We start from the raw sequence: 57,671 nt of genomic DNA, 5'->3' as shown, positions 1-57,671 counted from the left end.
CTAAAACGAGTATTTTCACATGTGTTCATACTACGTTTTTCTAATAGCTTGGCATCAACACCGCGCTCTTTTAACCAAGCTTGCATATAAGGCGCTTCTACACCGCTCAGTACAATAGGTAGATGATTTTGTTTTTCAACTTCTAAAGTTTTTTCTAATCGCAAACGCGTATAGCCATTCACTACAATATCTTTACCATTTTTATCTAAAGTTAATCCTCCGCCCAACACAACAATTGCATAAGGCTCTGATAACTTTTTAGGTTGTACAGGTATTGGATTTTTACGTACATATTCGATTTTCTGTTCAGGTTCACTGACAGCTTCTTGATGCTCCGATACCACAGGTTTTCTTGCTAAAAACTCTGTATATTGCTCGGTAAGTGCCTTATTTTCAGAACTATTAATAAAAAGTGTTTCATCAACAGGGCTACTCGCCTCGTCTGCAGCATCAATTTCTGAATTTTTAGCAACTAGAGGAACGGTTACCGTGGTTTCCTGTTCTTCTGTATCCTGTTCCTTTTCTTCTAAAAGAATAATTTGCTGTAAGGCTTTATAATTTTCTTGAATATAGGTCAGATCAGATGTCTTTTTTTCACGTAAAGCTTGCTCTGTCAATTTTAAATAAGCCTGACGAGCAATCCATAAATTTGAACCAGGTTCTAAATTATCATGTTCACTTAACGAAGCCTGTCTTTGGCTCTCAGCGGCAACCTGATTAACGTCAACAGGAACAAAATAATTAAGCCCAGCTACAATAAGTTTTGAATAAAACGGTGAATATAAAAAAACCACGAAACAGCCTAATAGCACAAATAGTACGGTGACTACTTGGACTAAACGTACCATTAAGTGTACTTTTGGCATAAAACTATTCCGTATGATTTTCAATTAAACCTAAACTGTTATAAAGCACAGGCTCTGGTTCTAACATAATATGGAAACGCTGATCAACATCATGTTGTACAGCCTGATAAGTTTTCTTTACATCAGTAAGAGATGCATTGGCATAATTCACCAAAACTAATGCCTGTTTATGGAACATCCCCACCATATCGAGTTGCTTCCCTTTCCAACCTGCCTGATCAATTAACCATCCTGCTGCAATTTTAACGTTTCCATTCACTTGAGGATAATGAGGAATTGTTGAGAATTGTGTGACTAAGCGCTCAAACTCTTGAGGACTAACAATCGGATTTTTAAAGAAACTACCTACATTTGGATATTCTTTTGGATCAGGAAGCTTACTTTGGCGAATATGGATGACCTGATTCTGTAAATTTTCAGCAGTCTGATTATCTCCAACTGCTTGTTTCAAATCGCCATAGTTAAGTTTTAAGCGTGGCTGTTTAAGTAATTTAAAAGTGACATGCGTAATAATGTAACGGTTCGGATCATCTTTAAAAATACTATGGCGGTAGGCAAAATGGCAGTCAGTCGCTAAAATTGTTTGAGTTTGCTTTAAATTGCGGTCATACACTTGTACTGACTCAATAAACTCACCCACCTCTACCCCATAAGCCCCAATGTTTTGTACGGGAGAAGCGCCGACTAAGCCTGGAATAAGTGCAAGATTTTGCAAACCAAACCAGTTTTGCTCAGTGCTGTATAAAACAAAATCATGCCAGACTTGGCCTGCACCAACCTTAACCCGAACAAAATCATGATCGTTCGATAAAACTTCAATTCCCTGAATATCAAGATGAATAACTAAAGCATTGATCTGCTGCGGCAACAACATATTACTACCGCCCGATAATACAAGTACATTTAACTGATGCTGCTCTGCAAAATCTAAAGCTTCTTCAATATCGTGAATATTGGCAACTTTAGTATAGTGAGAAACGGTTGCATCTAAACTTAAGGTATTGAATGGCTTAAGCTGTACTTGATTCTGAATTTGCATTGTGTTGAAAAACCTATTCTTAAACATTCAATTGTTTTTTTAAAATATTAACCCACGCCAAACTACTAGACTCACATTGATTGAGTACACGTTCAAAGCCATCCGCACCACCATAATAAGGATCTGGCAACGCTTGTTGTGGATATTCAGGATCATGCTCACTCATTAAAGCTACTTTTGCACGAATTTGATGAGCGCCAAATTGCGAGACTGCTCTTTGCAGTACTTCATGAATATCTTCAAAATTTTGATGATCCATTGCCAAAATCAAATCAAACTCTAAAAAGTCTTGAGTTGAAAGTTGTCTTGCCCGTAAAGAAGATAAGTCATAGCCTCTTTTTTTAGCATGCAACTGACTGCGCTGATCAGGCGCTTTATTTGGATGATAGTTACTGGTTCCGGCTGAATCGACAATGACACTGAGTTGATGAGCGTCACAATAATGTCTAAAAACCACCTCAGCCGTGGGAGAACGGCAAATATTTCCTAAACAGACACATAACACCTTATATTGTGTTTCCATTAGAAATTACATCCAAACCTTTGAATTAAATAAAAATAAATTGGGTGCACGCAAAATCTTAACAAACTATAAATTTGTGACAACCGCATTGACCATGTGACTTGTTGCATTTTGTCAAAACTCACATGGGTTGAAAAGGAAAATAATGTTTATCAATAGATTAAAAGTTGATAAATCGGTCGATAAACTATCTGATCTTTTATCCTTTCTTATGACTCAGCCATTTCAAAGAACTCGAGACACGATTATAAAAAAAGCCTACTTTTTCAAGTAGGCTTTCCCCTTATGACTTTTGCGCTGATCATTAAGGTTTATTGTTGTTTAAAGCAACGGAAGGATCTTACAGAAATACTTAAGAATAAAAAAGCTTATTTACTTAACTGAATGTAAGTACTCATAGGCTCCTTTTTCGTTACTCTCCAACTTAATGACTGCATCGGTTTCATCATTTAGTGTCAGGTTAAATACTTTTTCACCATCATATGAAATTTGATGGCCCATACGAAACTCTGAATCAAGTGACTCAAGAATAATAAAATTTCCTTCGTTGTTCGAAGCAATATAGTAAGTGTTGTTCCGATGAACATATCTAATTGTGTACATCACTATTTAAATTCCACCTCAAAAATTATGTTTTTTCTTAATGATAAAAAGTTCCTTTTTACCTTCTCAATCAGAAAAGGTTCTAGTGAAAGAAGGCATCTAACTCTAAAACTGGAAATATATATGCAGTCATATTTCCAACTTTATGATTGGATAACGCCTATACCTCTCAATATAAATAAAATTAAAAAACACATTAATTCAATAATTTAAAAGCTAAGAATCCCTTTAAAATATGTGCATTCTAAAAAACTAAACTCTCCCTTATTAATTGTTTACCCCGATAATTCAGCATTTTTATGCTTATACTATTAAATTGATATTACAGAAATACTTAACAATAAAAAACCCCGCCATTAGTCGATAGTTAGCGGAGTCTTTTGTATTCTAAATTTGCTTTTGCTGGTTTAAATGCTGAGCTATAAAATCACCTTACGAGAATGCTTTATTTTAAAGTGTCTTATGCTAACTTATTTGAAGATTGAGTCTTATAGAACCATTCAACAATAATGTTCAAAAATAAGGAAATAATGTATATGAGCCATTTTCAATTTCAAACTGTTCCAAATATCATCTCTGGCTTAGGCTCTATACAAGAATTACAAAATGTTTTGTCGTCAAAAGCTTATCGTAAGTTATTGCTGGTCACTGATGCGGGTATGGTTAAAAATCAATTACACCGTCCCATCCTTCAAATTTTAGATACCCTCAATATTGAATATGTCATTTATGCGGATGTGCAAGCTGACCCACCAGAACAAGTGGTTTTAGATGCAGCCAATTATGCAAAACAGCAAAATGTCGATGTCATTATTGGTTTTGGTGGTGGTAGCTCTTTGGACGTTGCAAAAGTAATTGCTTTACTCGCACACCCCAACCAAACTCAACATTTGCAAGAGATGTATGGTGTAAATCAGGTCACCACAACTCGCCTTCCGCTTATTTTAATTCCGACAACGGCGGGTACTGGCTCAGAAGTAACGCCAATCTCAATTGTGACTACCGGCGAGACTACAAAAATGGGGATTGTCTCTCCAGTACTGTATGCCGACACAGCAATTCTTGATGCAACCTTTACACAAAACCTTCCAGCCCATATTACTGCTGCAACAGGTATTGATGCGATGGTGCATGCCATTGAGGCATATACCTCTAAGCACAAAAAAAATATATATACCGATATTTTAGCCAAACATGCACTCAAGCTACTAAACCATAACTTACCGAAAGTTCTTAAGAACGGCAATGATTTGGAAGCAAGACAAAATATGCTGTTCGGCTCAATGCTTGCAGGTCAGGCATTTGCAAATTCGCCCGTTGCTGCGGTACATGCTTTAGCTTATCCACTGGGTGGACATTTTCATCTTTCGCATGGTCACACCAATGCCTTAGTATTGGTTGAAGTATTAAAATTTAATGCACCACATGCTAAACAATATTATGCAGAGCTTATGCAATGGTTAGATCCATATAGTAATGGCAGCACCGATGGTTTGTGTGATCTGTTTATTGATCATATACAAAACCATTTAGACCGTAGTGGTTTGACTTTAAAACTTAGAGATCTGGGTATTGATGAGTCTAGCTTACCTATACTTGCTCAAGATGCCATGTTGCAAACCCGCCTACTACAAAATAATCCACGTGACATGACAGAAGCCGCTGCTTTGGCAATTTATCAGGCGATTCATTGATGACTAAACCCATTTTAAAAACCCGTGATCAATTTAAGTTCTTTTTAGACATCCAAACTCGCTGGGCAGATAACGATATTTACGGTCATGTGAATAATGTGACTTACTATAGCTACTTCGATACAGCAGCCAATGCTTTACTCATTCAAAAAACAGGTTTTGATATTCATGAAGCAAAATCAATTGGCTTAGTGGTTGATTCAGCATGTAGTTTTTTTCAAGAGTTATCATTTCCAGAAGTTATTCAGGTAGGTGTTGCGATTGGTAAAATTGGTACAACATCTTTACGCTATGAATTGGCAATCTTTAAACAAGGTCAAGACCAAGCATCAGCTCAAGGACATTTTGTGCATGTGTTTGTTGACCGTGAAACACGCAAGACTGTTCCAATATCCGAGTCAGTCCGTGAAGTTTTAAAGAGTTATTTATTATAAAAAATGGGCAAAAAGAAAATAAACCACTCTTTTTGCCCCCTCTACTTATATCATTGCAGGATCACTAAAGGAGTCTTCACCCGTCTCAACTCGACCAGCAAAACGTCGGTAATAATACGGATCACTTTGACTGGTGATTTCAAAATCATACCAATGTCCTACATCAGCTAAAGACCAATGTTGTTTAACGACTTGACCTGCTTTTATGGTCAGTTGTAACGGTGCATCTTGGCGGTATGCACAAGGTTTTACCGTCAATATTGTATCCTTAGTTCCTTCATTCATGAGTTCGACATACACATCACCGTTGGCAATGTCATAACACACTCGAATTTCTGGTTTAACGCCACTATCGACAATACGTTGAGTATCTCCTTTAAAATGACGATGGTAGCCATTTGGACCGAGTACCCATAAGTCGTAACGACCTAAATTATCTTTTAAAGCGTCCCATTCATCATCTAGCGTTTTATTCGGCTCTACAATATAACGCTTTGGAATACGGTCTAAGTTGAGCTTGTCATATACGTGGAAAACCGCTGCTTGCGTACCCGTATTAGAGAATATCAATTGTACCGTCCCATCTGCTTTACAGCGCGCGCTGGTATGCAGCTCGTAAGGTAGCGCCCGTGATAGACGTATGCCACTTTGCTGAATCGGTAACTTAATATCTATCGGTACGGGAATAGCTGGCAGAGCTTCTTGGTTTTCTCTTAACTCATCTGCCTGTACACGTGTTTGTTTACCGTTCAGCTGCGGTAAAACATCTGCATTTGGTGTTTTAAAGTTAAATGCACTGGTTAAATCACCACACACTGCACGGCGATATGGACTGATATTCGGCTCTTTTACTCCAAAACGTTTTTCTAAAAACATGAGCACGGAAGTATGATCAAAAACTTGCGAGTTGACCCAACCACCACGGCTCCATGGAGAAATCACATATAACGGGACACGCGGACCCGGACCATAAACTCGTCCATCAGGTGTAGGCTGAGAATGGCTTCCCTCAGGTGCAGCATGATCAAAATATTCGTCCTGCATATCAGCACTGCTTAATGTTGATTTTCCAGCGTACTGACCATTTTTAAGACGAGATGGCGCTGATGGTGATGGCACATGGTCAAAGTAACCATCATTTTCATCGAAATTGATAATGAGTGCAGTTTTACTCCAGACTTCAGGCACCGCAGTTAACGCGTCAATAATTTCTTGAATAAACCATGCCCCTTGAACTGGGCTTGAAGGATCCGGATGTTCACAATAAATTGATGGCGCATTAATCCACGAGACTTGCGGTAACTTACCTTCACGAATGTCACGTTTAAAAGCGTCAAGATATTCTTCTGGTTTATTACCCGGCAACGTATTTGCAATGCCTTTGTACAATGGATTTTTGGTATTATCGGTCGCAGCATCATAGGCTTTATACGGTAGCTTTTGACCCGTATCGGCATACGGTTTATTCGGCTCACCACCACTTGAAACTGGATAACCAGATGCAATGTTCGCCTTTCTAAACGTACGAAATGCACCAAGCATATTATCGCCCCATTCATCTGGCATATTTTGATAACAAATCCAGCTTATGCCTGCTTCTTCTAAACGCTCGGCATAGGTCTTCCATGTATAACCACGATCTGCCGTCGCTGGGTTACCATCAATCCAGTCCCACTCATTATTTACAAATGAACGCTTGGTCGGTGTTGCACCATTGGTACCCGTCAAATGATAAGACCGATTTGCATCTGTTCCTGTATGCATAGAACAATGGTAGGCATCACAAATCGTAAAAGCATTCGCAAGTGCAAACTGATATGGAATTTCTTTTTCTTTAAAATAGCCCATGGAGATATCAGTTTTGTGGGTTGGCCAGTTCGCCATACGTCCATTGTCCCAAGCCAACTGACTGTCATTCCACGTATGTGGCGTACCATCTGCACGCTGTGCATTATTAGCTGTCCCATCCAAATGAAAAGGTGTTAAAACTTGTCCATTACTTCTAAGCTGTTCCCAGACACAACGGCCACTAGGCAAAGGAATCGTAAAACGATCGGCAAAACCTCGAACACCTTTTAGTGTTCCAAAGTAATGGTCAAAAGATCGGTTTTCCTGCATTAAGATAATAACGTGTTCGACATCCTGAATGGTGCCAGTTTTATTGTTTGCAGGAATTGCTAAAGCTTTTTGAATACTAGATGGGAAAGCTGCCAATGCAGCAGCACCAAAACCCATATTTAAAGAATAATTTAAAAATTTACGGCGTGTAATCATGATCAGGTTCTTTTTATTATTTAAGTTTATGGAGCACAGCGCATTACAGGCTTTTTACCTGTTTCTGGTGTATTTGAATTATCATTTGATGAGTCGTTACAACCACTCAGCAGAATCGCGCCGATTAATAAAAAATATGAATATTTAAAACAATTTATTCCAGTGCATTGCCTTTTCATTGCTATGTACAATCCATTTAAAATCTAAAATGGCTAACATAGAAAAGTACAATGACAGCGACATGACCTGAATATTTCAATCCAATGAAGAATATGAAAATTCTATGATTTTCATATTCTTCACCAGATCAAAACTTAGATGAATTTAAGGCTTTAATTGAATATTTTGCAGTTCGCCATCAAAAGTTTCTATGAGACTCTTAATGACTGGCTGTTGCTGTAATAGCTCAGCTGCTCTGTGAAAGGCCTTTTCTTTACGTGCACTTTGAATGGTATAGGGTGTAGATGTATTTAAAGCACCATATTCAACTGTAAATTGAGTATTCGGCCATTGCCCATTTAATGCATCAATAAGCCCTTGTTGTAATTGAGTCAGCATATTTTCATATTCTTGAGGAATATGGAAAACAGTATTGCCGCCAATTTCACCAGTCATCACACCATGCTGAGCAAGTTCTTGAACCGCTGGAGACAGTTGACTATTTCTAAACCAGTATTCCCATTTTTCAAGTGTCCACTCACCTTCCAAAACTTGAGGAGAAAGCTTCAAGATATCTTGAGGCATAAGCTGCTCATTATCAGTTACGCTAGAGTCTTTTACAACGGCAACTGTTTCAATAACTTCAGACTGCACCAATGACTGTTGTTCAACAACAGGTTCAGAAGGCAAATCATGAGTTATATGCGCATCTTGACCAAGAGAAAATTCAGCGCTAGATGATTCAAACAAACCTTGAGGTTCAGTAAAGAAAGCTGGTTCAGATTCAATTTGTTTGGCTTGGGTTTCTGCCTGAACTTGTACTAACTTTTGCTCTGGTACTGGAATGAAATCTTCCTCAAGAACACTAACTGTTTCTTGAACAGCTGCTGACTCAAGCCCAATCAACTCATGATGATTTGGGTCGAATACCATTAAATCCTGATTAGACTGTGGTTCAGGTTCAGGTTCAGGTTCAGGTTCAGGTTCAGGTTCAGGTTCAGGTTCAGGTTCAGGTTCAGGTTCAACCATAGCGGGTTGGCTAATAACTTCAACAGGCTGAACAGTATTTACTGGAGTAATCTCCTGAGCTGTGGGCTGAGTCTGTTGACTCAAAGCTACCACTGCTTGCCCATTTTGCTGAACTGGCTCTGACGCTACAATTTCATTAGGCGCTAAAGGACGGAATGCCAATAAGCGTAAAACGCACATTTCAAAACCTTGCTCTTGCGTTACGGCAAGCTGCAAGTCTGAACGTCCTTTACATGCGATCTGATAGTAAAGCTGCAAATCTTGAGCAGAAATCAGCTTAGACAGCTGCATGATTTTGCGATTGATTTCATCGCTATATTTCAAACTCAAATCAGGTAGATATTGTAAAATTGCCAATTCATGCAATGTCGAAATCAACTGATCCAGCACCAGTGAAACATCTAGCGCTTGATGTCTAAATTGCAATAAAAGCTGACTAACTTTCTCACGTTGATTCTGATGAATCGCTAAAATCAAATCATAAATAATAGTACGGTCAATCAAGCCAAGCATTTCTTTAACATCTTGGTGATGTACCGCACCCTGTCCATAAGCAATGGCTTGGTCAGTTAAAGATAATGCATCACGTAATGAACCTTGAGCAGATTCGGCAATTTGCCAAATTGCATCTTGGTCAGCAGTAATCTGTTCTTTTTCAAGAATAGCGCCAAGGTGCTTAGTAATTTCATCTACAGCTAAAGGTCGTAAGGTAAATTGCAAACAACGTGAAATAACTGTAATTGGCAGCTTTTGTGGGTCTGTCGTTGCAAACAGAAATTTAACGTGTTCTGGTGGCTCTTCGAGTGTTTTTAGTAACGCATTAAAAGAATGCGTCGATAGCATATGTACTTCATCAATCAGGTAAACTTTAAAACGACCTTGCGTTGGCGCATAAGGAACGTTGTCTAAAAGTTCACGCGTATCTTCTACTTTAGTTCTTGAAGCAGCATCGATTTCGATCAGATCAATAAAACGGCCTTCATTTACCGCTTTACACGTTGCGCAAACTTCACATGGTGTAGAAGTCACACCTGTTTCACAGTTCAAACACTTGGCTAAAATACGTGCAATTGTAGTTTTACCTACACCACGCGTTCCTGTAAATAAATAAGCATGGTGAAGACGACCGCGTTCCAATGCACTGCTTAATGCACGAGAAACGTGGTTTTGCCCCACTAACTCATTGAAATTACGTGGACGGTATTTTCTAGCAAGTACTTGATACATGTATGCTCCTTGTTACAGGCATAAGCATACTTTGTTTTTAAAAGAGAGTGAACGCATAAAGCTCATATCCGTACAGATAAACTGCGAACTACACCATTTGTCTGAACTATCAATGAATTTTAAAGTTTCGGAAAAACTGTCGACCGAAACTTTAAATACTATGAAATATTCTAATTTACTTTCTTTGGAAAACTAAACCAGACAAATACAGTTAAAAGGAAGAAACAAATGGCTGAGATGGTAAGCACCCAACTATGTGCATAGCTAAAAGCTTGCTGTGCAACTGCAATTAATTGTCCACCCAAAGGATTTTCAAGATTAGATGCTAATTGCATAGTTTCACCAATCGAAATACTCGCTTTTTCAATTAAGCTTGTCGGAAGTTGTTCTGGCAAAATAATTGAACGACTGTAAAACCAAGACAACATTAATCCAAAAATAGCAACGCCCAAACCAGCGCCAAGCTCATAGGCCATCCCTTCAATAGCACCTGCTGCACTCGCTTTTTGAGGTGGTACAGATGACATAATGGCAGCGGTGGAAGCCAATAAGGCAATTTCAATGCTAAAGCCTAAAAAGACCATACACGTCCATGCTAAAAAGTGATCGGTCGAGAAATTAAGCTGAGCAAGCCCCCATAAACTAAATCCACTTATTAAAATACCAACAGTAGATACAAGTCTAAGTCCCCATTTATTTAAACAAATTCCTGCGAGTGGACCACCTAAACTAATTGCAATCATGAATGGGATAATAAACATCGCTGCCTGTAACGGCGAAAACCCATGTACAAACTGCAACTCTTGAGACAAAAGTAATTCGAACCCAACCAAAGCAATCATCGATACAACAGCCATGACAATGCTGGTAGAAATCACCGGATGTTTAAATAACTCCAAATCAATCATTGGCGTCGTACTTCTTTTTTGGCTTCGAATAAAGTGAATTAAAGTAATTATACCAACCACAAACATCACAACCGTAAGTACCGAGAAGTTATACATCGCCGATTTGATTGAATAGATAAGACTTAAAATTGCTACAACCAAGATTAAAGCTTGCCCTAAGTTAATAGGCTGATCGGTTTTCTCTTGTTGTTTAGGAATGATCATCACGATCATGACCAAAACCACTAAAATAATTGGAATATTAATGAGGAACACGGCTCCCCAATGAAAATGTTCTAGTACAAAACCACCCACCAATGGACCGAAAGCTGCCCCTCCACCACCTACTGTAGACCAAAGCCCAAGTGCAAAATTTCTCTGCTTTTCTTCGGTAAAAGCATTACGAATGCCAGATAAAGTGGCAGGAATAAGCATAGCTGCCCCTAACCCCAAAACAGCACGGGAAGCAATTAGGGCGTAGGCAGTTGGAGAAAAAGCAGCAGCTAGCGAACCAACACCAAAAACTGCGGTTCCAATAAATAATAATTTTTTAAATCCAATACGATCACCGAGTGCACCCATTGGCAAAATCAACCCTGCCATAATCAGTGAATAAATATCAATGATCCATAAAAGCTGATTGGCAGTTAAATTCAATGCTGCACTTAAAGATGGTGTTGCAACATGCATCACTGTTGCGTCAATCGTAACTGGTAAATATATAAGGACGATAATTGTCAGGATTAACCATTTCTTTTGCATAACGCTCTTCGATATCCAAAACTTGGACATGTGTTCAAATAATGGTTATTATATACACAATTGGACACTTGTCCAACTTTTAATTTTAATGTAGTTTGTGTCGAATTCAGTCAGGTGAAATAAACATGGCCTATCTTAATCGCGATCAACGCAGAGAAATGATTCTGCAAGCCGCCATGCAAGTTGCTTTGGCTGAAGGTTTTGCAGCCATGACGGTACGTCGAATCGCAACAGAAGCACAAACATCCACAGGACAAGTTCATCATCATTTTTCTTCGGCATCTCATTTAAAAGCTGAAGCTTTTTTAAAGCTGATGGAACAGCTTGATGAAATTGAACAAACCTTAAAAACAACTAGCCAATTTCAAAGGGTCTTCATTGTATTGGGTGCAGAAAACATCGATAGACTTCAGCCCTACCTACGCCTATGGAATGAAGCTGAACTCTTAATTGAACAAGATATTGAAATACGAAAGGCTTATAACCTTGCTATGCAGAGTTGGCACGAAACGATTGTGCAGGCCATCGAATGTGGTAAACAAGAAGGTGAATTTAAAAACACATCCAACTCAACAGACATTGCGTGGCGACTCATTGCCTTTGTCTGCGGATTAGAAGGTATTTATCAACTTGGATTACAAGGTTTAGCTGAAGAAGACTTCAAGCGCCATACCGAAGCGATTATTCGCCTAGAATTATTATAAGTGTTGAGCTGGCATTGCTTACAAATACCAGCTTTAAAATATTAAAATTAGAACCAGCCTTTACGGCCTTTTAAAATTTGGTCGGTACACCGTAAGGCTTCTTGAGTCAGTCCCCATAAACGATAATCGCCCGTTATTGAACCAATCTGGAAGTTATGCGTATAGGCAAAGCTAAGATCACGATCAGGATCGCACCATGCCCCTGAACCGTTGTAGCCAATATGTCCAAAGCCATTTTTAGCGCGTTTACCCATGGTAATAATACGGTGATAGCCTAAACGCCAATTCATCGGAATTGGCATGACACGATCACGTGCATAACTTTGAATGGTACTAAGCTCTCTAAATACTTCTGGGCGAATCAATTGCTGCCCATCCCATTCACCTTGATTTGCCAGCATCGCATAAATTTTAGCGAGACTATTTGCAGTAAACGTGCCGTTCGCTGCCGGAATAACAGCTTGTAATCCTTCATCACTAAAGAAACTAAAATGTTTCATTCCTTTTGGAATCATAGCATCCTGAAAATCTTGCGGGTCTTGTCCAGTCCACGTAATCATTTTTTCAGAAAGTGAACTTTTACGGGGTTGAGGCTTTTTAGGTTTTTCAGCTTGCGTAGACGCTGGTTTTTCTGTTTTCGTTTGAATTATTAAACGTGCTACACGATCTAACTCGCTTACAGGCGTACCAAAGTAAGCACCATCTAACTGCAAAGGTTCAACGAGATATTTTTGCATGAGCTGATCTAAAGATTGACCAGTTGCTTTTTCAAGTACTCCACCCACTAGCCAACCAAATGTTAAAGCTTGATAAGCATTACCCTCTCCTGCAAGAAATCTAGGCTTAGTCGCTGCAATCACATCTAACATATGTGACCAGTCGAGCATTTCTCTCGCACTTTCGATGATATTACGAACATCAAACATGCCGCTTTGATGACTTAGCACATGACGTAAAGTCATTTGCTCTTTTCCATTTTGAGCAAACTCAGGCCAATAGGTCGCAATCGGTTTGTCGTATTCTAAAAAACCTTCACTTACTAAAATATGCGCTAAAGTTGCAAGTACACCTTTACCCGTAGAGTAGCAAACTGCCAAAGTATCGGGTTGCCAAGCTTCATTTTGTGATTGAAGACCGGTGTAGATATCTACAACTTTTTGACCTCTAAAATAAACCGCTAAAGCAGCTCCACCTTGTCCTGTTCTAGCATCTTGAAGACGGCTGAACTGGTGAGCTAAATCAATAAAACGTTCATCTAAAATACCGTGATAGTTATGGGTATCGGCCAGTAAAATTTCTTTAATCACATGAAGTTCCTTGCATTTTTTGTTATTTTGCTCAAAAGCAGCCTAAACATTTGTTCAGGCTGCTGATATTTTTATAATGCTTTTACTGTTCCTGCAACATGCGGTTTTTGTGATTTCGCATTACGAATCAAGAAATCAGTCTTTTTGTCTGCATTGGCAGTTAAAAACTCAACTTTTGATGGCAAGAACATTGGCAACTTAAACCACACATCTGCTTCATAAGCATTTGGCAGCTCAAGATTAGCTAAAGCTTTTGCTTTGCTCCACATACCATGAGCAATTGCTTGTTTAAAACCAAATGCTTTTGCTGTGATGGCATGGATATGAATTAAGTTAAAATCACCAGACACTTTTGCGTAACGGCGGCCAGTGTTTTCTAAAATATCCCACTGGGCTTTTGGAACATAAGAGGGTGCTTGTTCTTCTTTAGCTTTCTCACCCACTCTTTTCTCAACTTTTTGGCGAGATAAATAAGTGGTTAAGCCTTCCATCACCACTTCATTACCAACTTTTGCCGTGGTAATAAAGTCAAACTGAACACCTTTATCATGCGGTTTTAGTTCCCCAAATTTGCATGACAAAGTTAGTTTTTCAGTTACACCAATTGGTCTAGTCTGTTTAATCTGGTTGCGGATATGCACTAAACCTAAAATGGGAAATGGAAAGGCTTCTGCCGTCATCATATGCATTTGCAAACTTTGAGAAAGCACAGCCAAATAAATTGCCGGTACAAAGCCATTATTTTGAAAGCCACATACTTCGTTATACGCTTTGAGATGGTTCTGATCAATTTCTAGACCATCAACCACATATTCAACTTGCGGTAAGATTTTTGAGCCTTTAGGCTTTTTAAAAATTAAACCTTGTACCACTTTTGGGTAAGCCAATGCCGCTTTTGGTAGCTGGCTAAAATGACGAGTATTCATACCTAACCTTTTATAATTTATAGATTCTTGAATAAAAAAGGGATGCACAAGCACCCCTATTTCGCTAAAAGTGCTTAAGCGCCCAACAAGCTTTGACCACACACACGTACAACGTTGCCATTTACGCCTGTAGAAGCAGTTGATGCAAACCATGCAATCGTTTCTGCTACATCAACAGGTAAACCACCTTGTTGCATCGAGTTCATACGGCGACCAGCTTCACGGATTGCAAATGGAATCGCAGCTGTCATTTGTGTCTCAATAAAACCGGGTGCTACTGCGTTGATGGTAATACCATTTTTTAGAATAGGTGCAGTAAATTTCACTAGGCCAATTACACCTGCTTTTGATGCAGCATAGTTAGTTTGACCAAGGTTGCCCGCAATACCACTAATTGATGATACACAAACAATGCGGCCATTTGCATTTAGACCATCATTTTCTAACAAGTAGTCATTTACGCGTTCAGCAGCAGATAAGTTAATGTTAATTACCAAGTCCCAAAGCTCTGGCTTCATGTTTGCCAAAGTTTTGTCACGTGTAATACCAGCGTTATGAACGATAATATCTAAACCGCCTTGTTTTGCAGCAGCAGCTTTAATTTTTTCGCCCGCATCAGCAGCTGTAATGTCAATTGCCAATGTAGAACCACCAATATCAGCAGCTACACGGTCAAGGTCAGCTTGTTGTTGTGGTACATCTAGACAAATAACATGAGCACCGTCACGTGCCAACACATGTGCAATTGCCTCACCAATACCACGGCTCGCACCAGTCACTAACGCAGTTTTTCCAGCAAGCGGTTTTGCCCAATCCACATCCACCACATCTGCTTTAGATACACGAATTACTTGACCAGACACATAAGCTGAACGTGGAGAAAGTAAGAAACGTAATGTTGATTCAAGGTTTGCAGCAGCACCTTCATCTACATATACAACTTGAGCAGTAATACCCTTTTTAAATTCTTTACCTACAGATTTGATAAAGCCTTCAAGTGCGCGCTGAGCAATCGCCTGCTTTACAGTTTTTGCAGTTTCAGGTGTTGTACCAATAACAATCACACGACCAGAAGTCGCAACTTGACGTGCAATCGGGTTAAAGAATTTATAAAGTTCGTTTAACTGTTCTGAGTTTTGGATACCAGACGCATCAAATACCACTGCTTTGAATTTTGATTCTTTATCGCCTGCATTAAATGGGCGTAAATTTAAACCAACTTTTGCAGCTCCTTGTTGTAATGCAACATTATTGCCTACATAGCTATCTGCATGAATATTGCTAAGTACTTGTGCAATCGCACCAGACAAAACGCTTGATGGCGCTGCGCCAACCAATACTGCACCATTCACTACTGGCTGAGCACTTTCAAAACGCTCTAATACAACAGGTGATGGTAAACCCAGATTTTTGACAACGAATTTACCAATAGGAGATTGTGTAAATGCTTGGTATTGATCAGTCATGATTATTATCTCTCAAAAAAATGATTTTCTACGACAGGCTTCATTATGTTATGAAATGGAGAGGCACAATATGAAAGCGGCCGTTCATTAGAGTCATCCCAAATCATACTTGAGTTCATCTTTTGATGTCTTGACCTGAATGCTATCTACAATGTCATTCTAGTCAATACAGGTCTATTTGAATTGTGTTAAGGTAGCTTATAAGAATATCGTTAATATGCTTGGAAAAGCCTTATGAGCAAACCAACTCAAGAAAATCCAGCAGTCGAAAATTCTGCTCAGGAAAAAGTGTCAAATACATCAAAGCCGGCTTCTAACACGGCTAAGCGTAACAGTACTACTCCTAAAGCAGCAACTAATACTCAAAAAACGACACGTACTCGTTCAACGACTGCACCTGCACGTAGCTCCCGTACTAAGAGTGCCGCTACAGCAACTACTTCTACATCATCAAATGTAGCTGCAGAACCAAAAGCAACAAAAACCAAAACTTCTGTTCAACAGGATAAAACCATGAGCCAAAACACTGTTCGCCGCGTTGCAATTATTGGTGGCAACCGTATTCCATTTGCACGTTCAAATACTGCTTATTTTAAAGCGTCTAATTCTGACATGCTGACAGCAGCATTAAACGGTTTGGTTGAGCGCTTTAATTTACAAGGTAAGCGTATTGGTGAAGTTGTTGCGGGTGCTGTTTTAAAACATAGCCGTGACTTCAATATGACTCGTGAAGTTGTATTGAGCACAGATCTTGCTCCTGAAACTCCTGCTTATGACATTCAAATTGCTTGTGGTACAGGTTTACAAGCAGCTTTTGTTGTTGCAAACAAAATTGCACTTGGTCAAATTGACGTAGGTATTGCTGGTGGTGTAGACACCACGTCTGATGCACCAATTGCTGTAGGTGATGGTTTACGTAAAGTTTTACTTGAACTCAATGTTGCTAAAACTGGTAAAGACCGTCTTAAAGCTTTAACAAAAATTGATTTTAAAAAGCTTCTTGATGCACCAAGTAACGGTGAACCACGTACTGGCCTTTCAATGGGTGAGCACCAAGCAATCACTGCTTTAGAATGGGGCATCACACGCGAAGCACAAGATGAGTTAGCTGCTAGCAGCCATCAAAAACTTGCTGCTGCTTATGAGCGTGGTTTCTTTGATGACTTAATGACTCCATTCTTAGGTCTTAACCGTGACAACAACTTACGTGCAGACAGCACAGTTGAAAAGCTAGCTAAATTAAAACCAGTTTTCGGTAAAGGTGAAACTGCGACAATGACAGCTGGTAACTCAACTCCGTTAACTGACGGTGCTTCTGTTGTCTTGCTTGCTTCTGAAGAATGGGCAAAAGAAAACGGTCATGAAGTTTTAGCTTACCTTTCTTTCTCTGAAACAGCAGCTGTTGACTTCATTGGTAAAAATGGCCCTAAAGAAGGCTTATTGATGGCTCCTGCTTATGCAGTACCTCGTATGCTTAAACGTGCAAATCTTAAACTTCAAGATTTTGATTTCTACGAAATCCATGAAGCATTTGCATCTCAAGTGTTATCTACTTTGAAAGCTTGGGAAGATGAAAAATTCTGTAAAGAACGTCTTGGTTTAGATGCACCTTTGGGTTCAATCGATCGCTCTAAACTGAACGTAAATGGTTCATCTTTAGGTGCAGGCCATCCATTTGCTGCAACTGGTGGTCGTATCTTAGCAACTGCTGCTAAATTGATTAATCAAAAAGGTTCTGGCCGTGCATTAATCTCGATCTGTACAGCAGGTGGTGAAGGTGTGGTTGCGATTGTAGAGAAATAATTCTACGATTCACTTTTAAAAAAAGCACCCTGATGGGTGCTTTTTTAGTTTAACAACTTAATTTTTAATGAAGTGATGCTGCTTTAGCATCGGGGAAAAATTTATCTTCGATATGGTCATAACACCACTGGAAAATAAAGGTATAAACCAAAATACATAAGGTTAAGCCAATATCTAAAATAAATGCATCAATGACACTCATCTGCATCATATAGGCGATCATCGGTACAGTCGCAATCAACAAGCCACCTTCAAAACCAATCGCATGTAAAATCCGCACCGGGATCGTTCTTTCCCAATTATATTTATGCTCTACTTTTTCGAAATAGTGGTTAAAAATCATATTCCAGAAAACTGAAACCACAGCCATAAATACACCGAGTGTTCCGGTCACTTCCATCGGCATATCAAAAATAAAACTTAATGCAATCGCAATGATGACCAATAAAATTCCTTCATAACTGATTGCATGAATGAGTCTTCTCTTGGAAATCAACATTTTTAAATACTCAATAATTACTTGGATAATGTGCATTTTATTTTTATAATATTGATTAATCCAATCAGGTTCTTTCAGTTTTTTTGACAGATGAATATTAATCAAGAACAACTACTCATGTTTCAAGCCGTGATAGAAACTGGCTCTTTTTCAGCAGCAGCACGTAAACTTGGCAAAGTTCCGTCGGCTGTAAGCATGTCTATTGCCAACTTAGAAATTGATCTGAACCTGACTTTATTTGACCGTAAAGGTCGTGAACCCGTCCCTACTGACGAAGCACGAGTTTTATATGAAAAGACATCTCAGCTTTTGATTGAGATGAATCAATGGAAACAACATGCTCATGCATTAAGTACAGGATTAGAAGCTAATTTAACTATAGTGATTGTCTCTGAACTCTTACATACCAATTGGACAGACTATATTTGTCTTTTAGAGGGCCGTTTTCCAGACCTACAAATTAATATTGTGTCTGCCCCTCAAGAAGACGCGCTCCAAATGTTATTAGACGGGTCTGCCCAACTTGCACTGATGTTTGAACGCGAGAACTTAGATAATAGAGAACAATTTGTAGAGCTCAAACGTGAGGCTCTAATTCCGGTTATTTCAAATAACCATCCTCTAGCCAGCCAAAATCAGGTTTCTTATGAGCAGATCCTCACTACAAGACAAATTGTAGTTGCAAGCCGAGATGAGACTTTAAAGCCTGAATTACTTTTTTCAAAACATTATTGGCGTACAGACAACCACCACTCTGCTTGTTTAATGATTTTACGTAATCTAGGTTGGGGTGTTCTTCCTCAAGAAATGTTTAAAGAAAACCCTGAATTAAAAAACAAACTTAAAGTATTGGATTTATTAGATTTCACTCCACGCTTTGAATATTATGTCGACTTGGTTTGGAGCCGTGAAAGTGAACTCGGTGCCGCTGCCAGATATCTCATTGAGTATATCCGTAAACAACGAATGCAACAGGCGCCTTAAATTATTTCAATTTAGATGCAGAACCTAAACGTTTTTCTTTGAAAGATAACAATTGATATATCGACAGCATGAATAGACTTTGTGCTATAAAGAAAACATAAGATTTATTACTGAAGATGTTGAATATCAATGACTCATACAGCACTTGACCAATTAAAAACATTAACGACCGTTGTTGCCGACAGTAGTGACCTTGATGCAATTCGTAAATTCCGTCCATTAGACGCGACGACTAATCCTTCATTGATTACGGCAGCAGCAGAACAACCTGAAAGTAAAGAGCTCATTGAAGATGCTTATTATCAAGCCAAAGAAGAAGGCTATAGCAATGATGAGTTAATCGAAAGAACCATTGATATCTTAACCGTAAAATTTGGTGTAGAAATTTTAAAACTGATCGAAGGCCGAGTTTCAACAGAAGTGGATGCTGCACTTTCATATGACACTCAAGCAACCATTCAAAAAGCACATGAATTATGTGAACTTTACAAAGGTTATGGGATTGATCAGTCACGTATTCTGATTAAAATTGCTTCGACTTGGGAAGGTATTCAAGCTGCTAAAGTATTAGAAGCTGAAGGTATTGCTTGTAACCTCACCCTCCTTTTCGGTTTACATCAAGCTCAAGCATGTGCAGATGCAAAAGTAACTTTAATTTCGCCATTTGTAGGTCGTATCTTAGATTGGTACAAAAAAGCTGAAGGTGTAGATGCTTACCCAATCGAAAAAGACCCAGGTGTTGTTTCAGTGAAGAAAATCTATACCTATTACAAACAGCAAAACATTCCAACTCAAGTGATGGGTGCAAGCTTCCGTAGCATCGACCAAGTACTTGGTCTTGCTGGATGTGATTTACTTACGATCTCACCAAGTTTACTTACCCAACTTGAGCAAGATACACGTACAGTTGATGCGGCACTTGATGCCTCTCAAGCAAAACAAGCAGAAGCGATTGTTCGACCAGCGCAAGATGAACAAAGCTTTAAAGATGAACTTAACCATGACTTAATGGCATTCCAGCTTTTACAAGGTGGTGTTGATGGCTTTATCAAAGCACGTGACCAATTAAGCCTTTTGTTACGTCAGTCTTTTGGAATTGATGCGGAAATAAAATCTTAAAAAACTGCACTTTTCATACAAAATCACCGATTTTTGTTATCATGACAAAAATCGGTTTTTTATTGGGTTTCTCGTGTTCGGCATAACAGACTTAACAACATATATTATTGGTACCTTCCTAATTGTGTTATTGCCCGGACCTAATTCTCTTTATGTGATGTCAATTGCTTCACGTTACGGCATTAAAACCGGATATATGGGTGCATGCGGTATTTTCACCGGCGACCTTATTTTAATGCTGTGTACAGTGCTTGGTGCTGCTTCTTTACTTAAAGCCTTTCCATGGGTATTTGTTATTCTTAAATTAACAGGTGCACTTTATCTTTCTTACTTAGGCTTTAAACTGTTACAAGGCAGTATTCAACGCTGGAAACAACGTAATCAATGTCAACCAGAAATGGCCGATTTACCCGCTTTAGATAAAATTCATCCTTATAAAACAGCACTTAGTATCAGTTTACTCAATCCTAAAGCGATTTTATTTTTCCTCTCTTTCTTTGTTCAATTTGTTGAACCAAACTACGCTTATCCTGCTCTAAGTTTTTTAATTTTAGCGATTATTTTACAGATTATTAGTTTTAGTTATTTAACTGCATTAATCTTCTCTGGCATCAAACTCTCTGCATTTTTTAAAGAGAACCATAAAATTGCAGCGAGCGGAATCTTTTTAGTAGGAATTCTATTTTTTGGGTTTGGTTTAAAACTAGCAACTTCAACGATTTAATCATTTTACCCTATCAGTTTTGTATTAGAAAGTTAAAGCATGATGAGCCATTAAAATGCCAGCATGCCATCTGTTTTAACTTCATTCAGCACAAAAAATGTTCTGACTTGTCTTACTCCGGGTAAAGCAATAATCTTTTCACTATGAAATCGATTAAATGCAGCTAGATCTTTAACACGGATTTTGAGAAAATAATCGACTTCCCCCGCGACCAAATAACATTCTAAAACATTTTCCAAATCACCCGATGCTTGTTCAAAAGCCTGAAAGCTATCAGGAGTTGAACGATCCAAAACTACACCGACTAGCACCACAGTACCACGTTGAACGGTATTGGGATTAATCCGAGCACGAACATCCAAGATGGCCCCAATCTTAAAAAGGCGCTGAGTATGATTCCAACAAGATGATGTACTAATGCCTACAAGTTTTGCCAACTCAGCATTACTTAAACGTCCATTTTCTTGTAAAGCACGCATAATTTTCAGTTCAAGTGGTGTCAAGTTTTCAGCTTGCTCTTCCATAAAATAATATCCCAAATTAATTATTCGTTCCGAAATAAATAATATCATTATTCAATATTTTAAAAATATTATTTCTTTTTTAGGTTAAAAATAGAAAGCACCTTCTTAAAAAAAATTGTTAAATTCACCCCAACTGGAAGCAATGGCAGAAGCCTATAAACTTTTCTTGGATTTAGAACACGTATTATGCAAAAGATTCTTCAAGATTTTTCAATTCCGGCAGTATTTGCTGGCTTTATTACTTTTTTAATCGGTATTAGTGTTTCGGCCGTTTTAGTTATTCAAGCGGCTCAAATTTTAGGTGCTTCACCTGAACAGATTACCTCCTGGTTTTGGGCCTTAGGTTTAGGAATTGGCTTTTCGGGACTCATTCTTTCTTGGAAATTTAAGTATCCCGTAGCGACTTCATGGTCAACCGCTGGTCTTGCTTTAATTATGGCAACAGGCAGTGGATATAGTTTAAATGAAGCGATTGGTGCTTTTTTAGTGGGTGGTTTACTCACTGCTATTTTGGGCTTTTCAGGTATTTTTCAAAAAGCTTTGTCATATATTCCTCAAAGCTTAACCAGTGCCATGCTTGCTGGGGTCTTACTCAAATTTGGTATCTCACTTTTCGCAAGTTTACAAAATGATTGGGCATTTATTTTGTCCTTACTTAGCATATATGTCATTACAAAAAGATTGTGGCCGCGTTACAGCATTGTATTTACCGCAATTGCAGGAATTGCCCTCTGCCCCGTTTTTTTAGAATTTCATATGCCTACACTTCAGTGGTCTTTAGCAAAGCCTGTTTGGATTAGTCCAGACTTTAGTTGGTCGGCACTGTTGGGCTTAGCTTTACCACTGTTTGTGATTAATATGGCCTCGCAATATTTACCGGGAATTGCCATGATCAAAAGTTATGGTTACAAACCACACGTTAACCAACTCATTGGCTGGACAGGTTTAACTCAAGCTTTGCTTGCCCCTTTTGGTTGTTACACCGTAAATATTGCTGCCATTAGTGCTGCGGTAAGCTTAGATGATCAAGTTCATCCTGACCCTAACAAACGCTATATTGCTGGCATGAGCTGCGGATTTTTCTACATCTTAATGGGCTTGTTTGCTGCAACGCTCACAAGTTTATTGATGTCATTTCCTCATATCTTTATTGTAGCTTTGGCAGGCATTGCTTTACTTGGTACGATTAGCCACAACGTTGCAATTGCCTTTGCTCAAGTTGAAGAACGTGAAGCTGCATTATTTACCTTTTTATGTAGTGCTTCGGGTATTCAATTTTTCGGTATTGGTTCAGCATTTTGGGGATTAATTGTCGGTATCTTTGTATTTGTAATACTTAAATTTAAAACCAAAAGAAACTAATAAAAAGCGTTCATAGCCTCCTATTTTTCAATGCTATGAACGCTTTTGCAACAATTTTTATAGCTCTCTGACTACGACTGTTTTTGCCATTTTGTCATGCCAGCCTTGTTTTTTAGAATCAAATGCAACCCAGAAAAGGCCTATGCCAAACACTAAAATTGATGGAATATAGCCAATGTAGCGAATAATACTTTGCATAACAGTGAGCTTATTGCCTGTTTTTTCATCTAAAACTTTTAATCGCATTAAACGTTTTCCAGGTGTTCCCGCAAAATACAACCAACATAAAACTGAATACAAAAAAGGAAATGCATAGTTCACAATAAGATCGAACAAATAATTTTGTGGCTGACTACTTAAGCCAGTAGCAAACACTAAGTCATAATCTCCCCGATAAAAAATCCATGCTGCTGGAATAATTGCTAAAAAAAGAATCAGACTATCAATAATCATTGCACCAAATCTTAACCAGAATCCTGCATACTCATACTTATAAGACATGCTCACCTCACTTTGTTATTGTTTAATAGATCAAAACGTTCTTACAATTTTACTTTTATCCTAAAGGAAACTTTTTTAATTTTAAATACTTAAATAACATTAATATTTTATATTTTATTGTAATTATTTTGATTAAAATAAATCTTAATTTAATATTTTTAAAACTGACACTTTTTATGTCAGTTATATTGAAATACTTTTTCTAGTCGATGAAAATTAAATTAAAAATAAACATTATATTTATTTCCAAAATAAAACATCTATTTTAAACTCATTTTTTAATAGTAATGCTGCAAATAATACACCTAACCCAATAACAATAAAAAAAACACTTAAACTAAATAGGCCACAAATAATAGCTATAGCACCTAACATAGCTAATATATAGAATATAATTACACTGAATATTGGCATTTCAATTTATTCCACTACTAAAAATAAAAGCAATTTATTCTATCGAGTTTATAAACGATTGCTGTTTTCAAATGTTGGTTACACTATTAATTTGTATCATCATACAATAATCATGTTATTAAACTTAATTAGTGTTACTTTGTTTTAATAACCAGTGATGTAGTTCACATAAATTTTAACTAATTTCAAAGTAATGCTTTTCAGTTACAAGTTTAATTTTTAAGTTTTTATATAAACGTTCTTTTGAATCTTCGAGTGAAGGAACAACTTTTTCTGCAAATTTATCTTCTGTCATGAGTCTGGCATAAGTTTTGTAGCCAATGATTAATTTTTGGGGTTCTTTACCTGTTTGACGAAACTCTTCAATGAGCTTATTTACTTTCTTTGCTGTTAAATCTGCCATCTTCCTTTCTCCCCCTACATTTACTATTTTGTTATACGGGTTCTATGTGACAGAAATATGAATAGTAATTTTTTGTAATTTTCATGTAAATATTAAAGGCATACTTCTGTAGTGTGGTCACCCATTTACAGCAAAGCAGAAAATTACCTCAAAATAATGATTTATATTGTTTTTGTTTAATTTCAATTACTTTCAATTGAATAGATGTCTCCAAAGAATGAAATATGTTAATCTTTAATTAATAAAAGCTTCATACATATAACAACTGTAAATAAGAGGAATAACATCATGAATTATCAACATATTATTGTACCAGTAGATGGTTCTGAAATTTCTTTAGCAGCAGCTAGACAGGCAGCCCATATTGCAAAGGCATTTGGTAGTAAATTGACCGCCATTAGTTTGGTTGCGGTAGACCCTTTTAGTGGCGTAGATTTTTATTACATCTCACCTGTTGTAAAAGATTATTTTGTTGAAGCGCGTGCCAATGCAGAAAAGACTCTCGCTAAAGTAAAAGCTTTATGTGCAGAAGAAGGTATTGATGCAGAGACTCAAATTATCCAAGGTGAAATTTCTTCAGATGGTATTTTAAAAGCTGTAGAAGACTTAGGTTCTGATTTGATTGTTATTGGTTCACATGGTCGTAAAGGTTTCCAAAAACTAATATTAGGTAGTTTTGCTCAAGATGTTTTAAATAGCACTAAAATTCAAGTTTTAGTCGTAAAAGAGTAAAACCCTAGAAAGACAAAAGCCCAATCTAATGATTGGGCTTTTTAACAGAATAACTCCTAGAAATTTTACACTTACCTAAAACCTCTATAGAATAGTTCATTATTCCCCCAAATTTTGTGAGTCACGCCAATGAAGTAAGTCTTTTTTCTCATCAATTTTTTCTTTCTTTGATGTGCAAAATAGACTATTTTTGTGATTTACCGTCTCTCCTAAAAATTATCATTATCCTATTTTGTACATCCTGTATTTATGAGGTTCTTTATGACTCAGCAGGCATGTGTAATATCGCAACTTACCTTAGAATTCCCTTCAAAGGTAATATTTAAGCATCTAAATTTTAGTCTTGAATCAAATCAGGTATCTGCACTAATTGGTCGTAATGGCCAAGGTAAATCTTTGCTTATGCAAATGTTAAATGAGACGCTTGCAGCAGATTCAATTTTTATTTCTGGACAAATATCTTGGCATGTGAAGCATGCATATTTACCTCAATTACATCGTTTGACGGCGCTGACCATTGCCGAAGCATTAGATATCTTAGATATTTATCAGGCTTTTAAAAGAGTTGAACAAGGTGATGCTAGCTTTGAAGATTATGATTTATTGGAAGGTAATTGGGACTTACCCACCTTATGGAATACCCTATTAGAAAATGCTGGTTTACCAACAGATTTAGATTTTCCAGTTAAAAATTTAAGTGAAGGTCAAAAAACCAAGTTAGCTTTAAGCTGTTTATTTCTAAAAACAGATCACTATCTATTACTTGATGAGCCTAGCAATCATCTAGATCAGGAATCTAGGCAATGGTTAATTAGTCATTTGAAAAAACACCCAGGAGGTGGACTGATTATTAGCCATGATCGGACTCTATTAAATGAAGTAGACCATATTTATCATTTAAATGAACATGGACTACATCACACCACAGGAAACTATGAAAAATTTTATGAGCAATATCAGATCAATATTGCTGCTCTGGAGCAATCTATTCAACAAAACCAACGTGAAGTTAAACACATGAAGCAAAAGCAGCATGATGTATTAATGAAAGCTCAAAAACGTGAGCGTGCTGGCAATAAATTAAGAGAATCAAATTCTCAAGCCAAAATTTTGCTCGACTTTAAAAAGGAACAAGCAGGCCAAAGTATCGCCGCTCTACAGACTCAACATCAACGACAAATTTCGAACAGTCAAAATGAATTAAAAGACAAGAAAATGCTTCTTGAAACCGTCAAACCTCAACAGTTTATATTCCCAACTTTTCAGAAGAAATCAGGTGAAATTCTTCGTATTAAAAAACTTAAACTGAAACATGGAACTCAACGGCCTATTGATCTCGCTGTAGAAGCTGCTCAAAAAATTCACATAACTGGACAAAATGGCATTGGAAAGTCAACGTTGCTTAAAGCAATTTATGAACAGAACAAGCAGCCATATGAAAGCATTCACTTATCTGTAGGGTGTTTCTATCTCGACCAGAACTTTAGCTTTTTATGTGATGAAATGACGGTGATTGAAAATCTAAGCCACATGAATAGTGAACTTTCAGAAGTGGAGTGGCGGAATTTATTAGGTCAACTCCGAATCCGCGGTGATAAAGGTACACAACTACTGTCTCAGCTAAGTGGTGGTGAAAAACTAAAAGTAGCTTTATTGGCCCTTAGTCAGATAAAACCTACACCTGAACTTCTGTTATTAGATGAACCCGAAAATCACTTAGATATTGAATCTAGGGAATTACTTGCTCATGCAATTCAGAGTTATGAAGGCGCCGTATTACTCATTTCACACGACCCATTATTTGTAGAAAATTGCGGTATAAGTGAGTCATTTACATTAGCCGAATAGTTTTTCAGACTATTGTGCAAATTTACTAGTTCTCATTTGAGAGCTAGTAAATTTTATCAATTCTTATTTTTTTACTTTATTTAAAAGTTCAAGGTCTAAATTATATTTCACAGTTTTATTTTTACGGGCACTATTACGCATTTGATAAACTTGAATAATATAATCACCATCGGCTGGTAAAATTAGCTCTCCTTTAAAACCTACTGTTGAGCCAATCAATAATGCTGTATCTTTACCAGGCTTTGTTCCGGGTGCAAAAATATTAACGTAGGCTAAATTACCAAGGCTATTAATATCAAATTTTAATATTTGACCTTTTTTTGCATAAATTCTATACCGCACATCATCATAGCCCTGAAATTTTCCAGTTAAATTTGTATGGGGTGAACCTTGTAAAAAATTAACTTTTTGTTCAATATTTTTTGCATAAATAGTAAATGAAGTCATTGAGACTAATGATGTTAAAAATAAAGTTTTAATGATTTTTTTCAATTTCCAACCCTCAAAATATTTTTAAATTATTATATTAAAAATAGTTTTATAGAATTTTACTTTATGTATGAGTTTAATAAGTAATAGTTGTTTTTTATAAATAGTAACAAATAAGGCATCTCAAAAATTTAATATTATTAATTCTGAGATACCTTTTTTTAAAACTTAGAATCGATACCCAACCCCTAAATAGGTAATCAGCGGATCAATATTAACTTTTGTTGTTGCATGTATTAAGCGAGTGCCCGTATTTTGATTAACTACATCAATTTGTGCTTTGTTGTTTAGTTTTGCATAAGATACTGAAGCAACCGTGTACCATGAGTCATTAAAATCATAGGTAAAACCAGCAGTAAAAATAGGAGCTATTGCGTCATCTGTATCGACATTAACCACCATTTTTCCGCTCGACTCTTTTCGATCTAGAGCCGCTCCCGCTTTGCCGTCTAAGACATTTTGAATCATATGACCAGCGGAGACTAAATCAGAGTGAATTCCATCATTAAGTTTAATATCATTAAAATGAGCATACATTAAGCCCGCACCAATATAAGGTCTAAACTTATTTACTCCGCTTCTACCAAATTGATATTGCGCTTCTATCGTTGGTGTCCATGCTCGAATAGATGCCGCTTTAGATTTATTTCCTAAGTTAGTAATTGGAATCGCTTGACCTAGGGTAAAGCCGTCAGGGAAAAGATATTGAACTAGCCCGTTAGGAGACATGGCGACTCCACTTAATGGTGCTAAGATTTCACCTTTGCCTTTTACATCAACTTTAGGTGGAATTCCGCCAATAAATTGTAAAGACACATTATCATTTAGATAATAGTTAAATGTTAAGCCCAATGTGTCTACATCATCAACTTCTAATCCCGCATCTTGCTGCTGCCAGCTTTCCAATCCCTCAATTCGGGCTGTACCAGCAACATCAGCTAGAATATTCCCCTTACCGTCTGTAAGCTGATCTTGGATTTCGGGTTGAGCTAAAAACTCAGTCAGGGATTCTTTTAAATTCCAAACCTGTCCTCCCATATCAGTCATAGTAGCATTGGGATCAATTGAGTTTAAAAAGCTTGTTGTTGAGATAGTACCGACTTTGGCTACGGACCCATTTTTAACAGCAGTATTAATATTAAACGGGTTAGCTTTACCTTGTGGCATTACATGTAACCATCCAGCAGATACAGAGAATCTTTTAAATCCTTCCGCATAACTCATGCTTGTGATTACAGATAATGAGCTCACTATTGCTATTTTTATTACTCTTTTTTTCATTTTTATTCCATCCTAGAAATATATTGCTGATTTTGCAATATATGTATGGAATATAGCCAAGTTGCCTTTTTTATCAATCAGTATATTTACTAAACAAAATTAATTTAGATAACTCTATCAATTTATAGTACTAATCATTTGAAATAGTTATCTAATTTTTCTGACGAATGGTACGAATAAAGTTAAAAACAATTTAACGTTTGGTAAAATAATAAAAATAAGGCTTATATGAGTTAGCTATCATAATTGAATTACTTAGACTAAAATCTAAATAGATATTTAAATTTCTTTTATGGATATTTCGACAAAAACCAATAAAGAGAACTTATCTAACTGTTAAGCCGTATAGCTAATCAATAAATCTGGAAGAGTTTTTTAATGAATATTATTATTCGTGATGAGCAAGATAAAGATATTGAAGCGATAGAAAAACTAACAAAAGCAGCTTTTGAAAATGCTGAGCACACAAGTCATACCGAACATTTTATTGTTAATAGTTTAAGAACTCATGGTCAACTCACTATTTCTCTAGTGGCAATTGAAGATGGCTCTACTATTGGCCATGTTGCCATTTCACCCGTTCAAATGAGTTCAGGTGAAATAGGTTGGTATGGTTTAGGTCCTATTTCTGTTCACCCCGCTAAACAAGGCCGTGGTATTGGCTCACTCCTCATGAATAAATCATTGGAAAAGTTAAAACAACTCGGAGCACAAGGATGTGTTTTATTAGGTGATCCAAGCTATTACAGCCGATTTGGTTTTAAAAATTATCCTGAGCTAATTCTGCCTGATGTACCGAGTGAGTATTTTCAAGCTCTAACTTTCTCCGGCAATATTCCAAAAGCGAATGTTGTATACCATGAGGCATTTAATGCGACCCAATAATAGAAAGTTATTGCCTTTAAAAGAAAACTCCTAAAAGTAGGAGTTTTCTTTTTACTAACCTGAACACAATTTATGCAAATTAAACTGTTTTATTTAACTCGTTCAATCTGAAAAACTTCAATATCGGTAGGTTTAACTCTATGCTTATCTACCTCTCCAACCACACGGACTTTATCCCCTGCTTTTAACTGTAAAGGCTTCCATAAGTCATCATCGATATCAATAATGATGGAACCTGTTGTATCTTTGAGCTCAAAATGATCACCAGCAATATGCTTTACAATGGTTCCTGTTAAAGTTACTCCAGCTTCATCAGCCAAAGTTTTTATTTTAGATACTGTGACTACATTTTTTGTCGCTTCTTTTAATAAAGCAGCATCTGGTTTAGCCATCACAGCATTACTACCTAATAAAGCACATCCAGCCAATGCTGTTAAAAGTATTTTTTTCATTACAATTACCTGTTTTATAATAGTCTTAGTTATATAAACAAATTCTTCTAAAGTTATAGATTTAGCTTTTGTGGTTTTTTGTATCTTATTAGAGGCTTTGTTTAAAAAGATAAATTAAAACACGGAATAATTTTATGAGTTCTACTGGTTAACTCTATTTTTCACTTAAAGTTTTTTGTTCAATTTACTCAAGAAAAATTGTCCGTAAGTAAATTGAACTCATTTAAAAAAAACTAATTTTTAAACAACCAGCTGTCCTAAATCCATTAAAACATTCATGGCTTCTGTCTCTTCTTCTGTTTGCATAACAATTATTCTGTCATAAGAAATTCCACCAATCTCAATATAAATTTTCGGATGTGGAAGTTGGGGAATATAGACTTTTAGCGGTTGATAAAGAGCAAGAAGATAACCAAATGAATCATAAGGATAATGGTCATTTTTTAATGACTTTTTTATCACGACATAATGGTTCAATATATTTAATATAAAACCATATTCATTTTCAGAGTGAAATTTAGCATCCATACCCACCTCCTTGATTCATTTATATTTTTATAATCAAATTTAAAGGTTAAATTTCTGAACTGATGATATTTAAACAAGTTATTTTAAATATAGAGTTCTATTTAAAATAATGAGTTTCGAATTTAAATATATTTAAAACCTAGTGTACTAGTCAACATATTTTGAACAGTGCCGTTAAAAATAAATATTTTGAGTTACAAATCACACTTTGGTATAAGAATAAAAGATATAAAAAAACCCATCTTACGACGGGCTTTAGAGATTTAACTAGGTTATGAATCCTTATCCATTGAATGTGGAGTCGTGGTTTTATCTTGCTGGTTTGTGTCGTTTTCACCTTGGCAAGCGCTCACACTTAAAGCAATAAAAGCAGCTAAACCTAAGGACGCTATAATTTTTGTCATGTTTCACCTCATGAATTGTTTAGATTAATGAGTTAATAAATACTTTTTATTAGTTTTACGATCAGCATAGGTTTCTAGGCTTTTTTGTAGATTTAACGCAAAAATGTAAAGCTATTTAGATATATCTTAAATTTCAAAACAAAATGTGCAAACAAATATAAGTAGTTCCCCAAAATGTTAAAATCAAACATTAACCGAATGCCGAAGTGTTTTGATGAGTAAGTCATATAAGTGATCTACAGCTTTTGATTCTAAAGATGCCCTACTTCGATAAACAGCGGCCTCCATCGGTTCTAAAGGTCCAAGGCCATGATCAGCCCCCAATATCGTTAAATGCTCGGGTGCACTACACTGTGTGAACACAGCAATTGCTAAACCACTTTCAACTGCTGCAATTTGGCCTGCTAAGCTTGAACTGTTATATACCACACGATAACGGCGTCCTTGTAATGCTAAGGAATTAATCGCACTCTTTTTTGCTTGGCTGGTACTTTCATAAACTGCAATTGGAAGTGGGTCTTCTCGCCAAAGTTCAAACTGTGGAGAGCCTACCCACACCATCGGTTCATGAAATAAAAGTGTGCCTTGACGAGCGTTATCTCTTGAGATTAATGCCAAGTCTATATCCCCACTTTCTACCCGTGGTATTAACGAAGTAGATTGCTCACAGATCAACTCGATTTCAACTCCTCCATAACGTGGCGCAAAACGCTTCAGTACGGGCGTTAAATATTTCGCTGCATAATCATCGGGCACCCCGAGACGTATACGCCCTTTCAGTTCATCTCCGTGAAATGCCATTTGAGCTTCAGCATGCAAGTCAAGAATACGACGTGCATAGCCTAAAAGTAGCTGTCCTTGCGACGTTAATTCAATTTGTCGATGTGTTCGTATTAAAAGTTGGCAATGTAGCGCTTCTTCTAGTTTTTTCAATTGCATGCTAACAGCAGACTGTGAGCGGTATAACTCAGGGGCTGCATTCGATAGTGAGCCTGTATCTACTACGGTGACAAAACACTTTAACCAATCGATCTGCAGGTTTTTTAAATTCATGAGGATTTATCTATTCGATTTTCAAATAGTATATAAAAGAATTATGCGCTTTTCTTTATTTGTTGTCTCTCTCATACTGAAATTAGAAGAAGTTAAACTAATTCATTTTTCTTAAAGTAGTTATCCATGAATTGCTTAATGACTAAATAAAGCTTTAATCACTGTACTTAAAAATCATTTTATTACTTCGTATTTCTTAGATATTACGCACTAGGAGGAGGTTTTATGCGCCTAAATAAACAGCTACTCGCATCACCAAGTGCAACATCTATTTTCGTTTTACTTTGGGGAAGTGCCGCGATTTTTACTCGATGGGGACTCGATAATGCCTCACCCATAGCATTATTAATTCTAAGATTTTCTATCGCTTTGATTGTTCTGTTGTTACTTGCGATTTTCAGAAAAAGGTTCTTACCCAAGTACGGAACTCGAAAGCAAGTTTTACTGACTGGATTGCTCATAATTGCAGGTTATTCAATTTGTTATTTCAAAGCGATGGCTCACGGGGTTACTCCTGGTTTAATGGCAACAATCATGGGAATACAGCCAATCTTGACACTTTGTCTTCTAGAAAAAAATTTACAAAAAGAAAGATTATTAGGGCTATTTATTGCTTTAGCTGGACTCATCCTTTTAGTGTGGAAAAGTCTGACTATGTCTTTTATCGCTCCAATCGGTATATTCTTTGCCTTAGCTGCACTGATCTGTATAACGTTTGGCGCCATCATGCAAAAGAATATTCAACAAGCTCCAACAGAGATCTTACCGCTTCAATATGTAGTCAGTCTTGTCGTTTGCTTATTTATAGTTCCGTTTGAACATTTTGAAATAACGTGGAATTCACAACTCATTATTTCGGTGTTATTTCTTGGAATTTTAATTTCTGTAGTTGCTCAACTTTTACTTTACCGACTTCTAAGTCAGGGCAATATTGTAAATGTTACAAGCTTGTTTTATTTAGTCCCTGTGGTTACTGCAATTTTAGATTTTCTAATTTTGAAAAATAAGTTGCCACTGGCAGGTTTAATTGGAATGATGGCAATTTTAATAGGCTTAATGCTTGTATTTAAAAAGAAATAAATCATTTAAAATTTAGTCTAAAACCCTCGGGTGAGGGCTTTAGAAGGATTGAAAACTAGTCTAAATTTTTCCAATCTTTGCCGATTTGAGCCAGTGCGGGAAGTTCATCACTGTTAAACACATTAGAATTGCGATCAATAGCAAATCGATAGATGGGTACAGAATCAGCTTCTATTTTTTTATAGAAGCTAAAATTTTCAGTAATATGATAATTGCTGGCTTCTGTAGATTTTAAAGCCGTTCCTGATGGGATATGGATATAACTTTCACATTCTACTTCAACATTATTTCCGTCAAGATCTTGGTAGGAAAATTTCATATTCTCATCCTTTTTAACTTTTTATGATTGAGAAAAACTTAACATGCTACCTGACTAAATAATGGAAACTTTTTCAACTAATTGTTTAAGTGTGTATATTTAGTTAAAACCAAAAAGGTTATTTAAAATAAAAATCCTATCCAAATGCTGTTGTCCTCAATCACAATCCCAAAGCTTTAAAAGCCCGCTCATCCAGTTCTTTAAGCTCCTCAAGTGTATATAATCGCCCTTCTGGATCAAAAAACTTATCAAAATCGAATTCCCCTTCTTTATATAGTTGATACCTTTTAGGCCCTAGCCACTCTTTTTGAAAAAAATCATCTGTCAATTTAAAAAATTCTTTAAAAGAAGTATTTGCATCTAATTGACCAGTTAATTGTTCACGTTCACTTTTAGGAATATCCTTAAATTTTCTTTCATCCATAATGAAAGCTCGACTTCCAACGAGCTGACCATCTTCATGTGTTGGAATTAAAATACTACGACAATGAGGATGTAGAGGAGGAACTTTCTTTGTAGGATCATTGATGGTCCAGACACTACTATCAAGTGCAGCACACACTTTAGAGGTTCTTCCATCAAGGACACTTACAAATCTGACATATTCAAACTTTAACTGTTTATAGCTATTTAAATAGGCCTGATTGGATATATGGCTTCGAATTGTACGTACAGTTCGTTCAATATCCGCCTTTGTGCTATTTAATAGTCCATCTTCATATTTAAGGCGTTTAGTACCCTGAATCCTTTGAATAATTTGTTGATTTGTGGCTCCAGTATTAAGGCCATCCCGAATTGCATATTCGACACGTTGACGCGCCACCTCTACAATTTTCAAGAGCAACTCATCTACCAATGCGCCACCTGCTAAAGGAACACGTTTAGCAGCTTTATAGAGCTGTTCACCTTTTAACTCTTTATGTTTACCACCAAAAATTTTTGACATATATCTGGCTTCATAGACAGCCAATGCCACAGCAGAGACGGTAAACGTATCAATCAGTGCATCATTCGTTACATTAAACCATTGAGAAATTAGTGCACGTATCTCTTTTAATGGAGCTGTTGAGTAAAGCCCACCTGCTAGCGCTGTTTTTTCCTTTTCATTTAGTCCATCTAACAAATTACTTAACTTGGTAAGCATGTTAACCGTTTCGGAATTAAATAAATTAAGAAGCTCATTGACCGATCTTGAGGATGCTCGATATAGATAAGCCTGATGTTGAGTCAGAACATCAAAAAGTGATTTCTGGTGAAGATTAACCATAAATTACCTCTACAGAAGTGCCTTTTTTGTTATTTTCTATTTGCCCGTCTTACCTTACATATTCGTTATTTATTAATATTTTCAGTATCTCTAGAAGAAGTTATGACTAACAAGTGTAGCTACGTAAAGTTATTTAGCTAACAGCTCATCCTTGTAATTTATGTCTTTATAAAATTGTCTGACGTCTAGACTAAATAGAGTCATTCATACTGAATAACACAGCATTACTCGGAATATTTTTAAGTATTTTCTTTTGTTGTTTTCGCCATTCTTTATGAAATTTTTTATCAGATTGTTCAGAAAAACTGTCTCTATGCTTTTGACAATCAGTATCTTCTAAATTTGCTGATTGTATACATGGCCAATTGTTTAATTGAGGTGTCAAAACCGCATTACTCATCAATGAGAGTTCTTCTAATCTAATCAAATTCATATTTATTTACTTCCTTGCTTACATCCGCCCTGATTCTTCAAAATGTTCACTCCAAACGTTATTTGAATCATTTAACCGCTATTGCTTCGTTCCCAAAGCCAATCTAATCGGGGCTTACACACAAATACCACACACTCCAGAATACAAAGTGCAAGTTTTGTGTCTTGGTTTACTATTGATGTAACTTGCTATATGCCTCAATAAATTAAGTACAAATAGAATAAGTAAGCTATTTAAAGGTTTTCTTCTCTACTCCCCTAAATTCAGTTATACTGTTCTTAGTATGAGATGAGCCTTATATAGTTCATTGGTAGATCAATGAATGACTAAGCCCTTCGCTTTCGAGCAAGGGCTTTTTTAATGCGTATATTCTGAAAAATTTAATTTTAGCTGACTCAGCAATTCAAGCCTCAGTTTGCCTTTACAGAGCAGGTCTGTTAGATTGGTCTTGTTCATCAACTCCTATTGTCGATGAATACTGAAGCCTGATTCGTAGCATCAGGCTTTTTTTATGCCTAAAATTTTATAGATAAAGCTATGGAGATAAAAATAATTTCTTTTCCATGGCACGCCGTCTGACCAATCCCGGTAAACGCTTACCTCCTGCGTTTACCCATACATCAAACTGATTTGCAGCCTCTTTGTAATCACCTGAATTTAAGTTTTTTAGTAAGGTTGAGTTTTTAAAAGCACCTGTCCCAATGTTGTAGGTTAGAGATACTAATGCATCGAATTGATTTTGTTTTAAAGGAACTTTTACAGCGTTATTTACGGCATGTTCAAATATTTTTAAATCATGCTGCATATAAGCCTTAGCCTGCTCAAGGGTACATGTGTCACCTTTTTGAACGCTCACACCATTGGGATATCGTGTTGTTCCATAACCGATACTCCACACGCCTACTCCGTCGTCATAAGCGTTGAGTCTTAGTCCTTCAAAATTACAAATGTGGTTTATACCGACCTGACTAAGAGACATCTCATCAATGGCAAAACCAACTTCTTCAGTGCCATTATCAGTTGCTGTAGCAATAAGACTATTATTAGCATCACTTGACCGAGACATAGCAGTAAAAAGTTTGCGAAGATAATCCAATATTTTTTGCATTTAATTCCCAATCATCTTACTTTTTCTAGAAAGATATAGCCAAACATCTCTACTCTTATGACTTAACTCTAAATTTTTTAAGTCATTAATGGTAGAACAATATCTAGTATGGATTACTCTTTAAAATAGGCTAAAAATTAAAATGCCCAATATTGAATTGGGCTATAGATTACTCTTCAACTTCTATCGGATCACCATCTTCAGGGCGAATATGCCGCTCACCATCATCGGCCGGGTCTACACTAGAGCCATCTTTGGTAATGGTGTTATATAACTCATCCTCTTTTTTATCATCGATAAATTCTTCATCTGCAAAATCAAGAGGTTCTTCATCATCGTCAAAATTTAAGGGTTTTTCTTCATCAATCATGAGATTTATCCTTTACTTAACTTGTGTTATTCCATGCTTAAATAATTGAAAGATACATTCAACCCTAAACATTCACCATTTGTGTAACAGACACTTTAAGATACATTTGCTAAAAAAACCGCCATAAAAGGCGGTTTATAAATTTTATACATTTTAAGAGGGCAATTTATTATTTTTAAGATAATCATCTGATTTAAAATAATTAACAATCATTTCTGCATTTTCTTCTTTTTCAGGTAAAGTGGTTACGGGAATACTTTCACTTCCCAAACTAAAACCTTGAGGCACTAACTGTGAAATTGGCGGAAATTTAGGTTTTCCACCCTCAGTGATCCTTTCAATAAATCCCGCTAACCATAAAATAAATTCCCCTTCATTTTCAAATTTAGGTATAAGACTAAAATCAATTTTTACTGAGCATTGCTCAGTAGGTTTGGTTAAGCAGTCTTCAAAATTAATAAAGTTATACTTTAATTTAAATTCAGTCCCTTTTATGGTATTACGAATAAGACCGACCAAACAATTTAAGTTCTCTATCATGTCATCAGAAAACAAGTTGTCATTTTTAATTTTTTTATAAACCTTATCCGCTATAGCTAGATATTTTGGCATCATAACCTCCTATCTTCTTATGAGTATATTCATATACTTTTTTAATCTATTATTTTTTTATGTAATATAGGGTAAAACTCATAAACCGAATGTAAAAAGTATAGGTACTTTGCAAGTTAACATTAAAATCAATCACACACCAAATAACAAAATGCCAAATAAATCACATTAATTCTTATATAAAAAATCTTTTTTGAAAAATTTACTTTCAATCTTTGCTACAATTTATTAATAATTTTTGCTCAATAAAATTTTTTAATTTTTATTATTTTCTAGATGATTCAAAATACTACTAATTTTTAGAAGTAAATAACCAAACAACAGTCCATTAAATATAATAAAAAGACCTATGGTAATCATTTCTGTGGACCATACTTGAATAATGTCTAAATTATCATTTCTTGTTTCAACTTGACCATATGACAAAATAAAAGCTATTCCTAAAACAATTCCGAATAAAATTATGCACCACGCTACAACTTTAGTAGCTTTACTCTCACTATGAGATTTCATTACTTCACTCATATATTTCTAGACATTTTTATAAATTCACTTATTTTTTATAATGATTTTTACTCTTTTAAAGTTTTGTTTATGTTACCTTTTGATAGTAATGTAATTAATTTTTATATTTTTTTAATTTATAAATAATATGTCTTATTTTCTAACTAGACTGAAATGTTAGCTTGCTACTTTTGAAGTTGAATTTAGCTCTTAAAGATCTCTTCAACGCAGCTAAAACCTCATATATCAATACTATAAATAACCAAAGAGCAAATTTAATTTCCCTTAAAAATTATAATCTGCTCTCAGTGTTTATACATAACTAACTTATTTTGCTTGAAATTTCATATTGAATTTTCTTGCTTGCTTTCTTGCCTCAGGATTAGAGGGTAAAACAAATGGACTTGCACGCCATATCGCTTTTTCAATACTTGTTTTAAATTTTTGCTCTTCTTTATCTAAAAAAATAATTTGCTCAATTTCACCACTATTCGTTAAAAAGACTTTTACACTTGCACTCATGCCTGTAGAAGACTTTGGAATATCCCATATTTTATAAATTTTCTTTTGATATTGTTTTTTATATTTCTCAGCTTCTGAGGTAATTTTAGTATCAGTCACTTGAACAGGAGTAGTTTGTTTATGACCTGTAGTACACCCAACTAACAAAAATAAAGAAGCAATAATAGTAAAATTTTTCATATAAAGTACCTTTTTTCAATCATTAAAATTTAACAGTTTAAAATTTAAAAAACTACCTAAAGGTGATATCGATTATTCATTATCTTGAGTCAGCAAAGGTGTTAAGCCACCTTTGCTCATCCTTTTGTTAATTTACTAATTGGTTTGCTTTAAAAAGCAATTTCATAACGGAAATTCATATTGGAATTTTCCGGCATATTATAGATATCTTGATCAGTAAAAAGTCCATGATCTGGTGTTTTAAAACTATTAAATGCTTTATTGACTGGGACAACTGGAGGTTTATTTAAATAATTTTCTTGAGAATTATATGTAGATGAGGCACAACCAACTAGCCCAAAACCCAATAAAGAAATAATTAAAAATGTCTTCATAAATTCCGCCCACTTTTATAAAAACCAAACAATCTAACAAATTAAATAACGATTGTCACACCAGAATAGTTTAGATTTACTTAATAATTAGGCACTTACAAGTCTTTCAATAAATAATAAATTATTGATAGATAAATATTAATTAAATTAGATAATAGACAGGTGCTTTGAATTGAACATTTTTTTAATTTAAATCTTAATATTTATCTGAAGTCATCAATAGAGCTTCATATACAGCACTATATATCCCTTGGTTATTTACCAATTGATCATCTGGTCTAAAAAACGGCCCCAAAATTCCAAATTTTAATGTTACAATACAGTGATTTACTCAATTTCAATTGGACTTCCAAAGAAATGAATAGATTTTTATTAACTTTTTTATTTTTAAATATTGGGCTTTCTTCTTCTTCCGCATTTGCTGAAACAAACACATTTCAAACGAAACAAGAATATAACCGCCCTAAATTTAATCAGCATAAAAGCATGCTTGAAGTGAACGCAAACTCTCAAGATCAAAAGCTGAGTGAACAACAAAATGTAGATTTTTTTGAAATTGCAAAACAATATCAAGAAAATGAAACGAGGCCTTCCTCTTTTACTGATGACACAGTAAATATGAGTGATCATGAGCGTAGTCTTTACTACATTAGAAATCATGATCATGTGGGTATTCAAAGAGAAATTCGTGACCAACAATTTAGATCGCTCAAACAACAGCGAGATAAAGGTGTGATTTCTAATGATGCCTATAAAGAAAAAGTCTATAAAATTTTAGAAAAACCTACTTTTAGGTAGATTCAAAGCCCTCTTAGGAGGGCTTTTTAAATTTTACTTTGCAGCTTGTGGAGTATTTCTAAAACTAATCGCCATACGGTTATATGCATTCATCAAACTAATCGCTATCGTCAAATCAACCAGTTCTTTTTCCTCAAATACAGAATGAGCAAGTTGATAAACATCGTCAGGTACACCAATCGTAGACACTTTAGTTACTGACTCTGCCCAAGCTAAAGCTGCTCTTTCTCTTTCATCAAAGAGATGGCCACCCTCTTGCCAAGCTTGAACTAAAGCAAGTTTCTCAATTGCTACGCCTTTCTTGATTAAGTCTCTGGTATGCATATCCAAACAATATGCACAGTTATTAATCTGCGATATCCGTAGATAAACCAATTCAACTAATTCTGTTGGTAAACCGCTTTGCATGACATAGCTATAGACACCACCTAGAGCTTTAACACCTGCTGGAGCGACCTGATTATAATCAATACGTTGAACCATAATAGACACCTATTCACTTTCTATTTTACTGGGGTAACTAATTCTTTATCGTCAGTATCGACAACAAATACTGCTAATAACTTTGCTGGTTTAGTCTTACTTACATTACGACTAATAGAATGAACCGCTCCTGGTTCTTCAAACCAGCTCTGACCAGCCTGATAAATTTTCGGCTTCTCATTATTCACCTTAGACTCAATGCTGCCTTCCACTACATAGGCATATATAAAAGATGACTTCGCATGAGTGTGAGGAATTGAAGCTCCGCCTGGTGGATAATCAACTTCTAAAGCAATAAGAGATTTGCCCGGTATATTAGGAATTGTGTGTTCAAAATTAGGTGTAACTTTTTCAACTAATTCATGTGCCATAGAGGGTGTAATACTCACAAGCATTAGACCTAAACTTAAAAAGAATCTTTTTTTGATCATTTCCATTTCAAATTAAACCTACACAAAATTAGGGAGTTGTTTTTATTTTATAGATCCGTAGTATAAATTCATGAACCAAAAATGTACTAAAAGGCTGTACCACGCATGTACCAACAGCTCAAAATTAAATTAGATCGCCAATTAAAGACACCCTTAGCAGAACAAATACGCCTTGGGATTGAACAAGCCATTATTTCTGGAACTCTACAACAAGGTGATCGTTTACCGTCATGGATAGATTTGGCTAGTCAACTTGGCGTTTCTAGAGGTACTGTAAAAGTTGCCTATGAAAGACTTGCCGATGGTCAATTTATTATTGCTTCTAGATCACAAGGTACACGTGTTGCCTACCAAACAGTTAAATTACCCTCTACTCAAGATAGTCATAAAAATAGTTCGTTTACACAGATGTACTTAGATATGACATCTGTGCAGGGGATTTTTCAATTAGGTATTCCCGCAAAAGAAATTTTTCCTGCAAAATTATTTGCAAAAATCAGATCTAGATCTGTACGTAATGAATCGAGTGGTTGGCCCAATTATCCTGACCCGCGAGGAGAATATGCTCTTCGCCGAGAAATTGCTGCTTATTTGGCTTTATCGAGAGGAATTCAATGTACTCCTGATCAAGTATTTATTACTTCAGGTTTTTCTGGAGGGCTTGGTCTTACATTACATGTTTTAGGATTAGCAGGAAAAAAAGCTTGGGTTGAAGATCCTGGTTTTCCTTTTTCTAAGCATGCCCTTGAAGTGGGAAGAATGGAGTTATGCCCAATTCCCGTCGATCAAGATGGGATCGACGTAGAGTTTGCAATGAAAAATGCACCTCATGCTTCTCTTGCATTAGTTACGCCCGGACAGCAAGCACCTTTAGGAATGTCCCTTTCTTTAACTAGACGATTAAAGCTACTAGATTGGGCTAACCAAAACAAAAGCTGGATTATTGAAGATGATTATTTAGGAGAATTACAGTTAGATGGCCGAGCAGCACCTGCTTTATTTTCATTAGATACGACAGGAAGAGTGATTCACTTAGGAAGCTTTAGTAAAACAATCAGCCCCAAATTACGGATTGGTTTTGCCGTTGTGCCTTTTCATATGATTAATGACTTTGCAGAAACCACAGCCACTTTAGTACCCGCTCCCTCTCCATCTTTACAACTTTCGATTCAAGAGTTTATGCATGAAGGTCATTTTTTAAGACATTTAAGACGGACAAAAAGAACTTATAGTGCTCAGCGAGATGAATTAATAAAGTGTTTAAACCAATTTAATCTACAAACCTTTACCGCAGGTTTATCAGTTCTTATTGACTTACCTACTTCTTTATCTGATCAAAAAATTGCTCATGAAGCATTAGCTTTTAATCTGGCTCCTGTTCCATTATCACTCTGGTATCAAGACCCTAAAAATGCTGTTTCAGGTTTAATGTTAGGTGTTGCAACCACACCTATATCAAAAGTAAATCAGTCATGTGAAAAGTTAGTAGAGATCATCAAACAAAATAAAGCTCTGCCATAAGCACTCTATTACCTTGCTTTCTATACAAATTTATTTTAGATAATATTTATATTCTTATATAAAAATAATTAAAATGATCATAATTTGAATCCAATCTTTTAGAATTTATTTAAAATTCTTAGAAAAAAACATGAACCATTTTATAAAATTTTGTTACTTTTTCGCTATAATGATTATAATTATCGTTTAGGATTTCGATACATCAACATGGACCGCTCATCTGCTCTTTCACTCCCAAATTTTAAGTTCAAAGTTTCTACACTTAGCTATGCAATCGGAATTGCGTGTACTTATTTAGCACTTCCTACTCATGCTGAAGATACAACTACCAGTGCATTACCGACCATCACCATTAAGGCGCAAGGTAACTGGCTAGAAGAAGCTAATGCTGAAACCGTTCACAAACATGCTGGCGCTCGAACTATTGTTGACCGCAAACGTTTGGATGAAACAGCTGCAACTTCAATTCGAGAAGCATTAAAACAAATTCCTGGAGTTCAAGCTCAAGATAGCAGCGGAACAGGTGGTAGTGATGTTTCACTCAATATTGGTGTCCGTGGTCTAGCATCTCGCCTATCACCTCGTTCAACAGTTTTAGTAGACGGCGTCCCGCTTTCATTTGCACCTTATGGTCAGCCACAATTATCTTTAGCTCCTGTTTCAATTGGTAATATTGAGTCAGTTGACGTCGTGCGTGGTGCGGGATCGGTTCGTTTTGGACCACAAAACGTAGGTGGAATTATTAACTTTGCCACTCGATCAATTCCTCAAGATTTTAGTGGAACTGTTAGCTTAACTTCAGAATATGCCTCTGGCACGGACCAAGTAAAGCTCAGCCCTAATCTATTTGTGGGTGGAACTTTAGATAATGGCTTAGGCCTTGCCCTGTTATATTCAGGGACTAAAGGTAACGGTTATCGAGAAGCAAATAACAAGATTGATATCGATGATGTAATGCTAAAGTCTGCTTATCAATTTAATGATAAAGACTCGGTTGCTTTAAATCTGCATCACTATGAAGGTCGTGGCGAAATGCCAGAGGGTTTAACTCAAGCGCAATATGCTGAAAACCCATATCAGTCCTCTGGTGAAAAAAACTATTTTGCAGGTCGACGTACAGATGTCTCTTTACGTTATAACCATAAAGATGAAAAAAATAACTTCGAAGTTCTGAGTTACTACATCGACTCTTTCCGTACAAGTAATCTTGAAACCACTTTAGCGAGTGGTGACAAGCGTCTCGACTCTGCTCCACGTGATTATAAAGTCTATGCGATTGAACCGCGTTACTCTCGTATTTATCAACTAGGTAATACTCAAAATGAAGTAACAGTGGGTTATCGCTACTTAAAAGAAGAAAGCTCTGAGTTTGCTGGGCGTACTGCTTCTTATGCTGCTGGTTCATCAGCCCCAGATTTTGCTCCACGTAGTAGCAGCGAAGGCGGCACCAAAGCGCATGCGGTATATGTTGATAACCGTATGGAACTCGGCCGCTGGACCATCACACCGGGCGTACGTTTCGAATCAATCGAAACTCATAATAGCTTCACTGGTTATGATAAAAATGGGCTAGCGAATACGGTTCATCCAAAAATTGATTCAGACGAATTTTTACCAAGTTTATCTGTAATGTACTCGGCAAATGAAAACTGGAATATATTTGCAAACGCAGGTGTATCTTTCGGGCCACAGCAATACAGCCAATTAGCACGTCTTGAAGGAACCACTGCGACTGCTACAACCGATGGCTTACATCCTGAAAAGTCTAATAACTATGAAATTGGTACTAAATATCTAGGTAATGGGTTAAACGCCGAATTTACGGTGTTCTACCTAGACTTTGATAAAGAGCTTTCATTGGTACGTGATGCTGGAAATAACGGAATCTGGACAGATTTAGGTGCAACTAGCCATAAAGGTGTCGAAACAGGTATTAGTTATGATTTCGGTCATTTAACAGATGCGTTAGAAGGCTTAAAAGTATATGGAAACTATACTTTTACCAAAGCAGTTGCTGAAGCGGGTCAATTTAAAGATAAAGACCTACCGTTTTACTCACGCCATGTCGGTAATGTTGGGTTAGGTTATACCGTGGATAAATGGTCTTTAAATGCCGATATGTTTGCTCAGTCTAAGCAGCATTCACCAGATGTTCCTGATAGTGATGTCTATCAAACAGAAGAAACTGCGGATGGCAAATACGGAGATATTCCGGGTTACACCACTTTTGCGCTACGTACCTCTTATGACTTAAGTTCACAAGTTAAAGGTTTAAAAATCGCTGGTGGAATCAAAAACGTCTTTGATAAGCAATATTTTACTCGCTCAACAGACTCTACGGGCGGTAAGTATGTAGGCCAGCCACGTACGTTCTATCTACAAACATCTTTTGACTTTTAAAGCTCAATTAAGTTGAAAAAGCCCTCTTAGGAGGGCTTTTCTATAAGTTAAACACTAGAGTATTAATCAACCTAAGTAAGTGTCAACATAAAATATTCTAATAATTTATCTCTTTCATCGATCTTATCTGCACTTAAAAGCTGGACCATTGCCCCATCAATTACAAACAAAAACATGTAGGCATCTTCAACTGTAGCGGCAGGCTTTACGGTTAAAAGCAGTTTATGAATTTCTTTAATGAACCAGTTTCGATAGTCGCTAACGACTTTGTAGGCTACGGGATAAAGCTTTTCAATTTCAAAAATGGCTTTAAATGGCAAACGATAAAAGCCTTCTAAGTTTGCATGTAAAAAGTAAATTTTCTTGAGCTGATCGAAGGCCATGAGTTCACGGTACGAGTGAATGATAGAAAACACCTCATGTTTTAATGCATCTGTTTGAAAAGTTAAGCTCATCTGAATGAGCCTTTGTTTGGAATGAAAATAGTTATAAAAAGTGGCTTTGGGAATTTTGGCTTCCTCAACAATTCGATCGACCCCGATGTAAAACCCATGTTGATTAAATAAATCTTTTGCCGCGTGGAGCACGCGAAGTGCTCTAAATGATGCTTCTAAATTTGGCATTTTTATACCGTTTAAAATAATTTTTTGTTGTATGTAAATGAGATAGAAATGCCGTCACTCTTAAATTGAGCGCTAAAAACAGGCATGCAAAAGCCGCACGAAAAAGGTGTGTCGCCTATCTCAGGTTTATTGTTGCTATGATTTTTAGTCGTAACGATTCTTAAGGCGTAGAAAACCTTGTGTTGATTAAACCTTTTAAAGACCGTTTACATGAGACAAATAGAAAGACTTTGGCAAAAGCCAATAAAGAAAAAGAATTAGTACGCATAGCGGACTCCTAGATGAAATAGAAGTTCTGCCAAATCACTGCTAAATGATTATGGTGGCAGAACGAAGAAGGGTTAGCAGACCAGTCATCTAGGAACCGGCACGCCCGAAGGCGTCCCTCCTCCGTCCTACCGCTACGAAGGGGGTCGAACGAGTTCGACACCAAAAAATTTCTTTTTTGATGTACTAGATGAAAACGGTCTGCTAAAACCGACTGGCAATGTGGCCAGCAGGCAAAGAATAATCGGAGCGGTTTTAGGTGTCAATGTGATATTGGCTAGAAAACAGTTAAATAATTATTGTTTTTCATTCTCTTAACTTAATTTTATTCAACATCTTACTAAAGCTTTTATCAGTTGCTTTAAGTTGAGAATGTTGAACAAGCCAATTTCAAGCCAAGCTAAGTTCTTGGCTCCATGCCGAAACAGGCTGCTGATAGATGTGCTGACAGACTTGCTTAAGAGATGAGGTAAAGTGCTGATTTTGCCCCTCCCATTTTTCAACCATGCAATAAGCAACATGAATACCTTTAGGCTGAAACTCTCTTGCCAATGACTGCGATAAAGCGCGAATACCCGCAAACATACTTTGGCCTAACACATCGTATTGAGTCGACTGACTAGAGGGTGCGCCAAGAAAAATAAGGGTCCCTTGCTGTTGTTTGAGCATCGGCTTAATCACGGCTTGCGCTACACTCACTGCACTTAAACCTGTGGTCTGCCAGCTATGTTCAATTTCTTCTAAAGATAACGCTTCGATGTTTGATGAAGATGAGAAACTTGGCTGAAATACACAGAGCTCAATAGTATGTCCATGGCTGGAAATATAACGCACCAAGCTTTTTAAATGATCTGCATTCACCAAGTTTAAGTGAACTGCGGTCACGCCATCATTTATAGAATGAATTTTCATATTCTGCACGGCTGAATCATGCACAACCTGATAAAGGTGTAATGGGAAGTGCCCATTTTTATCTAAAATTATAAAATCACGCTCAATCAGTTGTAGGTCATGGCCCGCGACCACTACACAGCCCTGCTTTTTTTGAAATCTTTGAAATATTTTTTTTAGCATTTTAGTCTCTCAAAACTTTTCTTGATAAGGGCGTAAATCTAGTTCATGTGTCCAAAGCTTTGGAGTTTGTTGGTAAAGCATCCAATAGTTTTCTGCAATCGCATCGATATTGAGGCCACCCGTGCCACGCGTAAGGCGGACTAAACGCCCCAGCCCTAATAAGGCTTTATTGACTCTATCGCCATCGACCATTCCATCAACAATCACATGAGCAATATGGATGCCTTGTGATTTATAAATTTGAGCGAGATTTAAAGCATAAGCTCGCAAAGCAGATTTACCCATGGTAAAGGCAGCAAAAAAAGGTTTGCCGCGCAATGAAGCACTCGCTCCAGTAAAAATAAGCGTACCGTGATTTTGGTCTTTAAATATTTTTAGACAGTTTTGAGAAACTAAATAGGCCGATAAAAAAGTGGATTGCCACATTTGAGTAAAAAACGACAATGGACTGCGTAAAAAGATCGAAGGAATATTTCCGCCCACATTATGAATGACAGCAGTAATACGCTCATTCTGACTAGTGATGGTGTCAAACAAGGCCTGTACTTGCTTTATATCTTCTGCATCCAGACGGAACGCTACAGCATCTCCACCATTGGAATGGATTTCTGAAGCCACTGCTTCAATTTTCTGGAAAGTACGCCCAGCAACATAAACTTTTAAACCTTCTTTGGCGAAAAGACGACACACGGCTGCACCAATCCCTTGTGATGCCCCGACGCCAATAACAACCACACAATCTTGTTTTTTATCTAGTGTTGCTGATGTCATAGACATTTCACCTTGTTTATTTTTTATACCCTAATGCAATCAAAGGACGATCTGACATTTATTCACCTTTATTTAATTGCCTGTACTCTCTTCTAGTTCTTTTTTAGAACTAATCAATAAATATACAGTATGTATTTTCAAGTCAAACTTTTTTTGATGACAGGTAAGTTTCAAAGAATGAAAATATATTGAAATTACGCATATCCCTTCAGTGAAAAGATCTGCGCGTAGATTAAAAAAATTAATAAGTCACTGTCACAACAACACTATCAGAATAAGTGCCCGGTCTACTTGCGATGGAAGTACCTTGCGGAATCTTTCCATAAACAGGTGTACTTTGAGCACTGCCTGTACCCGTTTTTGAGACTCCTCCCGTTCCCCCAACACTGGTTACGCCACCTGTAGCGTCCCACACCGTACTATAGTTAGAGTCTTTATATAACTGATACGGAATAAATTCATTATTACTATTAACCATACGCCTGAACCCACCAGTGATACGGTTATTGCCATCTCCTAAATAAATACTGTATGGCGTTCCAAAATTACAAGTTGTATTTACAGCACCTTGAGCTGTGTAATCTTTCTTAGTAATACCGATATCATTAATATTGCCAAAATCAACATTTGAAGTTGAGTTTAATTGGCACAGACTTGGAACCACAAAGTTCGCTGTTAGTAATGTATCGCCAGAATCCCAGCCACCAATTAAATCACCGCATATTAAGCCCAGAGCATCCATATCCCAATATAGCCGCACCGTAGCCGTATATGTTCCTTGAGGATAGGCAATAAGTGAACCTGTTCGGGCAGGCACTTTCACATTTACCGAGTAGTTAACAATATTATTTGAAGCAACCGTTCTTACTGGACCATACCAAACATTGGAGGTTTGGTTTGTGGTGGTAGAACCTGCTCCACCTACTGTACCCGCTACTGTATAAGGTAGTGAAACATTATTATGGCTATTTGTTGTTCCAGTAAAGACAGTTTTCATACACATATAAGCAGAAATCTGGGGAAGTCCCAAATTTGTACAAGTAATTGTTCCTGAAAGGTTTACAGTTGCATCACTATTAATATTTGCTGCCGTATAGATAAAAGTATTATTGGTGGTTCCACTTACCGTACAAGCAGCATGTGCTGGACTAAAAAATGCATAACCGAGATAAAATAAGCAAATACCGATGAGGTATTTCAAAAACAATGGAAATTTCTTGCAGCTCTCTATTTGAGCCTTATCAAAAATACTTATCGACATACATAAGGTCCCAATTTCTTAGTTGAGTACTGATTACTGTTATAGGTGAAGTCAACTTGGCACGAACCATGATCCATAAGATCGACTTCAAGTTTGTTTTGCTTTAATAAGTTTTGAATAAATACTTCACCGTCATAGCCAACAACCCCATCCTGCTGCCCATTAATTTGAACCGTATAACCTGGCAATAATGGTGAATTGTTTTGATCAACAAGTTTTACTAATCCTGAAATAACCTGATGAGCACCAAAGTCAACTAGGGTTCCTTGGCGATAGCCGACCACTGATTTTTGATCTGTCGCCTTAACGCTCCAATTTAAAGGAAGATAAGACGGATCTAAATAAATATGGTTCTCTTGATACGGCATAAGGCTAGGAATCAAAAATCTTCCAGACTTATCAGTAAAACCTAAATTAACCCCACCATTTAAAATCTGGCTTCGCGGTCCAGCATTGGTGACAACTGCATAACCGTCTCCAATTTCATTGGCCGCAAATATACGTCCCGCTGCCGCAACCAGTGAACCTGTTGCTGAAAGTGCAACCTGATCGTTATCTCCAAATCGGTTATAACGTCCTGTCAGGTAAGCAGCACGGGCACGGTAAGAGGCATAAATCGAAGCATTATTTTCATGTGCATCCTGATCTCGCTCAACATAACCACCCCATCCAAATGAACCGATTTTCGGTTCTGATAAACCGAATATTTCTTGACGGTAGCTCAGTCTGCCACTCTCATTTGATACACTTGTGATCGCATTGAGTTTGTTAGACGGTGTATACCGCAGCGCAAAGTAAACGCCATAATCCTTATTATTTTCATAATCTTTATAGGCAGAAGTATAAAATCCCCAGTTTTTATTAAGAGTTCCGCTTAAGTTGGCAGACAGTAATTTATAGGAATTTTCGCTATATTTGATCTGGTTATATCCCAGATAAGCCCCATAGCCTGCGTAAAAGTTGTAGTTAATCCCTGCCCTAAAAATCTCATCTGCCAGTGCACTGTAGCTCAGATAGTTTTGTGACTCGGCATTAATCTGGTTATCTTTTAAATATCTGACTTGAGACACACGGGCAAGGTCAAAATAGTTATCAAATACTTTACGGTAACTGGTGTTAAATGAAATATTTTTACTGATGCGCCCTTCTAAACCCAACAAGGCAGAATAGCCGTTTTCATCTTTATAGTGGCTCGCTGCAATGTCGGCATTAATCACTCCAAAACCAAATAGGTTCTTGGCAAAACCTGTGCCGAGATTCGACAGGCCATCTGTTGAAGCCTCCACACCCCCGCTTAAAGTCAGTGAATTGCTATAGCCGTAACGGATTGCACCTGATGCAAAGGTGGCATCGTCGTAATCATTTGAATAAAGACCATAGTTATAACGAGGAACACCGACATCCACAGAGAACTCATTAATACCTTTTGCCAAAATCTTGGATGAAAAATAGTAAGGCTTTTTGGTAATGCTCTGCTGTCCTGTTGCATCCGTGGTCACTAGCGTGACTTCGTTGCCTGAAATAAACGGGAGCTGTTTAATGTCAAATGGACCTGAAGGTACTAATCCTGAATAAATCTTTTGCTGGTTGACGTATAAATCCAAAGTTGAAGGCAGTGCAGCCGAACCAGAAAATTGCGGGAGTGCCGAGGTGACAATATCACCGCGCTGGGTGTAAGCACTCGACCACTGGAAGCCTGCAAGGCGTACACTACTACCCCAGTCGGGACTATTAGAAATAAAATCCCCTAGGGTATAAATCCTGATCTTTTCAGGGTCGACATATTGCCACTTACTTTCTAGGCGTACCCATTTTTCATGGCTATAACTATCTTCATTACTTCCGTTATATAAAACCCCTGACGAAAAGTTACCAATCGCGCTGTTAAAAATTCCCTCAGCCGAACCTGAAAATGTATTTTCGTCATTGGTTATACTGTTATACAGGCTATAGTTAAGAATAGCCGCGTTTAACGGTTTCATCTTAAGTAAATGCGGGCTAGTAATCTGCTGACCATTGAGGTCCACTGCATAACCCGTCAACATGTTTGACGGAACTTGCAAATTTAAAGACTGCTCATTCTCTAGATATTTAAACTGGATTCCTTTTAGATCATTAATACATACCAATTGACTGTCCGCAGTCTGCTCATCCATTTTCAGCCTTAAAGCTTTTAAGTCACGGGCACGGATATATAACTTGCCATGTTTAGATTGCTTGACAGCAACCAAGTCTTCAGAAGCATTTGCATTGATAGAAATATTTAAAAAAAGCTGAGTAAAGTTAAGATCTTGTTCCTGTTTATCACCCTTCGCTTGCGCATATTCATTGTTGCTATTTACAGCATCCGGAACACGAGGAGTTACTGTGTTCGTATGATCTTGAAGTTGCTCAGCAAAAGAATATGCAGGAAGATATGCAACACATAAGACACCTATAATGTATTTCATATAAGCCTCTTAAAGTGTTGTTTTCTTACCATTAACTGTCAGAGACACACTGTATTTATGAGTTGGCTGATATGTAAAATTATTAATAGTGTAACTTCGGTTCTGCTCCGCAAGAATATAGCCATTTACGGTGTTTACTTTAATCGGATAACTTTTTTTCGCTGTCGTATCAACAAGCATTAAATTATTTAAAAGCGCATGTCGATTTCCAATATTGCTAATATTTAAAGAAGGTGATTTCTGATTAGGATCAATTTTCCAATTTAGTTTAGTAATCGCGTCTTTATCTACTACAAATACAGGCAATGACGAACGTAGTAATACATTTATTCCTTGAGCTGCTTTACGACTATCCGCGGGTTTTGGCAACTCATCAATAATAATACGATAGGTTTTTTCACCAGTAATCGCTGCCGGATTAATTCTGACAACACGCAAATTATAAGAATCATTCGGTTTTAATTTTAAAAACGGCGGACTAATCGCGATCTCATCTGTCGGGATAAGTTGATCTTGTCCATCCTTCTGCTTCCATTCAAACACACGAATCTGCAAATCAGTACTTTCATTCGACTGGTTAAATAAACTAATCGAAGAAGCACTCTGATTACTCAATATTTCTACATTCACAGGTGAAATTCGGATTGTAGCCGCACTCAAAGCGCTAGATAGAGATAAGAATAAACTCGTAATAATAAAGATATTTTTTTTCATGACTTGCCCAAATAAATCTTTTAAAGCATTAGCCCTTTAAAAGGGCTAACAGTATTTCTTATTTATAAAAATTAATAAGTTACGGTCACTGTTACTGTATCTAAATAACTACCGGCACTTGGTAAAGTCGTCCCGGCAGGAATACGGCCATACACATTTACAGTTTGAACATTACCCGTGCCGGTTCCGCTGTAGGCAGTTGTGGCAATACCAATTGCTGTTGCACGTCCCGTATCCGAGAATAGGTTATAAGGAATATATTCTGTAGTGGTTGCTCCACCAATCATGCGACGTTGGGTTGATAAAACATTCTGACCACCATCAAATGATAAAGTCCATGGCACAGTGTTGTTACAAAGCACTCTGATTGGAGTACCACCTGTGGTTGTGGTATCTGCGTCTACATTGCTTGCAAGTGAACTTAATGTTCCAAAGTCTAAGACTGCATTTGAGGTTGTGCCTGTGGCTGAGGTATTTAGAACACAGCTATTTGTTACTGTCGCTCTAACAGTCAATGTACCTGTTGCTGTAGCGGCATTTGCTGTATTGAGAGAAAATAATCCTACAGCAATTGCTGATAAATAATAAAAAGTCTTTTTCATGGTCTAAACCTTTTTACATTAAATTGTTGAAATTAATAGATGTAAAAAAATTAACCCTTAACATTACAATCATTTTAATTTGACTGCTCTTTTAGAGCTTATATTTTTACCCTATTTTTGGTATAATACATAAAAAAAATTAAAATGTTTGACAGTATTTTTATTGGAAATTTCAAATAATAAAATATACTTACCCAAATTAACCACTAATAACAATTCATTAACATTATAAAAATTAAGTTATTGATTTTAAATATATTTATTAAATTACAATAAAATTTATTAGAAAAAATTTAAATAAATATGTCAATCGGTTTTATTAAATTAATCCATAAGAAAGGATTATTTAGCACATTTATTTATGTTTATTTTGCTTTTTAGATTTATTTAAAGGTATATTTTAAATAGATTATTAATAATCATGATTAAAGCCATGAGCAAAATATTAAGTAATCTATCTACAGCAAAATCACTATAGAAAGAATTTCTGAATACTATCTTTCTGTAGAGATATAAAATAAAGGCCTCATATGAGACCTTTATTTATTTTATTTCAAACTAATTAAACACTCAGCATACTATTTAAAGTTTCAGAAACGTTTTTCGATTTCACTTTAGGCTGTAATGCTTGTAAAGCCTGCTGAACTTGAGTGCGCTGAGGCTCTGCAAGCGTATACCAACGTGACAATACCTGTAATAGACGCGAACCTAAAATTGGATTTTTCTCGTCTAGATATTGTGCAAGATTAATAAAGTGAGCTACACCAAAGCCCCACGTATTTTCAGGGTTATTTGATAGGCCACCGCTTACAGCACGAATACGGTTTGGCGTTGTTAAATCATAGTCAGGATGTTGAGTTAAGTACTCAATTGTTTCTGCGGTCGCATTTGGATTCGCAGCTTGAATCATAAACCACTGATCTAAGGACAAAGCCTCATCTTTAAAGCGGTCATAGAAATCAGCAAGCACTTCTTGAGCTTGAGGCGCATTTTGCCAAACCAATACACGTAGTGCCCCTAAACGTTCAGACATATTGCCTGTGTTTTGATATTGCACATGCGCCAATTCAAATGCGCTTTGATCGCCCTGACGAGCCATCATCATGAGCATGATATTCTTTAACGCACGTACACCCATCGCTAAAGAAAATTCTTTTTGCAGGTCTGGGTCAAGCGTTAGGTAAGTATCTTTCCAGAATGAACCTAATTCTTGCGCCAAACGATTCAGCAAAGCTTCACGTTTTACATGAATATCAGATGGTGCATAGTCTTGATCGATACGGCTACCTAAATAACCTTCACTTGGTACATCAAACAAACGCGATGCTAAAAGCGGGTCACGACCCACTAACTCAGGCAACGTACTTTGAATAGCTTTAATGTAAGCATCTGCAGAATGGTCTTCTAACAAAATACGTTCAAGCAAAGTTTGTGTGGCTTGCCACTGGTTAAAACCATTTGTTTCGTGCTGAATTAAGAATGCTAATTCTTCATCAGTATAATCAAATACAAGATTTACCGGAGCAGAGAAATTACGCAGTAACGACACTACCGGTTGCTCGGTCACCCCTGTAAATTCAATAGTTGTCTCATCTCGGTCAAACAAGTACACGCCATCTTTAACATCATTTACGAATAGGCTATCACTGTGCAGTGTATATTGTTCACCTGTTTTCGCATTAAATAGGGCTAAAGCTACAGGAATCGGAACCGCTTTTAAATTTGGATATTTAGGGTGTGCTTTTAGGCTTTGTTTAAAGCTTAAACGGTAAGTTTGTGCTGCCGCATCATATTCACCTTTTGCTTCAAGCTTTGGTGTACCCGGTTGGTTGTACCAAGTTAAGAATGCAGATAAATCGACACCTGAACCCGCTGATAATGCAGCAACCCAATCTTCTACAGTCACGGCTTGGCCATCATGACGGCGGAAATATTCATCCGTACCCTTACGGTATTTTTCTTTACCCAACAAAGTCGACATCATGCGGTTAATTTCCGCACCTTTTTCATAGACTGTCGCTGTATAGAAGTTATTAATTTCGACAAAATGGTCCGGACGTGGTGGATGCGACAATGGACCTGCATCTTCAGGGAATTGATGCGATTTAAGTACAGCAACATCATCAATACGTTGAACCGCAGCAGATTGTAAATCTTCAGAGAAAGACTGATCACGGAATACCGTTAAACCTTCTTTTAAACACAATTGGAACCAGTCACGGCAAGTAATACGGTTCCCTGTCCAGTTATGGAAATATTCATGGGCAATTACAGACTGTACACGCATGATCGCAGCGTCCGTGGTGTATTCTTCATCAGCAAGCACGCATGAAGTATTAAAGATATTTAAACCTTTATTTTCCATTGCACCCATGTTGAACTGGCTCACCGCAACAATCATATAGTTGTCGAGGTCATATGCGCGGCCATAGTGTTCTTCATCCCAACGCATAGAATGCTTTAATGCTTCCATCGCGATATGGCATTTTGGAATATCTTTCTCAATTGCATAGATTTCTAAAGCAACATCACGCCCTTCAGAAGTCGTATACCGATCTTTAAGTACAGCTAAATCACCAATGACACAAGCAAATAAATAGCTTGGCTTTTTAGTCGGGTCTTGCCAGATTGCAAAATGACGGTTTTCACCAACTTCACCAGTTTCAAGCAAGTTACCATTAGCAAGTAACACTGGATATTTTTTGTCTGCTTCTACACGTGTCGTAAAGACAGAAAGTACGTCCGGACGGTCTGGATAGAACGTAATTTTGCGGAAACCTTCAGGCTCATTTTGCGTAACAAATAACTCATCTGCTTTATATAAACCTTCAAGCTGAGTATTGGTTTCAGGATGAATAATGACCTGTGTTTGTAAAATGACTTCATCTGGTGCATCAGTGATCACCAGTTGCTCACTATCGAGTGAATATTGTGCAGGAGTGAGAACTTGACCATTGAGCTGAATAGATTGCAACTCAAGATCACGGCCCAATAACACCAGATCTCCAGCAGTTTGGCGCTTCATCACCAATGTTGAATCAACAATTGTTTTATCGTCATAAACTTGAATATCAAGATTAATGGATTCAACCAAGAACGAAGGTTTTTGATAATCTTTTAAATAAACTGTTTGATCTGCCTGAACTGGAGGCTGTGCCGCAATATTCATCTTTATTCCTTATATACTTTTCGGAAACCGTAGTACAAATTGTTATGAGTTGACCATATTCAATCATACATATTGTGTTTACTTACCTTTATAAAATTAATGGGACTTCATTTATACATTTCAAATTAGAATCGTCTTTTATTAGCACAGATTAGACCAAATTTACGATAATCGCTGCTTATATAATCAATCTATACAATAAAAATAAAACAACTTCAGCTTTTAACATTTTTTAGAGTCAGCTTACATTTTGGGCATGGTTCTTGCCTTCTCTCATAGACCAATATGAATATTTCAATGAGACAAGAGGTATTAACATGGAATTAAAAGCACATTTTCATCGCTTAGAAAATATTAAAGCGATTCATGATTTAGACGCAGCAGGACTTGACCACCACGTGATTGCAGTTTTTCTATCTGCCGAGGGCGTTTCAATGACAGCTCAAGAGGTAACTACAATCGTCAATACTTATGACGCTTTAGGTAAAGTTAAATTACCAAGTAAAAAAGTACAGGCACTTATCAATGCTAAAAAACTTAGTCAACATGATGAGAGCTTGCCGTGCCCTGTTTAATTAAACTTCGAATTATGATGAAGACCTAAAATCTAAACGTAGATTTTAGGTCTTTCTATTTTAGCAACAAACAAAAAGACAATCTCAGCCATCGATAGCGTTGCTGTGTATAATAGCCCTTTCATTTTTTATTTTATGTTCGGAGCAAAATGGCCTTACAAATTCTACAAAAACAGCTAGATGAAAGTAGCCATTGTCCTCTCTGCCAAGCTTCGATGTACTGGGTAGATGCCGAGCAATTTGAACAAGACATTCAATTTCATGAATGCAGTCATTGTCAGCACCGCATATTTAAAGATGAAAAAATGACGTGCCACTGTGAAACTTGTACTAAACAACGTAAAAAGCTTTTACAGCAAACACGCTTACAAGAACAACGCCAATTTAAGTCAAAAGATCAACCACAGCGAAGTCTGGAACAACTGAGTTTTTTACATAAATTATTTTTACTTAGTGTACTTGATGACTATGCCCGTGATGATATTGCACATGATGAATACATTCACTGGGACCGGATTAAATCCCATCACATTACTCCGAACTGGATGTTTCAAAACTATCTAATTAAACAACTTCATAAAGATGGAATTTTAAACGCTCAAGACCAAGCGGATGAACCTCAATGCTTTTATCTAAATATTCGACTAGATGGTTATAGCGACCCAAGTTTATTTAGTGTTGCCCAGCAACTACGCCATTGGTTTTATGAAAACTTAAGTCTCGGTATACCATTTCGCAGTGCCGATGAAGTGAAAGATGTGCTATTTCAGGTGCTCTATCAAGAAATTATCCAGTTTATGCAGTTCTATTGTAGAACATGGGGCGTTCAAATTGCAGGAAGTACTCATTTCCAAACTTTTTGCTACCGTTTAATGGATTCATTAGCGATTGGACAAATTTACTATTTGATTCAAACGGCGCTCGAATATCTTTATAAACAAAAGGCCCTACAGCCGCGCAATGAAAAATTTATTAATACCAATTTATTAAAGAAAACCTTAGAACAATATCGTGAGAGAGCCTTAGCCGAAAAGTGGGAAACCTCAATGCTGCCTCGTCCTCACAATATTCCATACAGTAAAATGAGCTATATTTTGCTTAACCGCTTCTTAGGCTATGACGAACAGATATTCGTACAACCTGTCTGGAAAGCATGGCGTAAAATTGAACCGCGTTTAAACTTTTATTCGGTTAAACGTTGTATGCATTGTGGTTCAAATGATTTAACTGTTGATTATGATGCGGCCGATTATGTTTCTTTGATTTGCCAGAGATGTAAGCATCAAGATCATTATTTCACTCACTAAATCTATAATCACTTTGGCTTGATAAGGATAATAATATGACATCAGCATCGACTTTAATTGAGCAAGTAATTGAAGCTTGGCAAAACATGCAGGCAAAAACGCCTCTTGTGCAATGTATTACCAATAGCGTTGCAGCGAACTATACAGCCAATGTGTTGCTTGCTTCTGGTGCTTCACCTGCCATGATTGATAATCCTTATGAAGCCGAAAGTTTTACCAAGATTTCATCAGCTTTAAGCATTAATTTGGGCACGCCAACCTCAGAGCAAATGCAAGCTATGCAAATCTCTGCAAAGACAGCACAGCTTCATAATATTCCTTGGGTACTCGACCCAGTCGGCTATGGACCAATTTTAGCTTGGCGCAGTCAAATGACGGACGAGCTTTTACAATTTAAGCCAAGCGTTATTCGAGGTAATGCCTCAGAAATCAGTACGCTTGCAGGCAACCAAGTTCAATCTAAAGGTGTAGACAGCACTTTAAGCAGTGACCAAGCTTATCAACAAGCTTTTTCACTATTAACACATGCGAACTGTATCGCTATTTCAGGC

Annotated in this window: 58 protein-coding genes and 1 pseudogene (2 of these 59 running past the window's edge); 18 read left to right on the top strand and 41 right to left on the bottom strand. The window is 36.8% G+C overall.

Translation table 11 applies throughout. The features are described from left to right. The 4 genes from POD11_RS04180 to POD11_RS04165 all read right to left on the bottom strand — a co-directional run. Window positions 1–866, bottom strand: partial view of a YdcF family protein gene (locus tag POD11_RS04180; RefSeq protein WP_239967904.1) — the 5' portion only. 259 nt of this gene lie to the left of the window's left edge; only the first 866 of its 1,125 coding nucleotides appear in the window; the start codon lies at window positions 864–866; its stop codon lies beyond the left edge, outside the window. 4 nt (window positions 867–870) lie between these two features. Continuing rightward, window positions 871–1,905, bottom strand: coding sequence for a UDP-N-acetylmuramate dehydrogenase (gene murB, locus POD11_RS04175; RefSeq protein ID WP_262456517.1), 1,035 nt, complete (start codon window positions 1,903–1,905; stop codon window positions 871–873). A 19-nt stretch (window positions 1,906–1,924) separates the two neighbouring features. Next, a complete protein-coding gene (locus tag POD11_RS04170) occupies window positions 1,925–2,428 on the bottom strand; it encodes a low molecular weight protein-tyrosine-phosphatase (protein WP_239967908.1) in 504 nt (167 codons plus the stop codon). Between the two features lie 372 nt (window positions 2,429–2,800). Then, the gene (locus POD11_RS04165; protein ID WP_005068773.1) at window positions 2,801–3,031 is read right to left on the bottom strand and encodes a hypothetical protein; all 231 of its coding nucleotides are present in this window, start codon (window positions 3,029–3,031) and stop codon (window positions 2,801–2,803) included. 536 nt (window positions 3,032–3,567) lie between these two features. Between POD11_RS04165 and POD11_RS04160 the strand changes: the two genes are divergently transcribed. Further along, the gene (locus tag POD11_RS04160) at window positions 3,568–4,725 is read left to right on the top strand and encodes an iron-containing alcohol dehydrogenase (protein ID WP_262456516.1); all 1,158 of its coding nucleotides are present in this window, start codon (window positions 3,568–3,570) and stop codon (window positions 4,723–4,725) included. Then, window positions 4,725–5,159, top strand: coding sequence for an acyl-CoA thioesterase (locus POD11_RS04155; RefSeq protein ID WP_262456515.1), 435 nt, complete (start codon window positions 4,725–4,727; stop codon window positions 5,157–5,159). Before POD11_RS04160 ends, POD11_RS04155 begins: the two co-directional genes overlap by 1 nt. Window positions 5,160–5,204: 45 nt before the next feature. On the opposite strand, the gene POD11_RS04150 is transcribed toward POD11_RS04155, so the two are convergent. The 3 genes from POD11_RS04150 to amvA form a co-directional block, all read right to left on the bottom strand. Next, a complete protein-coding gene (locus POD11_RS04150) occupies window positions 5,205–7,433 on the bottom strand; it encodes a phosphocholine-specific phospholipase C (protein WP_262456514.1) in 2,229 nt (742 codons plus the stop codon). 324 nt (window positions 7,434–7,757) lie between these two features. After that, window positions 7,758–9,848 (bottom strand): DNA polymerase III subunit gamma/tau, encoded by a 2,091-nt coding sequence (locus tag POD11_RS04145; protein ID WP_262456513.1) that lies wholly within the window; start codon window positions 9,846–9,848, stop codon window positions 7,758–7,760. A gap of 170 nt (window positions 9,849–10,018) precedes the next feature. Next, the gene (amvA, locus tag POD11_RS04140; RefSeq protein WP_262456512.1) at window positions 10,019–11,497 is read right to left on the bottom strand and encodes a multidrug efflux MFS transporter AmvA; all 1,479 of its coding nucleotides are present in this window, start codon (window positions 11,495–11,497) and stop codon (window positions 10,019–10,021) included. A gap of 125 nt (window positions 11,498–11,622) precedes the next feature. Here amvA and POD11_RS04135 point away from each other — a divergent pair, with 125 nt between their 5' ends. Continuing rightward, a complete protein-coding gene (locus POD11_RS04135; protein WP_262456511.1) occupies window positions 11,623–12,201 on the top strand; it encodes a TetR family transcriptional regulator in 579 nt (192 codons plus the stop codon). Between the two features lie 47 nt (window positions 12,202–12,248). Here POD11_RS04135 and POD11_RS04130 read toward each other — a convergent pair whose 3' ends face one another. From POD11_RS04130 to POD11_RS04120, 3 genes are all read right to left on the bottom strand, one after another. Beyond that, entirely contained in the window at window positions 12,249–13,508 is a 1,260-nt protein-coding gene (locus POD11_RS04130) for a serine hydrolase domain-containing protein (RefSeq protein ID WP_262456510.1), read from the bottom strand. 71 nt (window positions 13,509–13,579) lie between these two features. Next, window positions 13,580–14,434 (bottom strand): MaoC family dehydratase, encoded by an 855-nt coding sequence (locus POD11_RS04125; RefSeq protein WP_262456509.1) that lies wholly within the window; start codon window positions 14,432–14,434, stop codon window positions 13,580–13,582. A gap of 74 nt (window positions 14,435–14,508) precedes the next feature. Then, window positions 14,509–15,900 carry a 3-oxoacyl-ACP reductase gene (locus tag POD11_RS04120; RefSeq protein ID WP_262456508.1) on the bottom strand — a complete coding sequence of 464 codons (1,392 nt, stop codon included), beginning with the start codon at window positions 15,898–15,900 and terminating at the stop codon, window positions 14,509–14,511. Between the two features lie 234 nt (window positions 15,901–16,134). On the opposite strand from POD11_RS04120, the gene POD11_RS04115 reads away from it, so the two are divergent. Continuing rightward, window positions 16,135–17,703: an acetyl-CoA C-acetyltransferase gene (locus POD11_RS04115; protein ID WP_262456507.1), complete on the top strand. Its 1,569-nt coding sequence runs from the start codon at window positions 16,135–16,137 to the stop codon at window positions 17,701–17,703. A 64-nt stretch (window positions 17,704–17,767) separates the two neighbouring features. On the opposite strand, the gene aceI is transcribed toward POD11_RS04115, so the two are convergent. Next, complete coding sequence (gene aceI, locus POD11_RS04110) at window positions 17,768–18,202, bottom strand: chlorhexidine efflux PACE transporter AceI (RefSeq protein WP_262456506.1); 435 nt, start codon at window positions 18,200–18,202, stop codon at window positions 17,768–17,770. 90 nt (window positions 18,203–18,292) lie between these two features. Between aceI and POD11_RS04105 the strand changes: the two genes are divergently transcribed. The 3 genes from POD11_RS04105 to leuE all read left to right on the top strand — a co-directional run bounded on the left by POD11_RS04105 (window position 18,293) and on the right by leuE (window position 21,029). Further along, window positions 18,293–19,186: a LysR family transcriptional regulator gene (locus tag POD11_RS04105; RefSeq protein ID WP_262456505.1), complete on the top strand. Its 894-nt coding sequence runs from the start codon at window positions 18,293–18,295 to the stop codon at window positions 19,184–19,186. Window positions 19,187–19,315: 129 nt separating this feature from the next. Then, window positions 19,316–20,305, top strand: a complete 990-nt coding sequence (tal, locus tag POD11_RS04100) for a transaldolase (protein WP_262456504.1) — start codon at window positions 19,316–19,318, stop codon at window positions 20,303–20,305. A gap of 73 nt (window positions 20,306–20,378) precedes the next feature. After that, the gene (gene leuE, locus POD11_RS04095; protein WP_262456503.1) at window positions 20,379–21,029 is read left to right on the top strand and encodes a leucine efflux protein LeuE; all 651 of its coding nucleotides are present in this window, start codon (window positions 20,379–20,381) and stop codon (window positions 21,027–21,029) included. A gap of 50 nt (window positions 21,030–21,079) precedes the next feature. Here the strand turns inward: leuE and POD11_RS04090 are convergent, their stop codons facing one another. Then, window positions 21,080–21,553, bottom strand: coding sequence for an Lrp/AsnC family transcriptional regulator (locus POD11_RS04090; protein ID WP_016140663.1), 474 nt, complete (start codon window positions 21,551–21,553; stop codon window positions 21,080–21,082). Between the two features lie 186 nt (window positions 21,554–21,739). On the opposite strand from POD11_RS04090, the gene POD11_RS04085 reads away from it, so the two are divergent. Next, entirely contained in the window at window positions 21,740–22,915 is a 1,176-nt protein-coding gene (locus POD11_RS04085; RefSeq protein ID WP_262456502.1) for a benzoate/H(+) symporter BenE family transporter, read from the top strand. Between the two features lie 57 nt (window positions 22,916–22,972). On the opposite strand, the gene POD11_RS04080 is transcribed toward POD11_RS04085, so the two are convergent. From POD11_RS04080 to POD11_RS04070, 3 genes are all read right to left on the bottom strand, one after another. After that, window positions 22,973–23,416, bottom strand: coding sequence for an RDD family protein (locus POD11_RS04080; RefSeq protein WP_016140661.1), 444 nt, complete (start codon window positions 23,414–23,416; stop codon window positions 22,973–22,975). Between the two features lie 240 nt (window positions 23,417–23,656). Continuing rightward, entirely contained in the window at window positions 23,657–23,830 is a 174-nt protein-coding gene (locus tag POD11_RS04075; RefSeq protein ID WP_262456501.1) for a hypothetical protein, read from the bottom strand. Window positions 23,831–24,005: 175 nt separating this feature from the next. Next, window positions 24,006–24,233: a hypothetical protein gene (locus POD11_RS04070; protein WP_238513886.1), complete on the bottom strand. Its 228-nt coding sequence runs from the start codon at window positions 24,231–24,233 to the stop codon at window positions 24,006–24,008. A 288-nt stretch (window positions 24,234–24,521) separates the two neighbouring features. On the opposite strand from POD11_RS04070, the gene POD11_RS04065 reads away from it, so the two are divergent. Then, on the top strand, window positions 24,522–24,965 hold the full coding sequence (locus POD11_RS04065) for a universal stress protein (protein ID WP_002115225.1): 444 nt from the start codon (window positions 24,522–24,524) through the stop codon (window positions 24,963–24,965). A 261-nt stretch (window positions 24,966–25,226) separates the two neighbouring features. Continuing rightward, window positions 25,227–26,813, top strand: a complete 1,587-nt coding sequence (locus POD11_RS04060) for an ATP-binding cassette domain-containing protein (RefSeq protein WP_262456500.1) — start codon at window positions 25,227–25,229, stop codon at window positions 26,811–26,813. A 63-nt stretch (window positions 26,814–26,876) separates the two neighbouring features. Here POD11_RS04060 and POD11_RS04055 read toward each other — a convergent pair whose 3' ends face one another. The 3 genes and pseudogenes from POD11_RS04055 to POD11_RS04045 form a co-directional block, all read right to left on the bottom strand. After that, the gene (locus POD11_RS04055; protein ID WP_262456499.1) at window positions 26,877–27,305 is read right to left on the bottom strand and encodes a DNA breaking-rejoining protein; all 429 of its coding nucleotides are present in this window, start codon (window positions 27,303–27,305) and stop codon (window positions 26,877–26,879) included. 21 nt (window positions 27,306–27,326) lie between these two features. Next, window positions 27,327–27,425, bottom strand: a pseudogene (locus tag POD11_RS04050) (hypothetical protein); the annotation flags it as partial. A gap of 45 nt (window positions 27,426–27,470) precedes the next feature. Further along, on the bottom strand, window positions 27,471–28,583 hold the full coding sequence (locus POD11_RS04045) for an OmpW/AlkL family protein (protein WP_262456498.1): 1,113 nt from the start codon (window positions 28,581–28,583) through the stop codon (window positions 27,471–27,473). A gap of 378 nt (window positions 28,584–28,961) precedes the next feature. Here POD11_RS04045 and POD11_RS04040 point away from each other — a divergent pair, with 378 nt between their 5' ends. After that, window positions 28,962–29,468: a GNAT family N-acetyltransferase gene (locus POD11_RS04040; protein ID WP_262456497.1), complete on the top strand. Its 507-nt coding sequence runs from the start codon at window positions 28,962–28,964 to the stop codon at window positions 29,466–29,468. A gap of 89 nt (window positions 29,469–29,557) precedes the next feature. Here POD11_RS04040 and POD11_RS04035 read toward each other — a convergent pair whose 3' ends face one another. From POD11_RS04035 to POD11_RS04020, 4 genes are all read right to left on the bottom strand, one after another. After that, on the bottom strand, window positions 29,558–29,920 hold the full coding sequence (locus tag POD11_RS04035; RefSeq protein ID WP_262456496.1) for a NirD/YgiW/YdeI family stress tolerance protein: 363 nt from the start codon (window positions 29,918–29,920) through the stop codon (window positions 29,558–29,560). Window positions 29,921–30,160: 240 nt separating this feature from the next. Continuing rightward, on the bottom strand, window positions 30,161–30,448 hold the full coding sequence (locus POD11_RS04030; RefSeq protein ID WP_262456495.1) for a hypothetical protein: 288 nt from the start codon (window positions 30,446–30,448) through the stop codon (window positions 30,161–30,163). A gap of 272 nt (window positions 30,449–30,720) precedes the next feature. Then, window positions 30,721–30,852, bottom strand: coding sequence for a hypothetical protein (locus tag POD11_RS04025; protein ID WP_032054042.1), 132 nt, complete (start codon window positions 30,850–30,852; stop codon window positions 30,721–30,723). 183 nt (window positions 30,853–31,035) lie between these two features. Then, window positions 31,036–31,905 (bottom strand): LysR family transcriptional regulator, encoded by an 870-nt coding sequence (locus POD11_RS04020; RefSeq protein WP_016140648.1) that lies wholly within the window; start codon window positions 31,903–31,905, stop codon window positions 31,036–31,038. 225 nt (window positions 31,906–32,130) lie between these two features. On the opposite strand from POD11_RS04020, the gene POD11_RS04015 reads away from it, so the two are divergent. After that, on the top strand, window positions 32,131–32,985 hold the full coding sequence (locus POD11_RS04015) for a DMT family transporter (RefSeq protein WP_262456494.1): 855 nt from the start codon (window positions 32,131–32,133) through the stop codon (window positions 32,983–32,985). Window positions 32,986–33,040: 55 nt separating this feature from the next. On the opposite strand, the gene POD11_RS04010 is transcribed toward POD11_RS04015, so the two are convergent. From POD11_RS04010 to POD11_RS03970, 9 genes are all read right to left on the bottom strand, one after another. After that, complete coding sequence (locus POD11_RS04010; protein ID WP_262456492.1) at window positions 33,041–33,304, bottom strand: hypothetical protein; 264 nt, start codon at window positions 33,302–33,304, stop codon at window positions 33,041–33,043. Between the two features lie 160 nt (window positions 33,305–33,464). After that, window positions 33,465–34,571: a minor capsid protein gene (locus POD11_RS04005; RefSeq protein WP_262456490.1), complete on the bottom strand. Its 1,107-nt coding sequence runs from the start codon at window positions 34,569–34,571 to the stop codon at window positions 33,465–33,467. A 190-nt stretch (window positions 34,572–34,761) separates the two neighbouring features. Continuing rightward, window positions 34,762–35,004 carry a hypothetical protein gene (locus POD11_RS04000; RefSeq protein ID WP_262456488.1) on the bottom strand — a complete coding sequence of 81 codons (243 nt, stop codon included), beginning with the start codon at window positions 35,002–35,004 and terminating at the stop codon, window positions 34,762–34,764. A 535-nt stretch (window positions 35,005–35,539) separates the two neighbouring features. Continuing rightward, the gene (locus POD11_RS03995; RefSeq protein ID WP_262456485.1) at window positions 35,540–36,112 is read right to left on the bottom strand and encodes a lysozyme; all 573 of its coding nucleotides are present in this window, start codon (window positions 36,110–36,112) and stop codon (window positions 35,540–35,542) included. Window positions 36,113–36,281: 169 nt separating this feature from the next. Continuing rightward, entirely contained in the window at window positions 36,282–36,482 is a 201-nt protein-coding gene (locus POD11_RS03990) for a hypothetical protein (protein WP_005073749.1), read from the bottom strand. Between the two features lie 153 nt (window positions 36,483–36,635). Next, window positions 36,636–37,094, bottom strand: coding sequence for a hypothetical protein (locus POD11_RS03985; RefSeq protein WP_016140640.1), 459 nt, complete (start codon window positions 37,092–37,094; stop codon window positions 36,636–36,638). Window positions 37,095–37,349: 255 nt separating this feature from the next. Next, window positions 37,350–37,619 carry a hypothetical protein gene (locus POD11_RS03980; protein ID WP_239969218.1) on the bottom strand — a complete coding sequence of 90 codons (270 nt, stop codon included), beginning with the start codon at window positions 37,617–37,619 and terminating at the stop codon, window positions 37,350–37,352. Window positions 37,620–37,925: 306 nt separating this feature from the next. Next, window positions 37,926–38,300 carry a TonB C-terminal domain-containing protein gene (locus POD11_RS03975; protein WP_262456481.1) on the bottom strand — a complete coding sequence of 125 codons (375 nt, stop codon included), beginning with the start codon at window positions 38,298–38,300 and terminating at the stop codon, window positions 37,926–37,928. A gap of 149 nt (window positions 38,301–38,449) precedes the next feature. Then, on the bottom strand, window positions 38,450–38,674 hold the full coding sequence (locus POD11_RS03970; RefSeq protein WP_016140637.1) for a hypothetical protein: 225 nt from the start codon (window positions 38,672–38,674) through the stop codon (window positions 38,450–38,452). 309 nt (window positions 38,675–38,983) lie between these two features. On the opposite strand from POD11_RS03970, the gene POD11_RS03965 reads away from it, so the two are divergent. Then, the gene (locus tag POD11_RS03965; protein WP_262456479.1) at window positions 38,984–39,472 is read left to right on the top strand and encodes a hypothetical protein; all 489 of its coding nucleotides are present in this window, start codon (window positions 38,984–38,986) and stop codon (window positions 39,470–39,472) included. Window positions 39,473–39,505: 33 nt separating this feature from the next. Here the strand turns inward: POD11_RS03965 and POD11_RS03960 are convergent, their stop codons facing one another. Continuing rightward, window positions 39,506–39,955, bottom strand: coding sequence for a carboxymuconolactone decarboxylase family protein (locus POD11_RS03960; RefSeq protein ID WP_262456477.1), 450 nt, complete (start codon window positions 39,953–39,955; stop codon window positions 39,506–39,508). A 20-nt stretch (window positions 39,956–39,975) separates the two neighbouring features. Then, window positions 39,976–40,350: a cupin domain-containing protein gene (locus POD11_RS03955; protein WP_262456613.1), complete on the bottom strand. Its 375-nt coding sequence runs from the start codon at window positions 40,348–40,350 to the stop codon at window positions 39,976–39,978. 141 nt (window positions 40,351–40,491) lie between these two features. Here POD11_RS03955 and pdxR point away from each other — a divergent pair, with 141 nt between their 5' ends. Then, the gene (gene pdxR / locus POD11_RS03950; protein WP_262456475.1) at window positions 40,492–41,907 is read left to right on the top strand and encodes a MocR-like pyridoxine biosynthesis transcription factor PdxR; all 1,416 of its coding nucleotides are present in this window, start codon (window positions 40,492–40,494) and stop codon (window positions 41,905–41,907) included. Window positions 41,908–42,114: 207 nt separating this feature from the next. Beyond that, window positions 42,115–44,307 carry a TonB-dependent receptor family protein gene (locus POD11_RS03945; protein WP_262456472.1) on the top strand — a complete coding sequence of 731 codons (2,193 nt, stop codon included), beginning with the start codon at window positions 42,115–42,117 and terminating at the stop codon, window positions 44,305–44,307. A 71-nt stretch (window positions 44,308–44,378) separates the two neighbouring features. On the opposite strand, the gene POD11_RS03940 is transcribed toward POD11_RS03945, so the two are convergent. The 8 genes from POD11_RS03940 to pepN all read right to left on the bottom strand — a co-directional run bounded on the left by POD11_RS03940 (window position 44,379) and on the right by pepN (window position 55,238). Beyond that, window positions 44,379–44,930, bottom strand: a complete 552-nt coding sequence (locus POD11_RS03940) for a TetR/AcrR family transcriptional regulator (RefSeq protein ID WP_262456471.1) — start codon at window positions 44,928–44,930, stop codon at window positions 44,379–44,381. A 657-nt stretch (window positions 44,931–45,587) separates the two neighbouring features. After that, window positions 45,588–46,271, bottom strand: a complete 684-nt coding sequence (locus tag POD11_RS03935) for an SDR family NAD(P)-dependent oxidoreductase (RefSeq protein WP_262456469.1) — start codon at window positions 46,269–46,271, stop codon at window positions 45,588–45,590. A gap of 9 nt (window positions 46,272–46,280) precedes the next feature. Then, window positions 46,281–47,042 carry an SDR family NAD(P)-dependent oxidoreductase gene (locus tag POD11_RS03930; RefSeq protein WP_262456468.1) on the bottom strand — a complete coding sequence of 254 codons (762 nt, stop codon included), beginning with the start codon at window positions 47,040–47,042 and terminating at the stop codon, window positions 46,281–46,283. Between the two features lie 241 nt (window positions 47,043–47,283). After that, on the bottom strand, window positions 47,284–48,303 hold the full coding sequence (locus POD11_RS03925; RefSeq protein ID WP_262456467.1) for a Csu type fimbrial protein: 1,020 nt from the start codon (window positions 48,301–48,303) through the stop codon (window positions 47,284–47,286). Further along, entirely contained in the window at window positions 48,294–50,753 is a 2,460-nt protein-coding gene (locus tag POD11_RS03920; protein ID WP_262456464.1) for a fimbria/pilus outer membrane usher protein, read from the bottom strand. Before POD11_RS03920 ends, POD11_RS03925 begins: the two co-directional genes overlap by 10 nt. Before the next feature lie 9 nt (window positions 50,754–50,762). Then, the gene (locus POD11_RS03915) at window positions 50,763–51,467 is read right to left on the bottom strand and encodes a fimbrial biogenesis chaperone (protein WP_262456461.1); all 705 of its coding nucleotides are present in this window, start codon (window positions 51,465–51,467) and stop codon (window positions 50,763–50,765) included. A 71-nt stretch (window positions 51,468–51,538) separates the two neighbouring features. Further along, window positions 51,539–52,069, bottom strand: a complete 531-nt coding sequence (locus POD11_RS03910) for a Csu type fimbrial protein (protein ID WP_016140628.1) — start codon at window positions 52,067–52,069, stop codon at window positions 51,539–51,541. A gap of 562 nt (window positions 52,070–52,631) precedes the next feature. Next, window positions 52,632–55,238, bottom strand: coding sequence for an aminopeptidase N (gene pepN, locus POD11_RS03905; protein WP_262456458.1), 2,607 nt, complete (start codon window positions 55,236–55,238; stop codon window positions 52,632–52,634). A 317-nt stretch (window positions 55,239–55,555) separates the two neighbouring features. Between pepN and POD11_RS03900 the strand changes: the two genes are divergently transcribed. The 3 genes from POD11_RS03900 to thiM all read left to right on the top strand — a co-directional run. Beyond that, window positions 55,556–55,813: a hypothetical protein gene (locus POD11_RS03900; RefSeq protein ID WP_239969194.1), complete on the top strand. Its 258-nt coding sequence runs from the start codon at window positions 55,556–55,558 to the stop codon at window positions 55,811–55,813. 149 nt (window positions 55,814–55,962) lie between these two features. Further along, on the top strand, window positions 55,963–57,120 hold the full coding sequence (locus POD11_RS03895) for a hypothetical protein (RefSeq protein ID WP_262456456.1): 1,158 nt from the start codon (window positions 55,963–55,965) through the stop codon (window positions 57,118–57,120). Window positions 57,121–57,155: 35 nt separating this feature from the next. After that, a protein-coding gene (gene thiM / locus POD11_RS03890) for a hydroxyethylthiazole kinase (RefSeq protein WP_239969192.1) crosses the window boundary here: on the top strand, window positions 57,156–57,671 show its 5' portion. The gene runs 312 nt beyond the window's last position; 516 of the gene's 828 nt are visible here — the first part of the coding sequence; its start codon is at window positions 57,156–57,158; the stop codon falls past the right edge of the window.

This window comes from Acinetobacter sp. P1(2023), from assembly GCF_028367635.1.
Classification (GTDB): Bacteria; Pseudomonadota; Gammaproteobacteria; order Pseudomonadales; family Moraxellaceae; genus Acinetobacter; species Acinetobacter pittii_E.
This window is presented reverse-complemented; position numbering and strand designations above follow the sequence as displayed.

What these genes read in the sequence shown, in the direction of transcription:
- murB (WP_262456517.1), bottom strand. Translation starts at nt 1,905, where the DNA reads ATGCAAATTCAGAATCAAGTACAGCTTAAGCCATTCAATACCTTAAGT.
- POD11_RS04170 (WP_239967908.1), bottom strand. Translation starts at nt 2,428, where the DNA reads ATGGAAACACAATATAAGGTGTTATGTGTCTGTTTAGGAAATATTTGC.
- POD11_RS04165 (WP_005068773.1), bottom strand. Translation starts at nt 3,031, where the DNA reads ATGTACACAATTAGATATGTTCATCGGAACAACACTTACTATATTGCT.
- POD11_RS04160 (WP_262456516.1), top strand. Translation starts at nt 3,568, where the DNA reads ATGAGCCATTTTCAATTTCAAACTGTTCCAAATATCATCTCTGGCTTA.
- POD11_RS04155 (WP_262456515.1), top strand. Translation starts at nt 4,725, where the DNA reads ATGACTAAACCCATTTTAAAAACCCGTGATCAATTTAAGTTCTTTTTA.
- POD11_RS04150 (WP_262456514.1), bottom strand. Translation starts at nt 7,433, where the DNA reads ATGATTACACGCCGTAAATTTTTAAATTATTCTTTAAATATGGGTTTT.
- POD11_RS04145 (WP_262456513.1), bottom strand. Translation starts at nt 9,848, where the DNA reads ATGTATCAAGTACTTGCTAGAAAATACCGTCCACGTAATTTCAATGAG.
- amvA (WP_262456512.1), bottom strand. Translation starts at nt 11,497, where the DNA reads ATGCAAAAGAAATGGTTAATCCTGACAATTATCGTCCTTATATATTTA.
- POD11_RS04135 (WP_262456511.1), top strand. Translation starts at nt 11,623, where the DNA reads ATGGCCTATCTTAATCGCGATCAACGCAGAGAAATGATTCTGCAAGCC.
- POD11_RS04125 (WP_262456509.1), bottom strand. Translation starts at nt 14,434, where the DNA reads ATGAATACTCGTCATTTTAGCCAGCTACCAAAAGCGGCATTGGCTTAC.
- POD11_RS04120 (WP_262456508.1), bottom strand. Translation starts at nt 15,900, where the DNA reads ATGACTGATCAATACCAAGCATTTACACAATCTCCTATTGGTAAATTC.
- POD11_RS04115 (WP_262456507.1), top strand. Translation starts at nt 16,135, where the DNA reads ATGAGCAAACCAACTCAAGAAAATCCAGCAGTCGAAAATTCTGCTCAG.
- aceI (WP_262456506.1), bottom strand. Translation starts at nt 18,202, where the DNA reads ATGTTGATTTCCAAGAGAAGACTCATTCATGCAATCAGTTATGAAGGA.
- POD11_RS04105 (WP_262456505.1), top strand. Translation starts at nt 18,293, where the DNA reads ATGAATATTAATCAAGAACAACTACTCATGTTTCAAGCCGTGATAGAA.
- tal (WP_262456504.1), top strand. Translation starts at nt 19,316, where the DNA reads ATGACTCATACAGCACTTGACCAATTAAAAACATTAACGACCGTTGTT.
- POD11_RS04090 (WP_016140663.1), bottom strand. Translation starts at nt 21,553, where the DNA reads ATGGAAGAGCAAGCTGAAAACTTGACACCACTTGAACTGAAAATTATG.
- POD11_RS04085 (WP_262456502.1), top strand. Translation starts at nt 21,740, where the DNA reads ATGCAAAAGATTCTTCAAGATTTTTCAATTCCGGCAGTATTTGCTGGC.
- POD11_RS04080 (WP_016140661.1), bottom strand. Translation starts at nt 23,416, where the DNA reads ATGTCTTATAAGTATGAGTATGCAGGATTCTGGTTAAGATTTGGTGCA.
- POD11_RS04075 (WP_262456501.1), bottom strand. Translation starts at nt 23,830, where the DNA reads ATGCCAATATTCAGTGTAATTATATTCTATATATTAGCTATGTTAGGT.
- POD11_RS04070 (WP_238513886.1), bottom strand. Translation starts at nt 24,233, where the DNA reads ATGGCAGATTTAACAGCAAAGAAAGTAAATAAGCTCATTGAAGAGTTT.
- POD11_RS04065 (WP_002115225.1), top strand. Translation starts at nt 24,522, where the DNA reads ATGAATTATCAACATATTATTGTACCAGTAGATGGTTCTGAAATTTCT.
- POD11_RS04060 (WP_262456500.1), top strand. Translation starts at nt 25,227, where the DNA reads ATGACTCAGCAGGCATGTGTAATATCGCAACTTACCTTAGAATTCCCT.
- POD11_RS04045 (WP_262456498.1), bottom strand. Translation starts at nt 28,583, where the DNA reads ATGAAAAAAAGAGTAATAAAAATAGCAATAGTGAGCTCATTATCTGTA.
- POD11_RS04040 (WP_262456497.1), top strand. Translation starts at nt 28,962, where the DNA reads ATGAATATTATTATTCGTGATGAGCAAGATAAAGATATTGAAGCGATA.
- POD11_RS04035 (WP_262456496.1), bottom strand. Translation starts at nt 29,920, where the DNA reads ATGAAAAAAATACTTTTAACAGCATTGGCTGGATGTGCTTTATTAGGT.
- POD11_RS04030 (WP_262456495.1), bottom strand. Translation starts at nt 30,448, where the DNA reads ATGGATGCTAAATTTCACTCTGAAAATGAATATGGTTTTATATTAAAT.
- POD11_RS04025 (WP_032054042.1), bottom strand. Translation starts at nt 30,852, where the DNA reads ATGACAAAAATTATAGCGTCCTTAGGTTTAGCTGCTTTTATTGCTTTA.
- POD11_RS04020 (WP_016140648.1), bottom strand. Translation starts at nt 31,905, where the DNA reads ATGAATTTAAAAAACCTGCAGATCGATTGGTTAAAGTGTTTTGTCACC.
- POD11_RS04015 (WP_262456494.1), top strand. Translation starts at nt 32,131, where the DNA reads ATGCGCCTAAATAAACAGCTACTCGCATCACCAAGTGCAACATCTATT.
- POD11_RS04010 (WP_262456492.1), bottom strand. Translation starts at nt 33,304, where the DNA reads ATGAAATTTTCCTACCAAGATCTTGACGGAAATAATGTTGAAGTAGAA.
- POD11_RS04005 (WP_262456490.1), bottom strand. Translation starts at nt 34,571, where the DNA reads ATGGTTAATCTTCACCAGAAATCACTTTTTGATGTTCTGACTCAACAT.
- POD11_RS04000 (WP_262456488.1), bottom strand. Translation starts at nt 35,004, where the DNA reads ATGAATTTGATTAGATTAGAAGAACTCTCATTGATGAGTAATGCGGTT.
- POD11_RS03995 (WP_262456485.1), bottom strand. Translation starts at nt 36,112, where the DNA reads ATGCAAAAAATATTGGATTATCTTCGCAAACTTTTTACTGCTATGTCT.
- POD11_RS03990 (WP_005073749.1), bottom strand. Translation starts at nt 36,482, where the DNA reads ATGATTGATGAAGAAAAACCCTTAAATTTTGACGATGATGAAGAACCT.
- POD11_RS03985 (WP_016140640.1), bottom strand. Translation starts at nt 37,094, where the DNA reads ATGCCAAAATATCTAGCTATAGCGGATAAGGTTTATAAAAAAATTAAA.
- POD11_RS03980 (WP_239969218.1), bottom strand. Translation starts at nt 37,619, where the DNA reads ATGAGTGAAGTAATGAAATCTCATAGTGAGAGTAAAGCTACTAAAGTT.
- POD11_RS03975 (WP_262456481.1), bottom strand. Translation starts at nt 38,300, where the DNA reads ATGAAAAATTTTACTATTATTGCTTCTTTATTTTTGTTAGTTGGGTGT.
- POD11_RS03970 (WP_016140637.1), bottom strand. Translation starts at nt 38,674, where the DNA reads ATGAAGACATTTTTAATTATTTCTTTATTGGGTTTTGGGCTAGTTGGT.
- POD11_RS03965 (WP_262456479.1), top strand. Translation starts at nt 38,984, where the DNA reads ATGTTACAATACAGTGATTTACTCAATTTCAATTGGACTTCCAAAGAA.
- POD11_RS03960 (WP_262456477.1), bottom strand. Translation starts at nt 39,955, where the DNA reads ATGGTTCAACGTATTGATTATAATCAGGTCGCTCCAGCAGGTGTTAAA.
- POD11_RS03955 (WP_262456613.1), bottom strand. Translation starts at nt 40,350, where the DNA reads ATGCTTGTGAGTATTACACCCTCTATGGCACATGAATTAGTTGAAAAA.
- pdxR (WP_262456475.1), top strand. Translation starts at nt 40,492, where the DNA reads ATGTACCAACAGCTCAAAATTAAATTAGATCGCCAATTAAAGACACCC.
- POD11_RS03945 (WP_262456472.1), top strand. Translation starts at nt 42,115, where the DNA reads ATGGACCGCTCATCTGCTCTTTCACTCCCAAATTTTAAGTTCAAAGTT.
- POD11_RS03940 (WP_262456471.1), bottom strand. Translation starts at nt 44,930, where the DNA reads ATGCCAAATTTAGAAGCATCATTTAGAGCACTTCGCGTGCTCCACGCG.
- POD11_RS03935 (WP_262456469.1), bottom strand. Translation starts at nt 46,271, where the DNA reads ATGCTAAAAAAAATATTTCAAAGATTTCAAAAAAAGCAGGGCTGTGTA.
- POD11_RS03930 (WP_262456468.1), bottom strand. Translation starts at nt 47,042, where the DNA reads ATGACATCAGCAACACTAGATAAAAAACAAGATTGTGTGGTTGTTATT.
- POD11_RS03925 (WP_262456467.1), bottom strand. Translation starts at nt 48,303, where the DNA reads ATGTCGATAAGTATTTTTGATAAGGCTCAAATAGAGAGCTGCAAGAAA.
- POD11_RS03920 (WP_262456464.1), bottom strand. Translation starts at nt 50,753, where the DNA reads ATGAAATACATTATAGGTGTCTTATGTGTTGCATATCTTCCTGCATAT.
- POD11_RS03915 (WP_262456461.1), bottom strand. Translation starts at nt 51,467, where the DNA reads ATGAAAAAAAATATCTTTATTATTACGAGTTTATTCTTATCTCTATCT.
- POD11_RS03910 (WP_016140628.1), bottom strand. Translation starts at nt 52,069, where the DNA reads ATGAAAAAGACTTTTTATTATTTATCAGCAATTGCTGTAGGATTATTT.
- pepN (WP_262456458.1), bottom strand. Translation starts at nt 55,238, where the DNA reads ATGAATATTGCGGCACAGCCTCCAGTTCAGGCAGATCAAACAGTTTAT.
- POD11_RS03900 (WP_239969194.1), top strand. Translation starts at nt 55,556, where the DNA reads ATGGAATTAAAAGCACATTTTCATCGCTTAGAAAATATTAAAGCGATT.
- POD11_RS03895 (WP_262456456.1), top strand. Translation starts at nt 55,963, where the DNA reads ATGGCCTTACAAATTCTACAAAAACAGCTAGATGAAAGTAGCCATTGT.